This is a genomic window from Pseudidiomarina sp., assembly GCF_048268165.1.
Lineage (GTDB): Bacteria > Pseudomonadota > Gammaproteobacteria > Enterobacterales > Alteromonadaceae > Pseudidiomarina.
This window is the reverse complement of sequence record NZ_JBLWWA010000001.1, coordinates 633679-691349: the sequence shown is the minus strand read 5'-3', so window position 1 is coordinate 691349 and position 57671 is coordinate 633679. Positions and strand designations below refer to the sequence as shown.

Sequence of the window (57671 nt, the reverse complement as noted above, 5' to 3'; positions counted from 1 at the left end):
AGCGTTGAAGCGCTCCGCTCGCAAATTTCAAAAGTACGCACAGGGCGTGCGCATCCAAGTATTCTTGACGGTGTTATGGTGCCATATTACGGTGCTGATACCCCATTGAAGCAACTTGCGAACATAACCGTGGAAGACTCGCGCACGCTGGCGTTGACGGTGTTTGATAAGTCGTCAACTGCAGCTGTTGAAAAAGCAATCATGACTTCTGATTTGGGGTTAAACCCAGCATCGGCGGGTACTGTGATTCGCGTACCTTTGCCAGCTTTAACGGAAGAGCGTCGTCGCGATTTGGTTAAAGTAGTGCGTAACGAAGCAGAGCAGGGCCGCGTTGCGATACGAAATATTCGCCGTGATGCAAATAGCGATTTGAAAGAATTATTGAAAGAAAAAGAAATTAGTGAAGACGAAGAACATAAAGCAACTGACGATATCCAAAAGCTAACTGACATGTATATCGCAAAAATTGACGAGCTGCTGGTAGAAAAAGAAAAAGATTTGATGGAAGTTTAAGCAGTCGTAGCTATTCCACGTTGGTGGACCGCGCCGTGTCAGGTATACTCGCACGGCGTTTTTTCTTGTATGGCACTCGATATGACAACAACGGAAGTCTCTACAATTACAATGCCACGGCACGTGGCCATTATCATGGATGGTAACGGGCGTTGGGCACAAATGCGCGGCAAGCGGCGTACCGCTGGCCATAAAGCTGGTGCGGACGCTGTTCGTGCTGCGGTGCAGTTTGCCCGTAAGAAAGGCATTGAGTCGTTAACGTTATTCGCTTTTAGTAGCGAAAACTGGAATCGACCAGAGCAAGAAGTATCAGTGCTGATGGAACTCTTCATGACCGTTTTAAAACGCGAAGTGAAGAAATTACATAAGTACAATGTTAGGCTAAAAATAGTTGGTGATAAGTCAGCATTTAGCGCGCGTTTGCAAAAACAAATGCAAGAAGCGGAACAAATGACGGCTGACAATACCGCATTAACGTTGAACATAGCGGCGAACTACGGCGGTCATTGGGACATTACCAATGCTGCGCGTAAATTAGCCGAACAGGTTGCCGCTGGGCAGCTACAGCCGAGTGAAATAACCACTGCGTTGTTAGCAAGCGAATTGGAACTTGCTGACCAACCGGTACCAGATTTACTTATAAGAACAGGTGGCGAACACCGAATTAGCAATTTTCTGTTATGGCAATTAGCTTATGCAGAATTTTATTTTAGCAAGGTATTATGGCCGGACTTTGATGATCGTGAATTTGCTGCTGCGATCGCGGATTTCAGTTGCCGAGAGCGCCGTTTTGGTTTAACCAGCGAGCAGCTCCAGCAGGCCATTTTAGATACCGATGTGACGACCGGGGACAAGTTTGCTTAAACAACGCATATTAACCGCACTCTTTTTAATCCCGTTAGCACTCTATGTTGTGTTTGCGCTACCTTTATTTTGGTTCGCGGTTGCAATCATAGTGCTGATGACAGCCGGCGCCTGGGAATGGGCGCCGTTAATGAATGTGACTCGAAAAAGTGCACGGATAGCGTACACCCTTTTTATTGCTGCGGCGTTAGCGCTGTTAACGTGGTTTGTTCCACTCGATCAAATTTGGCAAAACGGTCAACTTGACCCAATCATTTACGTGTTAGTGATTGCGGGTTGTGTGTGGTGGGTGATTGCCACTGCATTAGTTATTAACTATCCGCGGAGTCGTCGTGTTTGGTCGCGTACGCGTTCGATAGTTGGCGTGTTCGGCATGCTAACGCTATTACCCGCCTGGGCTGGCCTGATTGCTGTACGGTCGTTAAATTATGCTGAGCAGCCATTATTTGGCGGTTTCGCCGTACTGTTTGTATTGCTGTTGGTGTGGGCTGCCGATGTAGGTGCCTATTTCGCTGGTGTGCGCTATGGGCGTAACAAGCTAATGCCAGCGGTAAGTCCGGGTAAAACGATGGAAGGCCTGCTGGGCGGCATAACGCTCGCTTTTGTGGTGATGATGGTACTGGCGCATTGGTTAAAAATTCCCGCTGAACAATTTTCAGGGTATTACATCACGGGATTAGTTACGGTGGTGGCATCGGTGTTCGGTGACTTGAACGAGAGTATGTTTAAACGCTGTGCTGGGGTAAAAGACAGCGGCTCGATACTGCCCGGACATGGTGGAATACTTGATCGTATTGACAGCTTAACCGCAGCGCTGCCAATTTTCACCTTATCTTATTTGTGGTTTTTGACCTGATATGAAACAGCGAATTACGATTTTAGGTGCAACAGGGTCAATCGGTCAAAACACGCTCGCCGTGGTGGCAATGCAACCTGAACGTTTTGAAGTGTTTGCGCTGACGGCAAATGGCAACGCTGAAGCAATGGCCGAACTGTGCTTAAAACATCGTCCTGAATACGCGGTTATGGCCGATGAACAGGCAGCTCTCGCGCTGCAACGTAAGCTCGGTGGTATTCAGTGCGAAGTGCTCGCGGGTGAATCAGCATTGGCGCAGGTTGCTGCGGCGGAGCAAGTTGATACGGTGATGGCGGCTATTGTAGGTGCAGCGGGACTGATGCCGACCATGGCTGCAGTAAAAGCTGGGAAGCGTGTTTTACTCGCTAACAAAGAAGCCTTGGTCATGTCCGGCCAGATATTTATGGATGCGGTAGCAACTCACGGCGCTGAATTGCTACCCATTGACAGTGAACATAACGCTATTTATCAATGTTTGCCAAAAGAAGTACAGCAACCGCTTGGGCATGCTGACTTAGCGCAAGCTGGCATTCATCAGATACTGTTAACGGGCTCTGGTGGGCCATTTCGAGAGTTACCTTTAGCAGAGCTTGCGCAGCAAACGCCAAATGCTGCATGCAATCATCCGAATTGGTCGATGGGCCAAAAAATCTCCGTCGATTCAGCAACCATGCTCAACAAGGGGCTGGAGTACATTGAAGCGCGCTGGTTATTCAATTGTAAACGCGAGCAGTTGCAAGTTGTGGTGCATCCGCAAAGCGTGATTCATTCAATGGTTAGTTATCTAGACGGTTCCGTTTTAGCGCAACTGGGGCAACCCGATATGCGTACGCCAATCGCCTATGGCTTGAGCTACCCAGAGCGCATACCAAGTGGTGTGGAAGCTTTGGATTTTTTGAGTTTAGGCGCCTTGACATTTATGCCCGCGGACCCAGCACGTTACCCTTGTTTGCAGCTTGCGATAGACGCATGTTGGGAAGGGCAGTGGGCAACCACCGCATTAAACGCAGCGAATGAAATTGCTGTTGCAGCTTTCCTGGAACAACGTATTCCGTTCACCGCTATTGCGCACATTTGTGATAGTGTATTAAATCAATTGAACCGACGTGAACTCAATACGGTCGAAGGTTTAATTGAATTCGATGGTGAGGCACGTGCGCGTGCACGACAGCAAGTGGAGCGGTTTTCATAATGGGTAGTATTGTTTGGTCGCTCGGTGCATTTATTGTCACCCTTGGGATACTCGTGACCTTTCATGAATTTGGTCATTTTTGGGTCGCCCGACGCTTCGGTGTCAAGGTTTTAACTTTTTCGGTCGGCTTTGGTAAACCAATCTGGCAACGCGTAGCTCGAGACGGCACCGTTTATCAAGTTGGCTTGATTCCTTTAGGCGGTTATGTTCGCATGCTCGATGAGCGTGTCGACACGGTTGCGCCAGAAGAACGTGCATTAAGCTTTAATTCGAAAACTGTAGCGCAACGCGCAGCAATTGTTGCTGCTGGGCCTATCGCTAATTTTGTACTGGCTATTGCGGTGTTGTGGGCGATGTTTTTAATTGGTGTGCCTTCAGTAAAACCAATTATTGGTGAAATAGCACCGAATTCGATTGCAGCGCAGGCCGGTGTGCAAACGCCAAGCGAGATTATAGCGGTAAATAGCAGCACTACCGAAGACTGGCAACAGGTTAATTTGCACCTGGCAGCAGCCTTGGGTAACGACGTAGTAACCTTGCAAACGCGGGATACCAATAATCGTTTACGTGACTATCAGCTGGATATTCGTACCTGGCGTTTGAATGATAAACAACAGCCGATGTACGTTGCTTTGGGGATGCAGCCATTCCAACCTGAAGTGTCGTTGGTATTAAGTTACGTGGCAGAAAATTCCCCAGCGGCCGCTGCGGGCATGCAAGTAAACGATAAAATTATAGCGTTTGATGGAACTCCTCTAACGGATTGGCCTCAAACGAGAGACTTAATTATGCAAGCTGCTGGCGAATCGGTAGAAATTACCGTAGAGCGTGCTGGCGAAATGCGCACGTTGGACGTAATACTTGGGCAGCGTGAAGTTAACGAACAACAGATTGGATTTCTTGGGGTAGAGCCGACTGTAGCACCATACCCTGACGAATATCGATTTACTCAGCAGTTTGGGTTGATTGAAGGTTTCACACAAGGTGTGCACCGCACATGGGAACTGATGGTTCTTAGTGTAAAAATGATTGGCAAGCTACTAACTGGAACGGTTTCAGTTAGTAACTTGAGCGGTCCAGTAGCGATCGCAGAAGGAGCAGGAGCTACAGCCAGTTATGGCTTAGTTTATTTTTTAGGGTTTCTAGCATTAATTAGTGTCAACTTGGGTATTATTAATCTGGTTCCGTTACCAATACTTGACGGCGGCCACCTCGCGTTTTTAGCCATTGAAGGTGCGCGCGGAAAGCCGGTTTCAGATGGTGTCCAAGACGTTTGTTACCGCATTGGCGGGATTCTAATTTTTGCGCTCATGGCAATCGCTATCAGTAATGATATTTTGCGGTTGTCGCAATGAAACGACATGTACAACATAACAATTAAGTAGCACAGAATGACGTTGAAACAGCTGTTCTTAAGCGCCCTGGTTGCAGCGGCGTCACTTCCCGCACAAGCAGTAGCGAGTAGTGCCGAGAGTAATTCGCAAATAAAAAATGATGTGTTCGTGGTTGAAGATATTCGTGTGCGCGGTTTGCAGCGTGTAGCTTTAGGCGCCGCATTAACTTATATCCCTATTCGCGTTGGCGACCAAATTGATGCGAATCGAATTCGCGCCAGCATACGTTCACTAAATTCAGCCGCGTACTTTGAAAATATTGTGGTTCTTCGGGAAGGTAACACGTTAATTTTTAATGTGATTGAACGCCCGACAATTTCCGGTATTGAGTTTGACGGCAATAAAGAAATTGAAGATGAGCAGCTTGAACAAAGCTTAACGGATAGTGGCATTGTGGTGGGTGAGCAACTCGACCGCACCATGATTGCATCCATCGAATCCGGCTTGGAAGACTTCTTCCACGGCGTTGGTAAGTACAATGCCAGTGTTGATATCAGCGTGATTGAATTGCCGCGTAACCGTGTGCGTTTAAGCTTAGTGTTTGATGAGGGCGACTCAGCAGAAATTGAGCAAATAAACATTGTTGGTAATAAGAGTTTTACCGACGACCAGTTATTAGCTGATTTTGAATTGAAAGACCAATTGCCTTGGTGGAACTTCATTGGTGAACGCCGTTACCAGAAACAGCAGCTAACGGGCGATTTGGAAAAGCTTGAAAGTTTTTATCGTAACCGTGGTTACTTAGCGGTGCAGATTGAATCTGTACAAGTGAGCATGACGCCGGACAAAGAGGGTGTTTACATAACCATCAATGTTAACGAAGGCGACGTTTACAATGTGCGGAATGTTACTGTTATTGGCGATCTGAAAGGGCACGATGAGGTGGTAAAACGCCTTGTTTCGATTGAGCCAGGAACCCGATATAACGCTGAACAGATCACCTTTTTAGAAGAAGCGATTTCGAAGTTTTACGGCCGTTACGGTTATGCATACCCTGAAGTGCGCGCAATTCCTGATATGGAAGAAGGCAGCAACGATGTTGATTTAACCTTCTCGGTAACGCCCGGACAACGCATCTATGTGGATCGCATTAATTTCATTGGCAACAACGTAACAGCCGATGAAGTACTTCGTCGCGAAATGCGTCAACTTGAAGGTGCGCCGCTAAACGACATGCTCATAGAGCAAAGTAAAGTGCGCCTTGAGCGTCTTGGTTTCTTCGAAACCGTTGAAACATCGACACGTAAATCGGACAGCACCGACGATCGTGTTGAAGTCGACTTCACTGTGAAAGAACAACCATCAGGCAGCTTTAATTTTACCTTAGGTTACGGCGATTACTCTGGTTTTCAGGTTGGGCTTGGTCTATCGCAAGAAAACTTCCTAGGTACCGGTAACCGTGCAGCGATTAACTTGAACACCAATCGCTATAATAAGAGTGCATCTATCTCTTACACGGACCGTTATTTGACCAAAGACGGTGTTAGCCTCTCGGGTCAGCTTTACATGAGTGAGTTTGATGCGGGTAACTTAGAAAACTATATTCGCTACAATAAGAAGCAATATGGTATTGGCAGCTCAATCGGTTTCCCAATTAATGAAGTTACAAGCCTCAACTTTGGTGCAACCTATCGCAATGAACAAATCACTAACGTTGATAGTTACGATCAAGTGTCACGTTTTTACAGCCCTTATGTTGACGAACAAAACCCAAACCAAGGGGTTTCGTTTGATATATTCGAGCTGTCTGCGGGAATTAATCGCGTTACGTTAAACCGCGGTATGTTCCCTACAGCGGGTACGTCAAACTCATTGCAGTTCGAAGTGGCAACACCGAACAGTGATGTGAATTACTTCCGAACCAGTTATGACTTCCGTCACTATTTACCGATAACCAACGATCACAGCTGGGTATTTATGACACGCCTGCGATTAGGTTACGGTAATGGTTATGGTAGCGACGACGCTGGCAACGATTACTTGTTCCCGTTTTATGAGAACTTCCGTTTAGGGGGTCGCGATAACTTGCGTGGATTTGAGGGGAACACTATCGGCCCTCGCGCGGTCTACCGTTATCCACAGAGTATTTCGGGACAAACAGGGTACTATGGCGTACCAACTGGGTTGCCAACGCACCCTGGTGCTGATTTGCTTGCCGTTAGCGAATTCTCAGTAGGTGGTAATGCGATGGTTGTAGGTGGTTTGGAGCTTATTGTACCAACACCGTTTATTTCAGAAGAGAATAAGAACACCGTTCGCACGAGTTTTTATATTGATGTAGGTAATGTCTGGGACACGGAATTTGACTACGATGCGTATAGCCAGCTAGGTTTAGCAAGTGGCTCGCAAGAGTTAAAAGACTTCAGTGAACCAACCCACTATCGCGCTTCGGCCGGTGTTTCGATACAATGGTTGTCACCAATGGGGCCAATAACCTTATCATTTGGTCGACCAATACAATCTGAACTGTCCGACCGAACGCAGACATTTACGTTTAATATCGGCACAACATTCTAATAAATATCAAGGAGTTAAATGTGAAAACTATTGTTAAATCGAGCATTGCAATTGCATTACTTTCGTCTGCGTTGTTTGCTAATGCTGCTGAAGCTCAGCAGAAAATTGGCTTTGTGAGCGTGCAAGAAGTTCTGGCTAACCTGCCACAGGCACGTAACCTGGAACAACAAATTCAAGACGAATTTAAAGCACAAATTGAAGAAGTAAACGCAATTGAAGAAAAAATGCGTGGCTTGAGTGAGAAAGCACAGCGTGATGCATCAATTATGTCGCCAGGTGAGCGTGTAAAGATGGAACGCGAAATGGAAATGCTGGACACGACGCGTCAACTAAAAGTGAAAGCATTGCGTGAAGACATGGGTCGTCGCGGTAACGAAGTTCGCGATCAGCTCATGGGTGAAGTGATGCGTAATGCACAAAGCGTTGCCACAGAGCAAAGCTTTGACGTGGTATTGCAACGTAGCGCGCTGGTTTATGGAAGTGACGCTGCAAACCTCACCGATGAAGTCATCAAAAAAATGACAGGTGGAAACTAAGTTAATGCAAACACTGACATTGCAGCAGCTCGCTGACGCAATAGGTGCGGACGTGCAGGGTGACCCTGCACTGCCCATTCAAGGTGTAGCAACACTTGCCTCGGCCATGCCGGGGCATATTGCGTTTTTAGCCAATGAAAAATATCGCAGTCAGCTAGATAGTAGCCAAGCCAGCGCAGTTATTGTTGCGCCTGACGTTGATGTGCCTGATGGTATGGCGGCGTTGCGAATGAAAAACCCGTACGCTGGCTTTGCTAAAGTTGCACAATTATTGGATACCACGCCGAAACCTGCCGATGGCATTCACCCCAGCGCACAGATTCACCCAACTGCAAAGATTGGGAAAAACGTTTCAATAGGCGCCAATGCGGTTATTGCTGAGCAGGTTGAACTGGCTGATAATGTAACTGTTGGCGTGGGTTGCTATATTGGCCCGAACACGCGTATCGGAGTTGGCACGCAGTTATGGCAGCATGTGGTGGTTTACCACAACTGCGTAATTGGCGAAAATTGCTTAGTGCATGCTGGCACCGTGATTGGGGCTGACGGATTTGGTTGGGCAAATGAAGGCGGTAAGTGGATAAAAATCCCACAACTTGGCCGCGTGGTCATCGGTAATCGCGTCGATATTGGTGCGAGTACTACAATTGATCGCGGCGCATTGGACGATACGATAATTAGCGATGGCGTGATTATTGATAATCAGTGCCAGATTGCACACAACGTATTTATTGACGAAGACACAGCGATAGCAGGGTGCACAGTTTTAGCAGGCAGCTGCCGTATTGGGAAGCGCTGTTTAATTGGCGGAGCGACTGCAATAAACGGCCATATTTCAGTGTGTGATGATGTTCAAATCAGTGGTTTTTCCATGGTTATTAAGGAAATCACTGAACCGGGCGCTTATGCTTCAGGTATTCCAGCAGCACCGCAACGTGAATGGCGACGAAATGGTGCGCGTTATCGCCAACTTGACGATTTATTCCAGCGCGTCAAGAAAATTGAAAAGCAACTTAATAACTAATAATTACTTAAAAAACGAGGATGACGCTTTGTCTGAGAGTGGCGCATTTGATATTAAAGAAATACTCAGTTTATTACCCCACCGGTATCCATTTTTACTGGTTGATAAAGTTGTTTCCTGTGATAACAAAACAACCATTCATGCGGTAAAAAACATCACCGTGAATGAACCAATTTTTACAGGTCACTTTCCGGGTAATCCAATTTTTCCTGGGGTGCTCATTCTTGAGGCTCTTGCGCAGGCGTCTGGGCTCCTTGGTTTTAAAATCACCGCCAGCCAACCTGGCGTGAATGACTTATACTTATTTGCAGGTGTTGATAACGCGCGCTTTAAACGCCAGGTGTTACCGGGGGACACGTTGAATTTACACGTTACGTTTGAAAAAGAACGTCGGGGCATTTGGGTCTTTAAAGGGCGAGCTGATGTTGATGGTGAATTGGCATGCAGTTGCGATATCATCTGTGCAAGAAGGGAAACCTAAGTGATACATCCTACCGCTATCATTGATGATTCAGCCCATATTGGGAAGAACGTTGAAATTGGTCCTTACAGCATTGTTGGGGCCAATGTTGAAATCGGTGACAATTGTGTCATTGGTCCACATGTAGTGCTGCGTGGCCCAACAATACTGGGTAAGAATAACCGAATATTTCAATTTGCCTCGGTGGGTGAAGATTGCCAAGACAAAAAATATAAGGGCGAACCGACGCGCTTAGTGATTGGCGATAACAATGTCATTCGCGAGTGTGTCACCATTCATCGTGGCACGGTGCAAGATCAAGGTTTGACCCAGCTTGGCAGCAACAACTTATTGATGGCTTATGTTCATGTCGCGCATGACTGCATGGTGGGTGATAACGTGATTTTGGCCAACAACACCACACTGGCTGGGCATGTACATGTAGGTGATTGGGCCATTCTTGGCGGATTCACCGGTGTTCATCAATTTTGTCACATTGGTGCACACGCATTCACTGCGGTTAATTCGGTGGTGGTTCAGGATATTCCGCCATACATTATGGCGCAGGGTCACAATGCAGCACCGCGTACAATCAATGCGGAAGGCCTAAAACGCCGTGGCTTTAAACCAAATCAGATATTGAATATTAAGCGGGCATTCAAGTTACTCTACCGCCAAGGGCTGACCATTCAAGAAGCGGTTGAAAAAATGCGCGAGCTTGATGCTGAAACCGAGCTACAGCCAATGATTGATTTTGTGCTAAATAGCCCACGTGGAATTATTCGTTAAGTTCATTAACGGCGCCCAATTATGACACACCAAAAACCTCTTATTGCCGTTATCGCTGGCGAGCATTCTGGTGACTTGCTTGGCGCAGGAATGTTACGTGAGCTTCGCGTACGGTATCCTCAAGCTGAGTTTATCGGTGTGGGGGGCCCGCTAATGCAGGCGCAAGGGTTGACCAGCCTGGTACCCATGGAAGATTTGGCGGTTATGGGTATCGCTGAGGTATTCGGCAGTTTGTTCAAGCTGCTGGGACACCGGCGTAAGCTGGTCAACACGTTTTTACAACGTCGCCCCGATGTTTTTATTGGCATTGACGCGCCAGATTTTAATTTACCGATTGCCAAACGCTTGAAAGCTGCTGGAATTCCTACGGTGCATTATGTCAGCCCATCAGTGTGGGCATGGCGACAAGGGCGCATTCATGGCATAAAGCAGTCGGTTGACCATGTGCTTTGTTTATTGCCTTTCGAAAAAGAATTCTACGACCAACATCAACTTGCTGCCACCTTTGTGGGCCATCCATTAGCAGACTCAATTCCCATGCATTGGGCGAAGGCCTCGGCGCGCGAGCAACTTGGCTTGGACGCAGAAGCGACCTGGGTTGGCGTGTTGCCGGGCAGCCGCAAGGGCGAGATTGCACGCATGGCGCCATTATTTTTAGCGGTCGCCGAACGTTTATTGCAGCAGAACCAACAACTGAAATTTGTAACACCGATGATTAGTGAGTCGCGTGCAACTCAGTTTCGCCTGTTGCAGCAGCAACTGGCGCCGCAATTACCGTTGACAATTATTGACGGACATTCACGTGAAACCATGGCAGCCTGTGATGCGTTGATGCTTACCTCGGGCACTGTAACGCTTGAGGCCATGCTGATTAAACGCCCAATGGTGGTCGCGTATAAGTTTAATTGGTTAAGCTTTCACATGATAAAACGATTGTTTAAAGCGCCATTTTTCAGTTTGCCTAATCTACTTGCTGGCGAAGCTTTAGTGCCTGAATTCGCGCAAAATGAGGCAACCGTCGACAACTTAGTAACCGCCATGCAAGCTCAGCTTGGCCCTCAGGCAGAGCAAACTGTACAACGCTTCACGCAGCTGCATGCGCAAATCCAGCGTAATGCAGACGTGCTCAGTGCTGACGTTGTGCAAAGCTACATAACCCCTTAATCCGCGCGTTATAATTCGAAAAAATCGAACACAAAGCGTCATTTTTCGCAATAATCATTCGATTAATTACCAGCTATACTGCATCCATGTTAATTAAAGCAACGTACGTAAGTTGCCAATGTGGAGATTGAAATGGGCTTATTAGTTGATGGTAAATGGCAAGATAAATGGTATGACACAGACAGCACCGACGGTAAGTTTGAGCGCAGTGCTGCACAATTTCGGAATTGGGTTGAAGCTGATAAAAACGCTAAATTCCCCGCCGAAAGTGGGCGTTATCATCTTTACGTGAGCTACGCTTGCCCGTGGGCGCATCGAACACTAATTTTCCGCAAGCTGTTGGGCTTAGAGCAACATATTTCAGTGTCTGTAGTGCACCCGTTGATGCTTGAAAACGGTTGGGAGTTCTCCGAAGAACCCTTACACGATGGCTTATACAGCCTCGACTACCTGAATCAGTTGTATTTAAAAGCTGACTCGAACTATAGCGGTAGGGTCACTGTGCCGGTGTTGTGGGATAAACAACAACAAACCATAGTCAGCAATGAATCCGCGGACATTATTCGCATGTTTAACAGTGCATTTAATGACCTAACGGGCAACACCTTGGATTTTTATCCGGAGGCGTTACGCACTGAAATCGACGCAATTAATGAGCGGGTATACGACAACGTAAATAACGGCGTGTATAAATGTGGTTTTGCGACAAAGCAGGCGGCTTATGAAACGGCGTTTGCGGCTTTGTTTGATGAATTGGATGCATTGGAACAGCGTTTAGCAACGCAGAAGTTCCTGGTCGGCGATACGCTTACAGAAGCGGATTGGCGTTTATTTACAACCTTGGTTCGTTTTGATTCGGTTTATGTGGGCCACTTTAAAACCAATCAAAAACGCATTGTTGATTACCCGAACTTGTGGGCCTATGTGCGTGCCTTATACCAAGTTCCGGGCGTAGCGGAAACGGTGGTGATGGACCATATCAAACAGCATTACTACGGTAGCCATCATATGATTAACCCAACCGGGGTCGTGCCAGTTGGGCCGTCAATTGATTTTATGGCGCCACATGAGCGTGGAGAGGTGTTATGAGTGGAATTATTCTAAGTCGGCATCGCGGTATGCCCGCGCAAGATGGTGCAGGGGTTAAATTAACACGCATTGTTAATCAACCAAGCCTACGTCATCAAGACCCATTTCTAATGTTGGATGAGTTTCGATCGGACAACCCGAATGATTACATTGCAGGGTTTCCGCCGCATCCACACCGTGGCTTTGTAACCTTAACCTATATGCTTGCTGGACGTATGGAGCATAAAGATTCAAACGGTAACACGGGGGTGGTTGAAACCGGTGGCGCGCAATGGATGAAAGCTGCCCGCGGCATTATTCACGCTGAAATGCCGAAGCAAGAGGATGGCCTCATGTGGGGGTTTCAGTTGTGGATAAACTTGCCTGCAGCACGCAAAATGGAAGCAGCAGATTGGGCTGATTTTCCGCAAGATAAGATTGGTGTCGTGCGCGGTGAAGGTGCAGAGCTGCGCGTTATAGCCGGCGAGCTCGAGCAGCAACGGGGCCCAATTCAGCAGCCGGAGCAAAGCTTTTTGATGGTGGATGTGCGAATGTCGGAAGGTGCGACGTATAGTGTCGAAAGCCAACAACAACAAACACGCTTGGCTTATGTGTACCAAGGCAGCATACTGCTTAATGACGAGCCGATTGCACGCGGTGAGTTGGTGCGCTTGCAGGCTGATGGCGATTTAAACTTGAAAGCAGGGAGCGATGAGCCGGCAGGCGTAATTTTGCTCGCGGGTAACCCTATTGGCGAACCCATTGCGCAGTACGGCCCTTTTGTCATGAATACGCAGGCAGAAGTAGAGCAAGCTATACGCGATTACCAAGCGGGTAAATTAACCGCATAACAGATGACGCAAGGAGCTTCCATGTCCACACAGCTGCCCACACAGATGCGCGCACTCAGCGCCGGCGCTGACAATACGGTGCTTTGGCAGCACCGCGATCTACCTAAAGTGCAACCCAATGAGGTACGCATTAAGGTTGCCTACAGCGGGATGAACCGCGCCGATTTGATGCAACTGGCTGGCCACTATCCGCCACCGCCAGGGGCATCAGATGTGTTGGGGTTGGAAGTTAGCGGGGTGGTGCATGCCGTTGGTGCTGAGGTGAGTGCGCACCAAGTGGGTGACACAGTCTGCGCGTTGTTAGCCAGTGGTGGCTACGCTGAGTACGTTTCAGTGCCTGCGAATCAAGTGTTGAGCATACCTAAAGGCTTGGAGCTTGCTCATGCGGCGGGTATCTGTGAAGTGTTTGCGACGGCATGGTTCAACATATATGACATTGCAGCGACTCAGCCGGGCGAGCGAATTTTAATGCATGCAGCGGCAAGTGGTGTGGGTCAGGCGGTGTTGCAGTTAGCGCAAGTGTTTGGCAACCCAGTATTCGCCACGGCGGGTGCCGACGCGAAGTTGAAGTTAGCGCAGCAACTCGGTGCGGAGCAAGTTTGGAATCGGCATCACGGCAGTTTTGTTGACGCTGTTAAGGCGTGGGGTGGTGCTGATGTTATTCTTGACCCAGTTGCGGGCAGTTACATTGGGTGGAATCAAGAAGTACTGAATCAAGATGGGCGCTTGGTGGTGATTGGACTCATGGGGGGCCGGGTTGCCGAACTCGATGCCGGCCGGTTGTTAATGAAACGGCAACGCATCATCGGGAGTACCTTGCGCAGTCAACCGAATCGGGTAAAAGCACGTATTATGGCTGACCTCTATACGCATGTGTGGCCGTTGTTGGAACAGCAGCAGGTGCATCCATCAATTGACGATGTGCTGCCCATTGCGCACGTTGAGGACGCATTCAAACGCCTGCGGGAGAATGATACCCAAGGCAAACTTGTATTGGTTTGGTAAGTTTCAGGAATAGATTGCGAGAAAGAAGTGGTGGAGGGGGCAGGATTCGAACCTGCGAAGGCTGAGCCGTCAGATTTACAGTCTGATCCCTTTGACCGCTCGGGAACCCCTCCACACGAGGCGGGCATAATAGCAGATTGAGCCTGCCTGTAAACCCGTTTATGATGATGGTTCCAAATAAAACCAAGTAGTGTAGCAATGCGCCCAAATTCACAGCCACCGACAGTACCAGCAGCCGTTGACGAAGAGATTGCACGTTTCATCGATCGGTTGTGGCTAAAACAAGGTGTTAGTCAAAATACCAGCTCTGCTTATCGTACTGACTTACGTACCTTCCAAAGGTTTCTAACCCAGCAGCAGGGACATGACTTGCTGCAAGTAACCCATGAAGATCTGGAACGTTACTTGTTGTGGCGTCGCCAACAAGGGCTTTCACCGCGCAGCACGTCTCGCGCCCTCAGCGCATTAAAGAAATTTTATCAATATGCGGTGGGTGAGCGCCTGTGCGCGCAAGATCCAACTGCGCGGTTGGCGCGACCGAAGCAACCGCAATCGATTCCGCATAGCTTGTCGGAAGCCGAAGTGGATGATCTGTTGAATGCTCCGGATATTGAAGATGCGATGCAGTTGCGCGATAAAGCAATGTTAGAGGTGCTTTATGCGACAGGGCTTCGGGTCACCGAACTGGTTCAACTTACCGTTGACCAAATTCATATGCAGCAAGAATTGGTGCGTATTATCGGTAAAGGTAACAAAGAACGCTTAGTTCCCTTGGGCGAAGAAGCGTTGGACTGGTTAAACGTTTATTTCGCCAAAGGGCGTAAACAATTGCACGCCCAACCGGGCGACTGGGTGTTTGTGACGCGCCGCGGTGGGCCCTTAACCCGGCAAGCATTTTGGCACCGAATTCGGTATTATGCTCAGCAGGCTGATATTCGCTCGCACTTGTCGCCACATACGCTACGCCATGCGTTTGCGACGCACTTGCTCAATCACGGTGCCGATTTACGTGTGTTGCAAATGCTGCTTGGGCACAGTGACTTATCAACCACACAAATTTATACGCATGTGGCACGCGAACGCTTGCAACAGTTGCATGCAACCCATCATCCACGCGCATAACTTAATTTGACCCTATAGGACAATTCATGAAGTACTTGGCAATAATGACACTTAGCTTAATGACCGTTGCTTGTTCACCCGCCGAACAGAGCACATCGCCACAGCCACAAACCAGCGGTAGCTTTGACACCTCGCACATGCAACGCATGGGCTTTCAGGTTGAGTCCGCAAAACCTGCCAACATTGCTGGATTGTATGAAGTGATTACTGATCAAGGCTTGGTGTATGCCAGTGACGATGGGCAGCACATTATAAGTGGACGCATCTTTGATATTACCGGCGAGCAACCGAATAATGTCAGCGAGAAAGTACTGGAACAAATGCGAACCAACGACCTAGCAACCGTGAGCGATACGGTCATTGAATACACCGCGCCCAATCAACAGCACGTGATTCATGTGTTCACTGACACCAGTTGTGGATATTGCCGTCAATTGCACGAGCGGATTGATGAATATCTGGATGCGGGTATTACAGTGCGTTACCTTGCGTGGCCGCGTAATGGCCTGCAAAGTAAGGCTGCGGTGGATTTGCAAAATGCATGGTGTGCGGACGATCAGCAAGCGGCTCTGACAGCCGCTAAAAACGACGAGGAAGTTGCGTTAGCCATGTGCAACGACCCAGTGGCCATGCACTTTGCCTTGGGGCAAAAGTTTGGGGTGCGTGGTACCCCGGCCATAGTGCTCGAGTCTGGCCGTTTGTTGCCTGGCTTTGTGCCGCCGGAACGCTTACTGCCTGAGTTGCAAAAGTAATATGACGGATATCTCGATTAAACGTCATCCGCATGTGAACGTAGGTGCGTGGGCGAATAATTTACCTGAAATCATTGCGCAAATACTGGCTCGTCGCGGTATTACCGACGAGCAGCAATTAGATTTGGGCGCGCGCCATTTGCCGCACTTTGATCAATTGCATGGGGCTCTTGCTGCCGCTGAACGCCTTGCACAGGCCATTGGTGAAAATCAGGCTATTTGTATTTGCGGTGATTTTGATGCAGATGGTGCAACTTCGACGGCGCTGATGGTGTCCGTGCTGCAAGCGTTGGGTGCAACGCGGGTTGACTATATTGTGCCGAACCGATTCGCAGATGGCTATGGTTTGTCACCCGCGGTGGTGGCGCAGGCTCATCAACTGGGTGCGCAATTGATTGTAACTGTCGACAGTGGTATTTCGTGCCATGCTGGGGTTGATGCAGCGCGAGCGGCAGATATTGACGTGATTATTACCGATCACCATTTGCCCGGTGCTCGCTTGCCGAACGCGAATATCATCGTGAACCCAAATCAACCTGATTGTCAGTTTCCCAGCCCGAATATTGCCGGGGTGGGTGTGGCGTTTTATGTATTGCTTGCGCTTCGCCACGTGTTCCGCGAGCGCGGGCGCGAGGTGCCCAACCTAGCGCAGTGGCTTGACTTAGTTGCTGTCGGTACGGTGGCTGACGTGGTGAAGTTGGACGGCGTTAATAGAATTTTGGTGCAACAAGGTTTACAACGTATTCGTGCTGGCCATTGTCGGCCGGGAATCGCAGCGCTGCTACAGATCGCGAATCGCGACCCAAAACAGTTGTTAGCAAGTGATTTAGGCTTCGCCATTGGGCCGCGTATTAATGCCGCTGGGCGCTTAGATGATATGGCCGCAGGCATTGAATGCTTGTTAGCGAATAACCTCACTACGGCGCAGCAGTTGGCCGCACAGTTGGATCAATTAAATCAAGCACGGCGTAGCATTGAAACCGAAATGCGTGAAGAGGCGGAAGCCTATGTCGCGCAAATAAACCAAGATACCGATCAATTGCCTGCTGGCTTGGTGCTATATCAGCCAGGTTGGCACCAAGGTGTGGTGGGTATTGTTGCTGGACGGGTGAAGGAGCAATGTCACCGACCCGTTATAGCCTTCGCTGATAGTGATGATGGTTTATTAAAAGGCTCAGCCCGTTCTATTCCGGGCTTGCACATTCGTGACGTGCTAGAGCGTGTACACAGCTTGCATCCAGATTTAATCCAACGGTTTGGTGGGCACGCTATGGCAGCTGGATTAAGTTTAGCGCGAGAAAACCTGACTGCCTTTCGAGAAGCTTTCATTGCGCAAGTCACGGAATGGGTCGATGACAGCGCCTTGACGCGCACTATTTGGTCGGATGGCGAACTCGATGCCAGTTGTTTTCACGAACCATTCATACGCCAACTGGAGTCATTTGGCCCGTGGGGACAAGGGTTCGCGGAGCCAGTTTTTGATGGTGAATTTCGTGTGGTGCAACAACGTCTTGTTGGCGAACGCCATATAAAATGGGTGCTTGAGACTGCTGACCGCGTGGTGCTTGATGCGATTGCCTTTAATGTTGACACCAACCTGTGGCCGGATGCGTCCGTGCAACGCATTCATGCAGTGTATAAACTGCAATTAAATCACTTTAGAGGGCGCACTTCTGTGCAGCTACAACTAGAGCATTTTCGTGGTTTGCGGTAGAATACGCGCCCTTTGCAACCAACTATTGCTATTGAGATTTAAAAACTATGTTCGAAACTAACGCCACGTATGTTGCGATAAAAGAAATGCGTAAACGCAGCGAGCTTCTTCGGGGGTATCTTTGACTACGCTCAGAAAGTAGAGCGCCTGGAGGAAGTTAGCCGCGAATTGGAAGACCCGAACGTTTGGAATGATCAAGAGCGCGCGCAATCGCTAGGAAAAGAACGCTCAAGCTTAGAGCAAGTAGTGGAAACGCTGAACAACTTGGCGCAAGGGTTAGACGACGTAGAAGGGTTAGTGGATTTAGCCGTTGAGGCTGACGACGAAGAAACTTACAACGAAGCCGTGACTGAACTGGAACAGTTAGAAAGCCAACTGGCCACGTTAGAATTTCGCAGAATGTTTTCAGGCGAACAAGATGCCTCAGATTGCTATTTAGATGTGCAATCAGGCTCAGGCGGTACGGAAGCGCAAGACTGGGCGAATATTCTGCTGCGCATGTATTTGCGTTGGGCTGAAGCGCATGGTTTTAAAGCCGAGATTACGGAGTTGTCAGAAGGTGAAGTGGCAGGGATTAAGTCGGCAACAGTGCGTATTCAAGGTGACTATGCCTATGGCTGGTTACGCACGGAAACTGGCGTGCATCGCTTAGTACGCAAATCACCGTTTGATTCAGGAAATCGACGCCATACGTCATTCGCATCGGTGTTTGTGTATCCGGAAATTGATGATTCCATTGAAATTGAAATTAATCCGGCTGATTTGCGTGTCGATACGTACCGAGCATCAGGTGCCGGTGGTCAGCACGTAAACCGAACAGACTCGGCGATTCGTATTACCCACGAACCGTCTGGGATTGTCGTGCAATGTCAAAGTGACCGTTCACAGCACAAAAACCGTGATGCAGCGATGAAACAATTACGTGCAAAGCTGTATGAGTCAGAATTACAGAAGCAATTAGCCGAAAAACAAGCCTTGGAAGACACCAAGTCTGATATCGGCTGGGGTAGCCAGATACGTTCGTACGTATTGGATGATGCCCGAATTAAAGATTTACGTACCGGGGTGGAGAATCGAAACACCCAAGCGGTATTGGACGGTGCTTTAGATCCGTTTATTGAAGCAAGTTTAAAATCAGGTTTATAAGTTTAGTCTCACAGCGAAGACTGTGACGAAAGAGGATGAATTACATGAACGATAAAACGCAAGCCCCCGAGTTGGACGTAAATGAGCAGATCGCCCAGCGTAAGGCCAAGCTTGCTGCGTTGCGCGAGCGAGGCGTGGCATTTCCGAATGATTTTCGTCGTGACAGCTTAGCGGCTGAATTGCATGAAGCGTATGACGGCTTTGATAAAGAAGAGCTCGCGGCGAAGGCGATTCGGGTGAACGTTGCGGGTCGTATGATGACGCGTCGTATCATGGGTAAAGCGAGCTTTGCCACCATTCAGGACATGTCGGGGCAGATACAGTTGTACGTAGCGCGCGACAATCTCGCTGAAGGCTTCTATAACGAAGAGTTCAAAAAATGGGACTTAGGTGACATTGTTGGCGCAAGTGGCACGTTGTTTATTACCGGCACCGGTGAATTGAGTGTGCAGGTTGACGATGTGCGTTTGCTGACTAAAGCATTGCGCCCATTACCGGATAAGTTTCACGGGTTATCAGACCAAGAAATGCGCTACCGCCAGCGCTACCTTGATTTAATTACCAACCAAGAATCACGTAAGACCTTTATTGTGCGTTCAAAAGTAGTGGATTACATTCGCCGCTACTTTATTGCCAAGCAGTTTTTGGAAGTTGAAACACCCATGATGCAAACCATTCCCGGCGGCGCTGCAGCGCGCCCGTTTTCCACGCACCACAATGCGTTGGATATGGAATTGTATCTACGAATTGCGCCAGAACTTTATCTAAAACGATTAGTTGTTGGTGGTTTTGAGAAGGTTTTCGAGATAAACCGTAACTTCCGTAATGAAGGTTTATCAACGCGCCACAATCCAGAATTCACCATGCTTGAGTTTTACTGGGCCTACGCAGACTTCAATGATCTGATGGATCTTACCGAAGACATGCTGCGTGGCATGACCACAGAAATTCTCGGTTCAGCGCAATTTGAAAGTGAAGGCGTGCAGTATGACTTCAGTAAGCCGTTTACACGCATGACGGTAAACGAAGCCATTTTGGAGCATTTGCCAACCGCTACAGCGGCGCAACTTAGTACCCTGGAGCACGCCACGGCATTGGCTGAATCTTTAGGTATTAAAGTGAAGCCGAACTGGGGCTTGGGCAAAGTTCAAATTGAAATATTTGAAGAGGTTGCTGAACATAAATTAATTCAGCCTACCTTCATTACGGCCTACCCAGCGGAAGTATCACCGCTGGCGCGTCGTAACGATAACGACCCATTCATTACCGACCGATTTGAATTTTTTGTCGGTGGGCGTGAGTTAGCGAATGGCTTCTCAGAGTTGAATGATGCGGAAGACCAAGCAGAACGTTTCCGCGAGCAAGTTCAGCAAAAAGAAGCGGGTGATGACGAGGCCATGTTCTATGACGAAGATTATGTCACAGCGCTTGAGCACGGGTTGCCGCCAACAGCAGGAGAGGGCATCGGTATTGACCGTTTGGTGATGTTATTGACCGATTCGCCGTCAATTCGTGATGTGTTGTTGTTCCCACATATGCGGCCGAAAAACTAAAAACTAAAAACTAAAAACTAAAAACGTTATTAGTTATTGGTTATTCGTTATTGGGACGATAAAGCGGTAGCCAAGAGCTGGGATGGTCTCGATAAATTGCGGCGACTCGGAGTCGTCGTTTAATTTTTTCCGTAATTGACTGACGCAAACACGCAGGTACTGGGTGTTATGACGTTGATGGGCACCCCACAAGCGTGTCAACAACACCTCATGCGTCAGCAATGTTTGCGGCGACTGAGCCAGCATCAGCAATAGTTCAAATTCTTTTGGCGATAAATCAATTCGCACGTCGTTGATGCGAACCTCATGTGCGCGCGGGTTGATTTTTAAATTTTTGAAATTTAAAACGTCATTTTCGTTATTCATACCAATGCCCGATATATCACGAAGCAGCACGCGGATGCGCGCCATGAGTTCGCCCACGCCAAAAGGTTTGGTTAAGTAGTCGTTGGCGCCACTTTCTAACGCACTAATTTTCATGTCCTCGTCCGAACGCGCACTGAGAACAAGAATTGGAGGAGTTCGACTGATTTGTCGTAGTCGGCTTAATACCACCAAACCATCTAAGTCAGGCAAACCAAGGTCTAGAATAATCAAATCCGGTTGCAGTTGTTCTGCCAACAGCAGGCCTTGTCGTGCGTTGCCTGCTTCGTAAAAGTCAAAGCCTTCAGACTGCAATGAAATGCGTACAAAGGTACGTATTTTGGGTTCGTCATCAATAAATAATATGCTGCTCATGGTAAATCGACTCGAACCTGTAGCGTGTTTTGATCAGTGTTTAAGGTTAAGCGTCCATGATGAGCCAAGATGATACTGTGCGCAACACTGAGACCCAGACCAGCGCCACCATGCCCCTGATCGCCACGGCGACTGGAATAAAATGGTTTTAACCACGTTGTTGGTGTTTCGTTCAAAGGGCTCGCCACTTCGTTGGTGATAGTCAACCAAACGCTACTTGCGGAAGCGCCTATGCGGCACAACACTCGCGAGTTGTCTTTCCGGTAGCGTAAGGCGTTATCGAAAAGATTATACAGCGCCTGTTCAAACAAGCTGGTTTGTACCTCGACAGTACTATTTACTGCAGAATCTTCGGTTATCAGGTTAATTTGGTTTTGATCAGCAAATCGCTCTATAACGCGTTGAACCAAGGTTACCAACAACGTCGGCTGGGTAGTTAAATTGACAATACCGTGTTCAAAGCGCGTTGCTTGGAATAAGTTTTCCAAGTAGGTATGCAACCGCTCCGATTCAACCATGGCCGCGTCGATTAGCTCGTCTTGCTGTGCTTTATCAATTTTATGTTGATACAACTGAAACGTTGATAGATTTCCGATGATGCTGGTTAACGGGCTACGCAAGTCATGGGAGAGGCTTAAGAGGATGGTTGAACGCAACTCGGCGTCTTGCAAGCTGAAGCGCTGCATACGCTCTCGTGTAATAAGATAAACAACCACAATACCAATGGCGAAAAACACAGTCATGGTGGAGACTTCTTCAACATCCTGCATGTGCCACGAGCCACGTGGTTCGGTGAATAAAAAATTGAATGCCATGGCACCGAAAACTACAGCGCCGTATGCGATTCGATTTGGCACCGACAGTGCTGTAACAATCACACCTGCCAGAATCAGCAACACCGTGCCCGAGCTTGGCAATAACCAACGTTCCAGTAAGAATGCGAGCAAAGTTGCGATGGTCATAATCACAAGTGCTTTGACCACCCCCAAAAGAAGACCTGTCTGCTGTGATAGGTAGAGCATATTTAGCGCTGCCAAAAAGAAGGTAACAAGAGTGCGATTATAGTGAAATACTCAAGCCGCCCCAAGAGCATGGCTAGATTTAATATCCAAATACCGGCATCAGTGATGGGAATAAAATTGCTACTTACTTCACCGAAACCGGGGCCTAATACATTTAAGCAGGCGGATACCGCAGTGAACGCAGTCCAAAAGTCGGTTCCTGTGGCCATTAGCATGATAGTTAGCAGTAAACTCATTGATGCCGCGAGAAACATAAATGCCATAACCGCACTTAATACCGAAGGGCTTACCAACTGTTTTTGATAACGCACGGCTTTCACTGCGTGCGGGTGAGACAGTAAAAATAACTGTTGGCGGATTATTTTAAAGGTAATGATGTCGCGAACAATTTTATTACCGCCGGCGGTTGATCCTGCGCAGCCACCTAAATAACTGGTGAATACGAGCATGAGTGCGGTTGCTGCAGGCCACGTACTTAAATCGGTCGCGCCGTAACCGGTGCTGGTCATAAATGATATAACGTGAAAGATACTCTGTGCGACACGCTCAGATGCAGAACTGTAGGTGATTGAGATGGTTAGGTATGCAATAAAAATAAAACTTATAACTGCAATTAAATAAATGAACACGCGGGTTTCTTCATCGTGCCAATACTGGCGCCACTGGCGTTTTATCAAGCCGCGGTAGTGCAAGTTAAAGCTTATTGCGCCTAATACCATAAATACATTAGCGACGTATAATATGAGGGAGCTGTCAAAGTGGCCCATACTGCTATCGTATACCGAGAAACCGCCGGTAGATACCGTGGTGAAGCTGTGTGCGATGGCGTCATACGCACTCATGCCAGCCAACCAATAACTGAATGCACAGCTGGCTGTGAGAATAAGGTAGATAAACCACAAATAACGGGTGGCATTTCCTATTCGCGGCACTATTTTATCGTTTTTTACTGGCCCTGGTGTTTCCGCCACGAGCAGGCGCATGCCACCAACATTAAGCATCGGTAAAACCGCGACCACAAATATCACGACACCGAGGCCACCGAGCCATTGTAAAAATTGGCGATAAAGCAGAAATCCCCGTGGCATATCATCAAGCCCAACGAGAATAGTCGCACCAGTGGTTGTCATTGCACTTATGGCTTCAAAGGTTGCGTCTGTCCACGAAACCTCAGTGACTAAATAGATTGGTATAGCGGCGCCGAGCCCTGCTAACAACCAAGTTAAAACGGCGAAAATCAGGCCATCTTGCGGATAGATTTTATTGAGTTGTGTACGCCAGCTAAATGCCCAAAAGGCCAGGGCAACCAGCCCTACAAGAAAGGCACTAAAGAAAAAATGGGTACCGGTACCATCTTGAAAAAGAAACACATTGAGCCAGGCAAACGCAAATTGAACAAATGCAATCCATGCGAGCGGAAAAGCGAGCAGTTTAGTAATGGTTTTTAAACGCATTGTGTGCTGATCCCAATTCTAGAAGCGGGATCAACACTTTAATGAGGTATCAGCTTAGCAAACCATTCGAATTATTGGGTTTGCCATAAAGAAAGTATAAACAAGCATGTCCTCAGCTTTTTGGTAAGGCTTGCAGTAAGTCGGCCAGCAGTTCGTGTTTATCTTCAATGCCGGCGGATAAACGCAACAAATCCGGCGGACATGGAGTGCCTTGGCCTTCAACGCTGGCGCGGTGTTCAATTAAACTTTCAACGCCGCCCAATGAGGTGGCGCGCTTCCATAATTTAGTGTTGGCGGCTAAATGAACCGCTGCTTCTTCGCCGCCTTTAACGCGAATGGAGAGCATGCCACCAAAACCGCCGTGCATTTGTTTTTTGGCCGTTTCATGGCCGCTGAAGCTCGGTAAACCGGGGTAAAGAACTTCGACAATTTGTGGGTGCTGCTGCAGTTGTTCAGCTAAGAACATGGCATTGGTGCACGCCTCACGTACCCGTAAATGCATAGTGCGCATACCACGCAGCAGTTGCGCTGCGTCATGAGGGCTGGGCACTGCACCGCCTTGGGCGCGCACTGCGCGAATCCGTTGCCAATAATCGCTGTCTGTTTTACAAATCAGGGTGCCGGCAATAACATCCGAATGGCCATTTAAGTATTTAGTGGCGGAATGCATGACAATATCAGCACCTAAGGTGAGTGGTTGCGTCAGCAGTGGCGTTGCGCAGGTTGAATCTACGGCGAGATATGCACCCGCTTGATGGGCAATTTCACTGATAGCGGCAATATCACTGATGGTCCACATTGGGTTGCCCGGTGTTTCCAACCAAACCAATTTGGTTTTATTGGGCTGCATCGCTTTTGACACCTGTTGAATATCGGTCATGTCAATAAACTCAATATTTAGGCCCCAATCGGTTGCAAAGTTAAGCAACCAATTACGCAATGACCAATACATGACCACGGGCGCAAGTACGTGATCTCCAGGCTTTAAACCTAAAAATACGGCTGTCGCTGCAGCCATGCCTGAACCAAATAATAAAGCCTGTTCACCTTGCTCGAGTTGACATAAAAGCTGCTCTACAGGCTTATAAGTTGGATTGTCTGCACGCGAGTACACGTTACCACTTGGGTAGGTGTTGTCTGCGCCGCGAATATAGGTGGTGGCTACATGAATAGGTAATACGACACCTTGTGTTTCATGATCAATTTTACCCAAGGCTTGGGCTAGGGCAGTTTGTTGGCTGTAATTGTAGGTTTTATTGGCCATGTTGAACTCTGAATGTGGTGAAGATTGCTGATAGTATACGCCGAATTGGAAACAAAAAACGCACCCGAAGGTGCGTTTTTTTTATGCATTCTTGCATGCATTCATAGAACCATTATTCGTGGTTATGATTGCCATCTGTATGCACGTGGCCGTGGTCTAATTCAGCTGGATCCGCTTCACGAACTTCTACAACTTCTACGTCAAAGTTCAACGTAGTGCCCGCTAGTGGGTGATTGCCGTCTACGGTTACTTCGTCGTCGCTTACGTCAACAATCATTACAGACTGTTCACCAGCGTCAGTGCTCGCACGGAACTGCATGCCAACGGCTACTTCGTTGTCGCCGAAAAGTGTGCGTGGAACGGTTTGAATAAGGCCGTCATGACGATCGCCATAGGCGTCAGCTGGTTGAATTTCAGCTTCAAATTTGTCGCCAGTTGCTTTGCCGTCAAGCGCGTTTTCCAAGCCTTTTATCAACATACCACGACCAAAAATGAACTGTAGTGGTTGACCTTCTTTTGATTGATCCAGTACTTGGCCTTCAGTGGTTTTCACGGTGTAGTGAATTCCAACAACTTTGTCCTGGCTAATAGTTTGACTCATGATTCATCCAAGTTATAAGGCAGTGGGTAAATTTCCAAAAGACTCGCGTCATCATTCTTGATTCGTAGCTTCGTGTCTGCCTCTATGTCGCTCGGCAGCACCGCCAGTAAATCAAGTTGATTGTCAGTACGGCTCACTGCGTTAATTACCGTACCGGCACGTCGCCAGTTTTCACCAAGTTGCTGTTCAACGGTAGCTCCCGCATCAACAGCCTTACCTTGGCCAACCAAACGAAACATTGCCCGCTTCTGCTTGCCCAGATATTTCATCCGAGCGATGGTCTCTTGGCCGATATAACACCCCTTGGTAAAACTGATGCCATGGAACGCCTGAACGTTCAGCATCTGGGGCACATACTCCAATAGTGTACCTGAAACTAAGGTGGGGCGACCACGCTCAATTTCAAGGGCATTCCAGTAATTCATGTCAGAATTAGTCGGAAAGTTATCACGTTTCGTGACCAGAATGTACTGATCAGGGTGGTTTCCCAAGGTTAACACCACACCGTCACTGATTGATGTCACCGCTTGCTGGTGTTCAACATTAAGCGGTTGATCAATCCATTCGGCAAGGCGTGCTGGGGCCGCCGTACCAAATATTCCAAACAGCGAATATATTTCTGACGCATCAATGATTTCGGTTTGGCTAAATACACCGTATTTCTGTAACTGGGCTAAGCTCGCCGCTAAGGCGTCTTTATGGGTAATCAATAACACACTGTCGGCGCAGCGAGTAACGAATAATGTACTCATCGCCTTGCCTTTGTTGTCACAGTGCGCACCATATTGCCACTGGTTGTCTGCAAGCTGCTTCAGGTCACAGGTAAGTTGCCCCTGCAAAAAATCATCAGTTTGTGGACCCGTCAGGCTGATTACACCGTAATCCATTAAGGAAACCGTTACGTATTCTGGCGGAGCTTTGGTAAACTCTGTATCTAGCACAATAAACCTCGTTTTCTCATCGATATCGAAATAGATGGGGATGATATTTCATTATACAAGCCGTTTTGTCTTGTACTCGCTATTTTTGTTAAGAAAAAAGGATTCGCATGGAAAAGTTGCAACAAGATGCCGATACGCTAAAAAATAAGAACCGTTTGCGTTGGGCTTGCCGCCGCGGCATGTTAGAGCTTGATGTTTTGTTCATGCCGTTTGTGGAAGAAGCGTACGATGACCTTGATGCTCAGCAACAAGAAGCCTTTCGCCGCTTATTAACCTGCGACGATCCCGATCTGTTTGCTTGGTTTATGGGGCATCAGAAGTGCGAAGACCCTGAGTTAGCCGGAATGGTGGCGTACATTTTGAGCCGCGTTAAGGTTTAAATGCTTTGGCAACTGGCTGTCACGCCATGGCGCTGGTTGCCTGTGCCGGCGTGCGTGTGGGGTATCGACTGTGACACTGGCGAATGGCTGCAACTTGCCGATTTGGATCAACAACGTTGGTATCTGCAGCCACTGAGTTGGGTCACCCCGTGGGGCGCTCTGATTATTCTGCATGCCCCAAACAAGCCAAGGCGTTGGGTATGGTTACAACGCGGTTGGCTTGGTGATGCTGCTTTTCGAAGGCTAGCGCGGTTTTTGTTGCGCTGGCGCCAGTATGGTCGGTTGCGCTGCAGGGAGTAAATCAGGGTGATCTAAATTGTAGTGCAGCCCACGGCTCTCTTTGCGTTCCATCGCGCTACGAACAATTAACTCCGCTACTTGCACCAAATTACGCAGTTCCAGTAAATTATTGCTGACCTTGAAATTGCTATAATAGTCGTGAATTTCTTGCTGTAACAGCTCAATACGACGCAATGCACGCTGTAACCGTTTGTCGGTACGCACAATGCCAACATAATCCCACATAAATAGGCGCAGCTCGTGCCAGTTGTGCTGAATAATGACTTCTTCATCTGAATCGTTCACCTGACTTTCATCCCACGCGGGTAGGTCAGTGCGCAATGGTTTATCGTGCAACTGCTCAATAATGTCTTTTGCGGCCGAACGTGCAAACACCAAACACTCAAGCAGTGAATTGCTCGCCATTCGGTTTGCGCCATGCAGACCTGTGTAGGCCACTTCACCGATGGCATAGAGGTTGGCGATATCGGTGCGCGCCTGCAAGTCAGTTTTTACCCCGCCACAGGTGTAGTGCGCTGCGGGTACCACGGGCATTGGCTCACGACTAATATCAATACCTAAACTCAAACACTTGTCATAAATGTTTGGAAAGTGTTCTTGAATGAATGCTTTCGGTTTATGAGAAATGTCCAAGAACATACAGTCGACGCCCAGCCGTTTCATTTCATAGTCGATAGCGCGGGCAACCACATCACGCGGGGCAAGCTCCGCCGCAGGGTGAAAGTCAGGCATAAAGCGCGAACCATCAGGACGGCGTAAATAGGCGCCTTCGCCGCGCAACGCTTCGGTTAATAGAAACGATTGTGCGTTCGGATGGAACAAGCAGGTTGGATGAAACTGATTGAATTCCATGTTGGCAACGCGGCAACCGGCGCGCCATGCCATGGCGATACCGTCACCGCTGGCAACGTCTGGATTACTAGTGTATTGATAAACCTTGCTGGCACCGCCTGTACACAGTGCCACGAAGCGCGCGGCAACGGTTTCCACCTGCTGCGTAACACGGTTCCAAATATATGCGCCGTAACAGTGCTGGTCGCCACCAAGGTGTTTGTGGGTAATTAAATCAACCGCATTGACACGTTCGATGATGGTAATATTTGGATGCAATTTGGTTTGTTCAACCAATGTTGTTTGCACGGCACGGCCTGTGGCATCGGCTGCATGCAAAATGCGGCGGTGACTGTGGCCACCTTCTTGGTTAAGGTGAAATTGGCCATCGTCAACGCGGTCAAAGCCCACGCCAATATCAATTAACCATTGCAAACTCTCTTTGGCATGCCCTGTGGTGAATTCAACGGCAGCTAAGTCGCATAACCCTGCGCCGGCAACTAAAGTGTCCTCAACATGGCTTTCAATGCTATCATTCTCATCGAAAACAGCCGCAATACCACCTTGCGCATAATAGGTCGAACCTTCTGTAAGGGGACCTTTAGAAAGCACGGTGACTTGTGCGTGGTCAGCTAATTGCAAGGCTAGGGTTAAACCCGCTGCACCGCTGCCGATAATTAAAACATCGCATTGATAATGAGACATATGTTCCATAAAGTATGTGGGATGAATCGCGTGACAACACGTTGTTACAGCGTGTTATCCCGCTGAATTGCCAAAGGAATAGAAGCGATTTTACTCTTTTGAATTTTTTTTGCGAACTTTTTACGAACACTTAGGTCATACTTTGCAAGTACGCAACGGGCCTAAAATCTGGCGTAGCTAGGGGTTGAGGAGAACGGGCTCGGATGAGCGAACACGAAACAGATAAAGCCCTGGTGGAAAGAGTACAACAGGGAGATCAGCGAGCCTTTGACTTGTTGGTAAAAAAACATCAACACAAAGTGATGAGTCTGATATCGCGCTACGTTAAGCAACAAGCAGATGTGCCGGACGTAGCCCAGGAAACATTTATAAAAGCTTATCGCGCGTTGGCAAATTTTCGCGGCGATAGCGCGTTTTACACTTGGTTGTACCGTATTGCAGTAAACACTGCAAAGAACTACTTAGTGGCACAAGGGCGTAAGCCACCAGCCAATGATGTAGATGCGGATGAGGCAGAATACTATGAAGGCAGCGGCGCACTAAAAGACAGTGCTTCTCCAGAGAGTATGCTGTTAACGGATGAGATTCGTGACGTTGTTATGCGAACCATCGAAGATTTACCCGAAGATTTACGCCGTGCAATAACACTGCGAGAAATGGACGGGTTGGGCTATGAAGAAATAGCCATCGAAATGGATTGCCCTATTGGTACAGTGCGCTCACGTATTTTTCGGGCTCGCGAAGCGATAGATCAACAATTACGACCGTTATTAGAGCGCTAAACTGAATTTGAGGAAGCTATATGTCTGATCGTTGCAAACAACATGCCTCAGCACTACTGGATAATCACTTTGGTGATTCAGATGCTGATGCGGAACGTCCATTTGAGGCTGATTTGTCAGCGTTACTGGATGACCAGTATGCACAAGCTGCATGGCAACGCTATGCCTTAGTTGGCCATATTATGCGCGGTGACGCACAAGCCAATCAACAGATTGACATCAGTGCGCAAGTGGCCGCGCAAATTGCGCAGGAACAAAACGTGGTGGTGCAACCGTCATTAGGTGGCGGAGGTGCGATGTCACGCGCTGCAAGCCGTTGGTTGAAGCCTGCTGGCAGTATTGCTATTGCCGCAAGTGTGGCTTTGGTTGCGGTTGTATCGGTGCAACAACCGGTGGTTGTTGACACGCAGCAAACAACACAAAACGTTACGTCACCAGCATTGATTACCAATCCGTTTGGTGGGCGTAACCCGGTAAGTTACAATACTGTGATTGAACAGCAACAAGCGCCTTCAGCAGCTGAAGTTGCGCAACAACGCCAGTTGCTTTATTCATACATGCTGGATCATCAACGTCAGTTGCAGTTATCGCTGCAAGAAGACAAAGAAGAGCAACAGCAAATTGAGAGTTCAACCGTCGAGAAGTTACCAGAACAGAATGACTAAATATGTTGTCGCGATTGCGCTGTGGTTTGCAGCAATCGCTCCATTCTATGCCGTAGCACAATCCGATGAGCGCGCTGAAAGTGCTGAGCGCGCAGCCAATGCCGGACAAGTTTGGTTTGACCGCATGGCGAAAGCACTTCGTAGTCTCAATTTTGAAGCGACGTTAGTGCAATCACAAGGGCAGCGCATTCAGCCATTGGTTTGGTTGCACGGCAGCTACGACCACAACACCGATATTGAATTACTCATCTATTTAAATGGCGCCGACACACGGGCCTTGCGCGTTGGTGATCAAACCTACTATTACTCACAAGCGGGCGGCAGTTATACTCTGCAGTCAGATGTAACCTTTGGTTTAATTCCGCCAGCATTCTACAAACCTTTTACTCAAATTAATGCGCAATACCAAGTGATTGCCAGTGGTGGTATGCGGGTGACAGGGCGTAATGCGCAATATTTGCGTTTAATCAGTCGCGATGACAACCGCTATCATTATGACTTATGGGTTGATCGCGAGTCGGGGATGCTATTAAAACTGCAAATGATGACGCCGCAAGGTGAAATTTTAGAGCAGTTGCAGGTTACCTCGATTGCATTTTCGGAGGTACTGCCTGAGCAGTTGACTGAAGTAAGCGACATTCAGCGCCCACCGAAACTTTATGATTTGCAGCAGTTAACGGAGCTGCAGTTTGCGTTACGACCACAATGGTTACCCGCTGGCTTCGAGCTGCGCCGCGCGCATCATCGTAAGCTGCACGATACACCGTTGCCAACAGATTACTTTTTATACAGCGATGGGTTAACCGAAGTGTCAATTTACGTGACGGATCAACGTACCCAAGCGCTTCCGAACCTCGCATTGCAGGGGCCTGAATCCATCGTGAATTCCCATGTGAATGGGTTTGCGGTAACCGTGGTTGGTAAAATGCCGGCCGAGACATTGCGGCGCATTGGCGAAAGTATGACGGTTACGGCCAGCCAAGGTAATCCGCAGTGATACGCGAAGTTGCAGAAATTATAGCTATAGATAACGATGAGTTGGTGGTTTCTACCCAACTCAAGTCTGGGTGCGGTAGTTGTGTGCAACAATCAACTTGCGGCGCCGGTATCATCTCCAAAGCATTTTCCGATCGCCGTGCAGAATTTCGCGTGCGTAAGCCCGCGGGACAGTTCGCACCGGGCCAACAGATTGAGTTGTTATTACCTGACCAAGCATTAACGCGTTTTTCGCTCATGGTGTACGGCTTGCCGTTGATGGCACTGTTGGTTGTTGCTATTGGCCTCACCAATATGACCACATTAAGTGAGGGGTGGGTGATTATCAGTGCCTTTACCGGCTTCGGATTGAGCTTCTATGCATTGAAGCGTTGGTTGCATCACCGTGATGTGCAGGTTACTCAATTGTTACGTGTGCAACAAATCGACTAATTTCACCCGAAATTCTTTGTTCCCTGCCTCATAAATCAGTATGATCAGCGGTTAATTCTCTATTCCATTTGTTTTTGCGGGGGCATTAATGCCAGAAAAGGCGTTTAAGCAAGCAAATATACGCAATTTTTCAGTAATTGCGCACATCGACCACGGTAAGTCGACTCTTTCTGATCGTTTAATTCAAGATTGCGGCGGCTTAACCGACCGTGAAATGGCTGAGCAAGTGCTCGATTCCATGGATCTCGAGCGCGAGCGTGGTATTACCATCAAAGCACAAAGCGTGACGCTGCACTATACGGCGAAAGATGGTGAAACCTATCAACTTAACTTTATCGATACGCCAGGGCACGTTGACTTTTCTTATGAAGTGTCGCGTAGCCTAGCCGGTTGTGAAGGCGCTTTATTGGTTGTCGATGCCGCGCAAGGTGTTGAAGCGCAAACGCTTGCGAATTGCTACACCGCGATGGAAATGAACTTGGAAGTGGTTCCGGTTCTGAACAAAATTGACTTACCGCAAGCTGATCCAATGCGGGTTGCTGAAGAAATTGAAGACATTGTTGGTATTGAAGCCATCGATGCGGTGCAGTGTTCCGCGAAAACGGGTGTTGGTATTACCGAAGTGCTCGAGCGTATTGTAACGCAAATTCCACCGCCGCAAGGTGAAGCGGACGCGCCTTTACAAGCACTGATTATTGATTCTTGGTTCGACAATTACCAAGGTGTAGTGAGTCTGGTACGCGTGAAAAATGGGGTGTTACGCGCTGGCGACAAAATGAAAGTGATGTCGACAGGGCAAACCTACCAAATCGACAAAGTCGGTTTCTTCTCGCCCAAGCCAACGGAGACCGGCATTTTGCGCTGCGGTGAAGTAGGCTTCGTGATTGCCGGAATTAAAGAGATTTTGGGGGCGCCGGTTGGTGATACCCTGACGTTGGCGAAACAACCGGCATCAGAGCCGTTGCCGGGCTTTAAGAAAGTGAAGCCACAAGTATACGCAGGTATGTTCCCAATCTCGTCAGACGACTATGAGAACTTCCGTGATGCGTTAGCCAAGTTGTCACTGAACGATGCTTCGCTCTTTTATGAGCCAGAAAATTCGGCCGCGCTGGGCTTCGGTTTCCGCGTTGGGTTCCTAGGCATGCTGCATATGGAAATTATCCAAGAGCGGCTGGAACGCGAATACGATATAGACCTTATTACCACTGCACCGACCGTGGTTTATAAGGTTATAACCAAAGATGGTAAAGAACACAAAGTAGATAATCCAGCTAATTTACCGCCTGTAAATGATATTGAAACTATCTATGAACCGGTTGTGGAAGCGAATATTTTAGTACCGCAGCAATATTTAGGTAATGTGATTACCTTGTGTGTTGATAAGCGCGGTGTACAGACAAAAATGACCTATCATGGCAATCAAGTTGCAGTCACCTATGAACTGCCGATGGCCGAAGTGGTGATGGACTTTTTTGACCGTTTGAAATCAACCAGCCGAGGTTACGCTTCGTTAGATTACAACTTTAAGCGCTTCCAAGAGGCCGACATGGTTCGTGTTGACGTTTTGATAAATGGTGAGAAAGTGGATGCGCTAGCGATGATTACCCACCGTGATCACTCGCAAGGCCGAGGCCGTGATTTAGTTGATAAAATGCGTGAACTTATTCCACGTCAGATGTTTGATATTGCGATTCAAGCAGTGATTGGTACACACGTTATTGCGCGTGCTACGGTGAAGCAGCTGCGTAAAAACGTGACCGCGAAATGTTATGGCGGTGACGTAAGCCGTAAGAAAAAGCTGTTGCAGAAGCAAAAAGAAGGTAAGAAACGCATGAAGCAGCTTGGTAACGTAGAAGTACCGCAAGAAGCATTTCTTGCCGTGCTGAAGGTTGGCAAGTAACGGATATTTTTGGTGCGCTAGGGAAATAACCTCAGATGGCAAACTTTTATTCAATTTTATTGACGCTGGTAACTATAGCTGCGGGCTTGGTTTGGCTGTACGACGCAAAGTTCAAAAAGCCGACACGGCTAACCCGTATCGCGGAAGAAGAACAACGCTTACAGCAACAGCTTGATGACGAAGCGCGTGAGCGTTTGGCTCCGCAGGGGCGTGTGGCTGAGTTTGCGCAGTCAGTATTCCCCATTTTGTTTGTTATTCTCATTGTTCGGTCGTTCTTTTATGAGCCATTTCGCATTCCGTCGGCGTCAATGATGCCGACCATGCTGGCGGGCGACTTTATCTTGGTACAAAAATACAGCTACAGCATTCGTGATCCGCTGTTTCGCACCGAATTATTTGCAACAGGCACACCAAAGCGTGGTGAGATTGCGGTGTTCAAGTATCCGGGCAACCCGCAAGTTGATTTTATCAAGCGGATTATTGGCACACCGGGCGATCGCATTATCTACCGCAATAAAACGCTATATTTAGAACCCGCTTGCGTTGAACAATCGGCAGAATGCCCGCAATTACAAGTTATTGAACGCGATGTACGCCCGCAAGATGAAGTTTACTTTAGTCGTTCAACGCCATTAGTGCGTTATCGTGAACAAATCGGCACGGTGGAGCATGATATTTTGATTGACCCAACAATTGCGCCACGTACAGCTTACTTCTATCAGCAAGCTGGAACGGCTCCAGATGAATGGATTGTGCCGGAAGGGCATTATTTCTTTATGGGAGATAATCGCGACAACTCCGAGGACAGTCGCTACTGGGGCTTTGTACCGCAAGATAACTTGGTGGGTCGCGCTACTTTTATTTGGATGAGCTTTGAAATGAATCGTGACGCCAGCAGTTGGTTACCACAGTGGGTGCCAACGGCAGTTCGCTGGAATCGTCTTGGTAGCGTGGAGTAATTAGTGAGTTTACCGAAACCACCCATTGCACAGCTTGAACGATCATTTGGTTATACATTTAAAGACCGTGAGCGTCTGTTACAGGCACTTACGCATCGCAGTGCGGCAGCGCAGCATAACGAGCGCCTGGAGTTTCTTGGTGACTCGGTATTGGGCATTATTATCAGTGAAGCGCTCTACGAACGATTTCCAGAAATTGACGAAGGTGACCTGAGTCGGATGCGTGCCACGTTAGTCTGTGGTCGCAGTTTAGCGAAACTTGCTCAGCGCTTTGAACTGGGCAAACATTTAGTACTTGGGCCAGGCGAAATGAAGAGCGGCGGGAACCGTCGCGAATCCATACTTGCTGATGGCGTTGAGGCACTCCTAGGTGCGATGTACCTCGAGAGTGATTTAGTGACTTGCCGCGCGGTGGTGCTAAACTGGTATGCAGACCAGTTAGCAGCAATTAAACCAGGCGCAGGACATAAAGACCCAAAAACGCGTTTGCAGGAATACCTGCAGGGCCGCCAACGTGCATTACCGCTTTATGAGGTTGTTGCAACCCAAGGGCAGGCACACAATCAGAAATTTACCGTAAGTTGCCAAGTAGAAGGCCTTGCTGAGCCCATTTTAGGTGCCGGAACTAGCCGGCGTAAGGCCGAGCAGCAGGCTGCAACGGAAGCGTTAGCGCAACTTATGCAACAGGAAAAATAAGCATGATGGTACCGGAACAGAATTCACAATCAGCATTTGTCGCGATAGTAGGGCGCCCAAACGTGGGTAAATCGACGTTGCTGAACCGTATTCTTGGTCAAAAAATTAGTATTACCTCAAGCAAACCGCAAACCACAAGGCATCGCATTCTAGGAATTGAAACCGAAGGCGATCGCCAAATTGTTTACGTCGACACGCCAGGGCTACATCAAGACGAAAAACGTGCGATAAATCGCCTAATGAACCGCGCAGCGTCAAGCTCGCTGAGTGGTGTAGAGGTCGTGTTGTTTGTAGTTGAAGCTGGCAAATGGGCCAGCGACGATGAAATGGTGCTCACCAAGCTCAAGAAAACCGAGCGCCCAGTGGTGTTGGTGGTTAACAAAATCGACCAGATAAAAGATAAAGCTGAACTGCTGCCATACTTGCAAAAGCTATCCGAGAAACACAAGTTTGCGGAAATTATTCCGTTGTCTGCAGAGACGGGCGCACACGTTGAGGCATTGCGAGAGTTAGTACATAACTACGCAAAGCCGGGTGCCCACCATTACCCTGAAGACTATGTTACTGACCGTTCATTGCGGTTTATGACAGCTGAAATCATCCGTGAAAAGCTTATGCGTTTCACCGGTGATGAGCTGCCATATAGCACCACGGTTGAGATTGAACAATTTCAAACGGCACCTTCAGGCACCACCCACATTCACGCTCTGATTTTGGTTGAGCGCGATACGCAAAAACGTATGGTGATTGGCGCTGGCGGCAGTAAGTTAAAAACTATTGGTACCGAAGCGCGTCGTGACATTGAGCCGTTAGTTGGCGGTAAAGTTCACCTCAAATTATGGGTGAAAGTTAAATCTGGCTGGGCCGATGACGAACGGGCGTTACGTAGCTTAGGCTACGGCGAGGAATAGATGATGGAACCGGCGTTCGTTTTGCATCGCTGGCCCTATCAAGACAGCAGTTTGTTGGTGGAGCTATTCACCGCAGAACACGGTCGCTATCGCGTTATCGCCAAAGGCGCGAAGCGGCCTAAAAACCCATGGCGAAGTATTTTACAGCCATTTACGCCACTGCAAATAAGCAGTCGTGGCCGTCACGAGTTGCAAACCTTGGTGGCTGCCGAAGCAAGTGGAAAAGCGCTTGATCTGCGCGGAACAGCTCTATACAGCGGTTTTTACCTGAATGAATTGATACAACGCCTGACCACACCGTATCATGCGGTAGACGGGCTATTTGACGACTACCAACATACTCTGAGCTTATTGACTCAAGTTGACCATGTTGAACCTATATTGCGGCGCTTTGAGTGGCAGTTATTGTGTCATTTAGGGCATGGATTTGATTGGCATATTGATAATCAACAACAACCCATTTTACCTGCTCAAGCGTATCAATTTATTCCTGAAGATGGATTTATGCCTATCGCTGGCATAACTCAATCGGCAAGGGTGCAGTTGAGCGGCCAAGACTTGATACGCCTCGGCGCATTTGAGCTGTCCGATCAACGCTTGCTAAAATTGTTTAAACGACTTATGCGCGCTGCTTTGCAGCCTTATTTGGGGGATAAACCCCTGCGTAGTCGTCAACTCTTTGTTCAATTTAAGGAACTGCCATGACGCATTCAGCTGGAGTCGCGCCCATTTTACTTGGCGTGAATATTGATCATGTTGCAACTGTACGCAATGCTCGCGGCGTCAGTTACCCTGATCCGGTCACTGCAGCAGCCATTGCTGAGCAAGCTGGGGCCGACGGTATTACCGTGCATTTGCGCGAAGATCGTCGTCATATTACCGATCGGGACGTGGAAATTCTTGCCCAAACTATTCAAACCCGAATGAACCTTGAAATGGCGGTAACCCCTGAGATGCTCGCCATTGCAACCCGCATTAAGCCAACTTATTGCTGTTTAGTACCAGAAAAACGTGAAGAGTTAACCACAGAAGGCGGTCTTGACGTGGCCGGTCAGCAAGACAAAATTACCGCTGCTGTGGCCCAGTTGGCGGAAAGTAACATTGCTACGAGTTTATTTATTGATGCCGATAAACGACAAATTGATGCAGCCGTTGCCTGTGGCGCACCGATTATTGAGTTGCACACTGGGCATTATGCGGAGCAACGCGACGAAAGCGCACAACAACAAGCGTTAGCGCAACTCAGATCCGCGGCTGAATATGCACAGGCTGCCGGTTTGCAGGTGAATGCCGGGCATGGTTTGCATTATCATAACACTGCCGCGATTGCGGCCATTCCCCAGCTTTTGGAGCTAAATATTGGGCATGCGATTATCGCCCGTGCAGTATTGGTTGGTTTAGACCAAGCGGTACGCGATATTAAAGCGATCATGCAACAGGCCCGGGCACATGGCTCAGATATATAAACCACAACCGCGCCAGGTTAAGGCGGAAGCACTCAAGCAACAAGTAGTGGTTGGGCTTGACCATCAAGGCCGTGGCGTTGTTCGTACACCCAAAGGTGCACGTTTCGTCGGTGGTGCATTACCGGGTGAGATTATCAGCTTAATGCCTCGTGGTAAGTATGAGGCCGAACTGATTGAAATAACCGAAGCAAGCTCTGAGCGGGTAACGCCGCCATGCACCTATTATTCAAGTTGTGGCGGTTGTGATCTCCAGCATTTAGAGTTGCATGCACAACGTCGTCATAAGCAGCAGGTTGTCGAGCAGATGCTGCAAAAATTTGCACAACTGTCGCCTGAGCAATGGCTTGAACCGTTAACAGATAATGTTTGGAATTATCGCCGCCGCGCGCGGTTAGCCGTGCATTATGACCGCAAGCGACAACAATTGAAATTGGGCTTCCGTGCGGCGAAAAGTAAGCAGATTGTCACAATTAATGATTGTTTAACCCTAACCCAATCACTCAATAATTTACTGAGGCCATTACGTACTCTGCTGCCAAAATTGAGCGTGGTACGCCAATTAGGTCATGTTGAACTGATAGACTTAAGCCCTAAGCCTATTGTTTTACTGCGTGTGGACACGCTGCCTGATGCATCCGATACACAAGCGTTGCAGCTTTTTGCCGAGCAATACAGTGTGGTCATTTGGTTGGCCACCGAGCATAGCGTGAAGCCGCTGAATGCGCACGATACAACGGTGAGTTACCAAACCCTTGGTGCGGAGTTGCATTGTAAACCGAATGACTTTCTGCAAACGCACCAGCAGTTGAGTGAGAAAATGGTTGCCCAAGCATTAAGTTGGCTTGCGATAGAACCGCAAGACAACATTCTCGAGTTGTATGCGGGCAGTGGTAATTTTACCATTCCGATGGCGCAACAAGGAGCTCAGGTTACTGCAGTAGAAGGGGTTCACTCAATGGTCGAACAGTTAGCGGAAAATGCCAAGCGTTACGCCGTAAAGGTTAACGCGGTTTGCGCTAACCTTGAGCAGCCCTGGCCACAGCAAGGGTGGGCTGGAAGTAAGATTGATCAACCCTTCACAAAAGTTTTATTAGACCCTGCGCGAGCCGGCGCGCCGCACGCAATTGGCGAAGTTGCCAAGCGGCAGCCGCAGCGCATTGTGTATGTATCTTGTGCGCCCGATACCTTGGCGCGTGACGCCAATGTGTTAAAACAAAATGGATATACGCTAAAACGCGCTCAAGTCATTGACATGTTTCCGCAGACCCATCACATTGAGGTAATCACACTTTTCGAAAGGGAGTAACACGGTGGTTTGGGTAAGAAGTACGCACGTTGATAAACCACATCAACAGGGCGACTGGTTAGCAGAATTGGACTCTGATGCACGCCGCGAGCAACTGCGCGAACATGCGGAGCGCCTTAAAATGCTATGCCAACAAGCCAAACAACCGCAATTATTGCTGAAAGGCGAAGAAATGGTCGAGATTCTCATCGGCCTGAATCTTGATCAAGAGTCCTTGATTGCCGCATTGTATAGCCCAGCGTTCGAAGCCCAGTTATTTGATACGGAACAAGCTTTGGCTTGGGGCGGGAAGAGCCTACCGATTTTACTTGAAGCCGTGCAGCAAATGCAGACCATCAGCGCACTGCAGCACTTTCAGCACGGCAAACCAAGCTTGATTCAAATTGATAATGTGCGGCGCATGTTACTGGCGATGGTCACCGACGTGCGTGCGGTATTAATTAAGTTGGCTGAACGCATTTGCTTTTTGCGCGAAGTTAAAGCGCTGGATGAAGAGACGCGGGTATTAGCAGCCAAAGAATGCCATGAAATTTATGCTCCGCTAGCGAACCGCCTCGGGATTGGTCAATTGAAATGGGAGTTGGAAGATCTTGCTTTTCGGTATCTGCACCCCTCTACTTACAAAGCAATTGCGGCACAACTGCACGAGCGGCGAATTGACCGTGAAAGCTATATTCAGGAATTTGTACAAGGGCTACAAAAAGCACTCGATGCTGAGGGTGTGAAGGCTACTGTTTATGGGCGGCCTAAGCACATTTATTCCATTTGGCGAAAAATGCAGAAGAAGCATTTAAGTTTTGAAGAACTGTTTGATATTCGGGCCGTGCGCATCATTACTGAGTCATTAAAAGACTGCTACGGTGCACTGGGCGTGGTGCATAGCATGTGGCGACATATTTCTTCAGAGTTTGATGACTATATTGCGACGCCAAAAGCCAATGGTTACCAGTCGATTCATTCCGTGGTGCTAGGGCCTGATGATAAGTATGTGGAAATTCAAATTCGCACCCAAGCGATGCATGATGATGCTGAACTTGGTGTTGCTGCACACTGGATGTACAAAGAAGGCGGGGCGGCCGGAAAAGGCTCTGGTTTTGAAGAAAAAATAGCCTGGTTGCGCAAATTGTTGGCGTGGCATGATGATATGGCCGGTAATGATGGTCTTGTTGATGAAATTCGCTCGCAAGTGTTTGAAGACAGGGTGTATGTATTTACCCCGAAAGGCGAAGTGATTGACTTACCTAATGGTGCGACGCCGCTGGATTTTGCCTATTACATTCACTCTCAAGTTGGCCATCGTTGCGTTGGCGCGAAGGTTGACGGGCACATTGTGCCGTTTACCTACCATTTAAAAAACGGCGAACGGGTCGAGATTTTAACGCAGAAGAGTGCACAACCGCGGCGTGATTGGCTGAACCCAGCTAATGGGTATTTGCAAACATCACGCGCCCGCAGCAAAGTGGTTACATACTTTAAAAAGCTCGATCGTGATAAAAACCTTAAAGCTGGCAAAGATATGCTTGAGGCTGAATTGAGTAAGTTAAATGTGCCATTAAGCCAAGCAGAAAGCGTGCTGGAACGGTTTAATATGGTGCATTTGGATGACTTGCTGGCGGCTATTGGTGCGGGTGATGTGCGTTTGCATCAAGTGGTTAATCAGCTGAGGCCAGCGGACGATAACGTGGCTGAGCGCATAGAGCGCATCACCGCGCGCAAACCTAAACAGGCCGCGACAAAAGCCGGCAAACAAAGTGACGTTACCGTAGAAGGTATCGGTAATTTACTGGTGCAGTTTGCTAAATGCTGCCAGCCTGTACCTGGCGATTCTATTCTAGGTTTTGTCACGCAAGGGCGCGGGGTATCGGTGCACCGCAGCGATTGCGAGCAACTAACGCACTTGTTGGAGCAGCACCCAGAAAGGGCGCTTGCGGTAAGTTGGAGCCAAACGAAACGAGGCAATTACCGGGTCAACTTGCGTATTGAAGCGGATGATCGCAACGGACTTTTACACGATATAACTAGCGTATTGGCGAACGAAAAAGCGAATGTCGCGCAGCTTGATTCGCACTCAGACGCGGCCACACGGCAAGCTCGCGTGGCTGTTGGTTTAATTATTGCCGATACCGAAAACTTGCAACGCCTGCTGAATCGACTTACTCAAATCAAAGGCATTCATAACGTGGTAAGAACAACACAATGACAACAACAAATAATCTCTCTGGTGTGACTGCTCTGCTGCAAGTCATGCGCCGACTTCGAGACCCGAATGGCGGATGCCCGTGGGACCTGAAGCAAACCATGACCAGTCTCATTCCTTATACCATTGAAGAAGCCTACGAGGTTGCGGCGGCGATTACTGAAGGCGATTTGGCGGATATTAAAGATGAGCTTGGCGACTTACTGTTCCAAGTGGTTTTTTATGCCCAATTAAGTGAAGAGTCCGGTCAATTTAGCTTCGATGAGGTGGCGCAACAAACCGCAGACAAGCTTATTCGGCGGCATCCGCACGTTTTTGGCGACAGCACCACGCAAACTGATGAAGAGATAAAAGCGCAGTGGGAACAAATTAAAGCCGAGGAACGCGCTAAAAAAGGTGGCGAAAATAGTGTTTTTCACGGTATTCCGGATAATCTGCCGAGTATTTTAACGGCGTTGAAGTTGCAAAAGCGGGCGGCTAATGTTGGTTTTGACTGGGATACAATCGCACCGGTTTTGGCGAAAATACGCGAAGAAATTGAAGAAGTAGAAGCCGAGCTTGCGCAAAAAGAGCGTGATCAGCAGGCGCTTGAAGCAGAAATTGGCGATGTGTTATTTGCCGTCGTGAATCTTGCGCGACATGCGCAAGTGAACCCGGAACATGCCTTGCGGCGCACCAACCTGAAGTTTAAGCAGCGCTTTCAAGCAATAGAAAAGCGCCTCAATATAAGTAAGCAACGGCCGGAAGACTTGAGTTTAGAAGAGCTTGAAGCACATTGGCAGGCAGTGAAGTCTGAGTCGTCGTAATTTAATCGATTCAGATTACTGCGATTTTAAATTGTCGGATTGGGTGGCTTCGGGTATACTATTTCCCCGTCTTGAAGCAATTCCCTTTTAACCTGACGACTTAGGTTTCGCATGACAACTAATTATATTTTCGTCACCGGCGGTGTAGTATCTTCGCTGGGCAAAGGCATTGCTGCAGCTTCACTGGCGGCAATTCTTGAAGCTCGTGGCCTTCAGGTCACGATTCTAAAACTCGACCCTTATATTAACGTCGATCCAGGTACCATGAGCCCAACTCAGCACGGTGAAGTTTTCGTGACTGAAGATGGTGCGGAAACCGATCTGGACTTAGGCCATTACGAGCGTTTTATTCGCACGCGTATGACCAAGAAAAATAACTTTACTGCAGGCCGTGTCTACGAAGATATTATTCGTCGCGAACGTCGTGGTGAGTTTTTAGGCGCAACTATCCAGGTTATTCCACATATCACCAACGAAATTAAACGCCGTATTATCGATGGTAGCGAAGGCTATGATATCGCAATCATTGAGATTGGCGGAACCGTGGGTGATATTGAGTCACAACCGTTCTTAGAAGCAATTCGGCAATTGGCAACCGAGGTAGGGCGCGACCGTACCTTGTTTATGCACTTAACTTTAGTGCCGTTCTTGGGTGCTGCGGGCGAAGTTAAAACCAAGCCTACGCAACACTCAGTGAAAGAGCTACGCTCTATCGGGATTCAACCTGACGTGTTGGTGTGCCGTTCAGATCGCGCTTTACCGGCAAATGAACGCTCTAAAATTGCATTATTTACCAACGTTGAAGAGAAAGCTGTTATTGGCTTAAAAGACGTTGATAGCATTTACAAGATTCCGGCGATTTTGAAATCGCAGGGGCTTGATGAGCTGGTTGTTCATCGTTTCCGTATGGACCGTCCGCAAGCTGATTTAGCTGAGTGGGAACAAGTTCTTTACCAAGAATCCAATCCAAGCGGCGAAGTGACAATTGGCTTTGTCGGTAAATACATAGAATTACCTGACGCTTATAAATCGGTCAACGAAGCCTTAGCCCATGCTGGGTTGAAAAACCGCTTAACCGTTAATATTCGCTATATTGACGCGCAAGACGTCGAAACCAAAGGGGTTGCGAAGTTAGCTGATGTTGACGCAATTATTGTACCTGGTGGCTTCGGTGAACGTGGCATTCTGGGTAAAATCATGGCGGCACAATATGCCCGTGAAAATAACATTCCTTATTTAGGTATTTGCTTAGGTATGCAAATTGCGTTGATTGAATATGCACGCAATGTTGCTGGCTTAACCACGGCAAATAGTACTGAATTTGATGTGAACGCTGAGCACCCTGTGGTTGGTTTGATCACAGAGTGGATGGATGCCAAGGGCCAGAAAGAGTTGCGCGATGGCAGTTCAGATCTTGGCGGCACCATGCGCTTAGGCGCTCAGCCATGTAACCTTGTGAAAGGCACAAAAGCACGCGACCTTTATGGTAAAGATGTGATTGAAGAGCGTCACCGTCACCGCTATGAAGTGAACGGCAATTATGTTGAGCAATTGGAGAAGGCCGGTCTGAAAATTTCTGGCTGGTCACACGATAATCGTTTAGTTGAAATTATCGAAATTCCAAAGCATCCTTGGTTTGTAGCGGCGCAATTCCACCCGGAATTCACCTCAACACCTCGTGATGGGCATCCATTGTTCCGTGGCTTTATTGAAGCTGCAGGTATTTATCAGAAGAAGCGTCGCGCTTAAGTGCCGCGTGTTTTAACAGGAGCAATTTAAACTCATGGCAGCAATCAGTAAAATTGTAGCTCGAGAAATTATGGACTCACGCGGAAACCCGACGGTTGAGGCCGATGTGCATTTGGAAAACGGCCATTGGGGCCGTGCGGCAGCACCAAGCGGTGCCTCTACCGGTTCGCGTGAAGCCTTAGAATTACGTGATGGTGATGCCAGCCGTTATCTTGGTAAAGGTGTCGAAAAAGCGGTCGCAAATATTCATAACTTGATTGCACCGGCATTAAAAGGTGTTGATGCGACCGACCAAGCCCACGTTGACCAAATCATGCTTGAGCTTGACGGTACTGAAAATAAAGAGAAACTCGGTGCCAACGCAATTTTGGCAGTTTCTTTGGCGGCGGCCAAGGCTGCGGCAAGCAGTAAAGGTATGCCGCTGTATGCGCATATTGCAGAAATTAATGGCACGCCAGGCCAGTTCAGCATGCCTTTGCCGATGATGAATATTCTGAACGGTGGCGAGCACGCGGATAATAACGTCGACATTCAAGAGTTCATGATTCAACCGGTTGGTGCAAGTAGCTTCCGTGAAGGATTACGTATGGGCGCGGAAATATTTCATGCGCTCAAAAAGGTTCTGCAAGCACGCGGTTTAAGCACAGCAGTTGGTGATGAAGGTGGATTTGCACCGAATTTAGCCAGCAACGAAGAAGCTTTAGCAGTGATTGTTGAGGCGGTAGATAAAGCCGGTTACCGCATGGAACACGATGTTACCTTGGCGCTTGACTGTGCTGCATCTGAATTCTACCGCGACGGTAAATACCATTTAGCTGGCGAAGGCAAGTCGTTTGACGCTGCGGGCTTCGCGGAATACCTCGATGGTTTGTGCCAACGGTATCCGATTATCTCTATTGAAGATGGCCTGGATGAAAGTGATTGGGCCGGTTGGAAAGTTTTGACCGACCGTTTAGGTGATCGGGTACAACTGGTCGGTGACGATTTGTTTGTAACCAATACGAAAATCCTTAAGCGTGGGATTGAAGAAGGGATTGGCAACTCAATTCTGATTAAATTTAATCAGATTGGTAGCTTGTCAGAAACATTGGCGGCGATTCGGATGGCCAATGAAGCCGGTTTTACCGCTGTTATTTCGCACCGCTCAGGTGAAACTGAAGATGCAACGATTGCTGATTTAGCTGTGGGTACTGCGGCGGGACAGATCAAAACAGGCTCATTATGCCGCTCCGATCGGGTCGCGAAATATAACCAGTTGCTGCGCATTGAAGCCGAGCTGAATGGCAAAGCGCCATATCGAGGTCGTGCTGAAGTGAATGCGAAGCAGAGCTAACAGCAAAAGGTCACTGCAGTGACTCAGCAGGGTGATATTTTCCAGCAACTCACACCAACCACAACGGTTGGTGTGGGTTCTGGCGCCTTTGCAGAACTCTGCACTGCGCTCTATGAACGCGAATTAAAGCAACTTTCTCAGCAAGAGCAGATTTCAATTTCGTTATTACAACGTCGCTTACAAAGCGTTCCATACTATGTGCAAAATGCAGCGCGTGGCATGCTTGAGAGTGATGCCCCGTATACGCTTGATGTGCAAAATGCCAGTTGGCAAACCCCGCAAAAGAAACACTTAACGGTTAGTGCTACCCAGGCAGGTAAGTTGCAACGTTGGCTGTCGCGCTCGGCGCATTTAGGCGATACCGTTCCAATCTTCGATTTACAATCAACCATTCAACAAGTGCGGCTTGATTCAATTGATCGCATCGATAAGGCGCAACAGCGTGTTCACTGCAATATGCACGGTTGGTTTAATTTCGAAGGTACATGCCTTGAGGCCGGTAGCGATCAACTGTGGCTATTGCGACCCGATGCAGCCAACTTAGCACCGGCGTTTTGCGGTCATCAATGGAGCCATAAAGGGCGTATTGATCCGCGCACCCTTACGCTACGAGAAGTGTTACTGGCTACAACAGTCGAATTCTAATTGCCTTGTGGTTACTGAAAGGCACTGAAAAACGCAACGCCGCCGGCAATGATCACAAGCAATAAACTCAATTTACGAAACAGCTGTTCTGACAAACGATCGCTGATTCGATGACCAAGCCATGCGCCAGAGATTGCGCCAATCAACAAGCATATTAAAATCGGGACATGCTCAAGCTGATACCGTTGTTGCGCGGTGAACGAGACGATGTTGGTTAATGCCAGAACCCAGAAAAAAAGCGTTAATGTGGCGCGAAAGGCAATTCGGTCAAGACCGTTTCCAGTTAAAAACAAAACCACGGGGGGGCCGCCCAAGGTTAGAGCACCGTTACTGAACCCAGCTAAAATGCCTGTAACCGATTGCAGTTTTGGGGTACTTTTATGGCGTAACTGAATGCCAAACCAAAACAGTAATGCCACTGCAATCACCATAATTGCCATACCCATTTGCAGCCAGTCTAAGCGTAAATAAGCCAATAAATAATTGCCACACAAGGTGCCAAGCACACCGCTTATTAGCAAAGGGCGCCAATGTTTAATATGCAGCGAGTGGCGCAACATCCAGGCAAGATAGGTAGCCATTACAAAATTCACCACAGAAAGTGTTGGTGTAATAACGCTAAGTGGCAGAAGTAGGGTTAACAAGGGAACAGCGATGAGCCCTGAGCCAAAGCCAGTGATTCCTTGCAGGCAAGCGCCAATGAAAATAATTGAGATAATTAAGAAATAATCCATTGTAACTCGCGACGTTGATTTATCGTTGGGCTTTGCGGCAAAGGTCGATATACTAGCAGAACCGCAGCAATTATTTATAATAACGAACAACAGCATGTGGGGACAGCTATGCGATTACTAAAATTGGTATTTATCGTTGCGTTAATCGCACTGCAATATCGTCTATGGGTGGGGAAAAATAGCCTACCGGATTATTGGCACCTGCAGTCCGACGTTCAACGCCAAGCTGAAACCAACACTCGCCTTAAACAAAGAAACCAAGTTCTTGTGGCGGATATCGCTGACTTACGTGACGGTCAAGTTGCGCTTGAAGAGCGTGCACGCAACGAATTGGGATTGATTAAGCGAGATGAAACTTTTTTTCGCTTAGTTCCTATAAAACAACAAGCTAACTAATAGAGCCTATGCAAAATGTAGCTGGTGTTGCTGCAGTTATCCCCGCTGCAGGAGTGGGTAGCCGTATGGGGCTATCTGAACCCAAACAATACCTTCAATTAGCCGGAAAAACAGTGCTTGAGCACAGTGTCGCAGCAGTGACATCCGATGCCCGAGTTCAGGCTGTCTATATTGCCATTGCCGCGGGTGACCAACGGATGGCGTCGCTCACCTTCAATAGCCACTGCGACATTCACTTTGTGCAAGGCGGGAACAGTCGTGCGGCATCGGTTTTAGCAGGCGTCAAACAAGCACAAATAGACGGCTTCGCGGCGGTTGTGGTGCATGATGCGGCGCGGCCCTGTTTGCAGTTGGACGAACTGAGTGCGGTGATCACGGCAGGACTGGCGCATGCGGATGGTGCTATCTTAGCGCTACCTTTAGCCGACACTGTAAAGCGTGCGCGAGGAGACGATTCTGGCCCACCGAATAGCATTGCAACCAGTGTTGCGCGGGATAATCTGTGGCGCGCATTAACACCTCAGGTGTTTAGTACGGATCGGCTATGCCAGGCTTTGGAGCAGTTAGGCGTCGATAACGCCTCCATCACTGATGAGGCTTCGGCCATTGAGCTGCTTGGCGGGCATCCGCTGTTGGTGCAAGGGCGCCAAACCAATATAAAAATTACTCAGCCGGGCGATGAACAGCTTGCTGCTTTGTATTTAACCACGTTATTTAAGGAGCCAACATGCGTATAGGTCATGGCTACGATGTACATAAATTCGGTGGTGAGGGTCCGCTCACGCTTGGCGGTACCCACGTACCTTATACGCAAGGTCTGGTTGCGCATTCAGATGGTGACGTTATTTTGCATGCGGTGGCGGATGCACTGCTCGGTGCTGTTGCTTTGGGTGATATTGGCCAACACTTCCCAGACACGGATGCGCAATACGCCGGAGCCGATAGCGGCCAGTTATTACAACACGTTTATAAATTAGTGCAGCAGCAAGGGTTTGTGCTGGGAAACCTCGACATTACAGTGGTTGCTCAGGCACCTAAGCTTGCTGATTACATTCCAACCATGCGTGCACGCATTGCACAATTGTTGGTTGCAGAAGTAGGAAGTATTAATGTGAAAGCTACGACAACGGAAAAACTAGGATTTGTTGGGCGTAAAGAGGGCATTGCGTGTCATGCAGTGGTTCTCGTGGTGCCGGTACCTGCGCGTGATTGATACCTATTTACATGGCCAGCCCACATGCCAAGGGCAATTTAAAGCATCGCCGGAAGACTTTAAAGTTACCGAAGTGCTAGAACTTCCATGCAGCGAGCCCGATGAACAAAAGGGTGAACACCAGTGGTTATGGGTGGAAAAGAAAGGTGCAAATACTGCCTTCGTTGCAAGCCAAATCGCGAATTTTGCTGGGGTTAAAGAACGTGATGTTAGCTACTCCGGCTTGAAAGACCGGCATGCAGTAACCTATCAGTGGTTTTCTGTGCAATTGCCCGGCCAAGCGTTATTAAACTGGCAGCAGCTGGAACACCCTGAATTTTCTGTGTTACATGCCGCATTGCAACCGCGCAAACTAAAAACCGGTACCCACCGCGCGAATAAATTTGTTCTACGCATTCGAGATATTGATAGCCAGCCATTATTTGATGCCCGTTGGCAGGAAATTGTTCGTGATGGTGTGCCGAATTACTTCGGCGCACAACGTTTTGGACACGGTGGACAAAATATCGAGCAAGCCAAACGCTGGTTCGCTGGTGAATTAAAGCGTCGGCCGAGCCGCCATCAGAGCGGCTTATACCTTTCCGCCGCGCGCTCGTTATTGTTTAATCGAATTGTTAGCGCCCGTATTGCTGCAAACCGCATGACGCCAGAAGTGGGCGATGCCATGATGCTGCGCGGTAGCCAATCATTTTTTGTGGTTGAAACGGTTGATGAAACATTGCTTCAACGCTTTAACAGTGGTGATATCATGTTAACGGCGCCAATGCCTGGTAGTGGACGTTGGTCAACCAACGCTGAGATTGGACAATTTGAACAAGATATTTGCAATGCTGAACCCGAATTAATGGCGGGCCTATTGAAGCAGCGCGTTGATGCGTCTCGCCGTGCAATTTTGTTGCACTTAGAACAGCCGAAAATAAGTTGGTTAGGCGACGACAGCGCGCAAATTGAATTTGCACTTCCACGTGGTAGCTATGCGACAAGTGTACTGCGTGAATTAATACAAGGTAATGAAACTCATGATGAAGTTATTAGTCAGCAATGACGATGGTGTGCATGCCCCCGGCATTGAGGCACTTTACGAGCGTTTGAAAGATATCGCGCAAGTGCGTGTTATTGCCCCTGATCGCAATTGCAGCGGTGCCAGTAACTCGTTGACACTGCATAATCCATTGCGTATGCAACGCTTGCCGAATGGTTTCTATTCGTTGAATGGCACGCCAACCGATTGTGTGCATTTAGGCACCAACTCACCGCTGGCGGATGATGTCGACTTGGTGGTGTCGGGTATTAACGACGGCCCGAACATGGGTGATGATGTGTTGTACTCAGGTACCGTTGCCGCAGCAATGGAAGGCCGCTTTATGGGGCTACCAGCAATAGCTGTTTCTATGGGGGCTCGTAGCGATAGCTATTATGATACAGCGGCCTTAGTGGTCGCCAATATAGTAAATCGAATGGCTGATCAGCCACTTCGATTAGATACCATCTTGAATATAAATGTGCCCGCGGTGCCCTTTGATGAGATTAAAGGCTACAAAGTGACTCGCCTGGGTCGCCGTCATCGCGCCGATACCATGGTACAAAGTAAAGACCCATTTGGCCGTGATATTTTTTGGTACGGCCCTATTGGCGGGCATCAGGACGATGCAGAAGGAACGGATTTTCATGCGGTGCGCGAAGGGTATGTCTCAATTACGCCAATAAGCTTGGACATGACGGCGCGCAGTCATCAAGATACTTTGTCTAACTGGTTAACGAAAACAACAACATGATCCAGAATTTTCAGGGGATGGCACGTAAACTTGTCGATAAACTACGTGCCGAGGGTATTTCCAATACTGCGGTACTTGAGGTTATTCGTTCTACGCCAAGGCATTTATTTATGCCTGAGTCATTGGCTCATAAGGCCTACGAAAACACCGCGTTACCGATTGGTCAGGGCCAAACTATCTCGCAGCCATTGATGGTTGCTTCGATGACGCAATTATTAATGCAACATCACTGTAAAAAAGTGTTAGAAATAGGTACAGGTAGTGGCTATCAGACAGCAATTTTGGCACAGTTAGTTGACCATGTATTTTCAGTTGAACGCATTGCTGAGTTGCAGTATCAAGCGAAACGGCGCTTAAAAAAGCTGGATTTGCATAATGTATCGATGCGCCATGGTGATGGCTGGCAAGGCTGGAAGTCGAAAGGGCTATTTGACGGAATAATAGTGACAGCGGCTGCCAGCGCAATGCCGATGGCGCTTATGGAACAACTTACCGATGGTGGGGTTATGGTAATTCCAGTTGGAACCACCAAACAACGCCTGATTGTTGTGCGTCGCTTCGGTGATGAGTTTGAACAAAAGGAGTTGGGCGAAGTGAAATTTGTACCATTGGTGCCAGGAGCGCCAATATGAAAGTTTTTGGCTGGTTGTACGACAAAGTTTTAAGTTGGTCGCAACATCGCCGTGCTCCTGCCATTTTAGCCGGTTTGAGTTTTTCTGAGTCGGTTGTCTTTCCCATCCCCCCTGATGTTATGTTAGCGCCAATGGCGATGACGCAACCTGAGAAAGCTTGGCGGTTTGCGCTGATCACCACATTGGCATCGGTATTAGGCGGTATTGCTGGTTATTGGTTAGGTTACTTCTTATTTGATCCCGTGGTATTGCCATTGGTGGAGTGGGCTGGATATCAAGACAAGTTGATTCGCGTCACCAGTTGGTTTCAAGATTATGGGTTTTGGATAATTTTTATTGCCGGGTTTTCGCCGCTGCCATACAAGTTATTTACCGTTAGCGGCGGTATGCTCGGGGTAGCTTTTATTCCTTTTGTACTCGGCTCGGTCATAAGTCGCGGGTTACGTTTTTTTCTGGTGGCATGGTTGCTAAAAACCGGTGGTCCTAAAATGGCGGTACATCTGAGAACGTATATCGATCGTATCGGTTGGGGGATGGTTGTTTTGATCATCATAGTTTATGTGTGGACGCGCTAGTTCCCTTTTTCTAGTTGCCACACTTTGTTGTGTGGGCCTATCTGGTTGTGCCCAACGCACAGAGCCAGCACCGGTTACACGTCTGTATAAAGGTAAAAGTATTCATGACTTTGAGCGCGCAAGCTTAGCCGCTGAAAGTTATACGGTAGAGCCAGGCGATACCCTCTATTCAATTGCTTTTCGGGCCAATGAGGATATTCGTACAGTCGCTCAGTGGAATGGCCTTGCTCCCCCCTATACTATTGTTCCTGGCCAAGAAATTCGATTGTCGGGAACCTCAAAATCCTCTGTAGAAACCGTTGCGTCACCTACCAAGAAAGAGTATCGTAAACCACAGAGTTCACAAAATAAACGCAAACCTGTAACAGTAAAGCAACAGAAACGCGCTACGGTTCAAACGAAACCAATTACACAACCGAGCGTTGTTAACCGAAATGAACCGCCACTGCCGGCCAGTAAAGATATTCAATGGCAATGGCCTTCATCAGGGCGAGTAATACGCGAGTTCTCAACGGCAGAGGCCGGCAGCAAAGGGCTTGATATTGCTGGAGTAAAGGGTGATGCTGTGGTTGCTGCAGCGGCAGGGAAAGTTGTTTATGCGGGGAATGCATTGAAGGGATATGGTCAGTTAATCATTTTGAAACATAACGATGACTATATTACCGCGTACGCGCATAATGAGAAATTACTGGTTAACGAACAGCAGTGGGTAAACAAAGGCGATGAAATAGCAACAATGGGCGACACTGATGCAGAACGTGTGAAATTGCACTTTCAAGTAAGATTTCGCGGTAAATCAGTTAATCCAAAGCATTATTTGCCCCGGGGAACGCAATGAGTCGAGATCAAGATGAGATTGAAGATATTGATGAGCAAGAAATGCTCTCAATGGAACAGTCGGCACCAGAAGATAGTGACGAAGCATTCGAAGAGATTTTGGCGAATCGAGTTCATTATCAAAAGAAAATGGATGCAACTCAGCTCTATCTAAGTGAGATTGGCTACTCGCCGTTATTAACGGCAGAAGAAGAAGTCTTTTTTTCACGCTTGGCGTTAAAGGGCGATGCAAAAGCTCGTGCGCGAATGATTGAGAGTAATTTACGCCTCGTGGTTAAAATAGCGCGACGTTATACCAACCGAGGCTTAGCACTGTTAGATTTAGTTGAAGAAGGTAATTTGGGGCTCATTCGAGCGGTTGAAAAATTTGACCCTGAACGCGGGTTTCGGTTTTCAACCTATGCCACGTGGTGGATCCGCCAAACCATAGAGCGGGCTATCATGAATCAGACTCGCACGATTCGCTTGCCCATACACGTCGTTAAAGAGCTCAACAGTTACTTGCGCGCGGCCCGTGAACTGGCTCATAAACTTGACCATGAACCGACAGCTGAAGACATAGCGAAGAAGCTTGATGTTTCAGTGGCGGATGTGACCCGCATGTTGCGCTTAAATGAACGTGTAACGTCGGTTGACACGCCAATGGGCGGCAACGACAACGACAAGTCATTGGTTGATATGCTCACGGACGACAATGATTATGGGCCTGAAGGTGACATGCAGGAAGAAGATGTGCGTGAGCACATTATGGTCTGGTTGGAAAACTTAAATGAGAAACAACGCGAAGTGCTGGCGCGCCGGTTTGGCTTGCTTGGCTACGAACCTGCCACATTAGAGGATGTTGGCCGAGAAATTGGTTTGACCCGCGAGCGCGTTCGACAGATTCAGGTAGAAGCCTTACGTCGCTTGCGAGATATGTTGCGTCAGCAAGGTTTAAGTTTGGACGCTTTATTTCACCGCGATTAGTTAAGTAAATTTAGATTACTTTGCGAATGCGAGATGACTTAGTTGTCATCTCGCATTTTTTGTTGCCATTCAGCTAGCCAGCTTAATGCTCCAAGCGGTGTTAATTCGTTCACATTAAGCTGTTTCAGTGCTTGTTCGAGTGCGCTGGGGTTCGCTTCCAGTAAATCAGCTTGTTGAGGAGCTGCAGATTGCTGGCTTGATGGTAACGTTGATAGGTCAGCGACACCATGATGCTCACGTTCAAGTTGCTGCAAGTAGTGCTTAGCTTGCTGCAGTACGCGTTGCGGTAACCCGGCAAGCTGTGCAACTTGAACACCAAAACTGCGACTCGCAGCGCCAACTTTTACCTTATGTTGAAAGGCAATAGTGTCACCGTGTTCAGTCGCTTCAACGTGCACGTTAATTGCACCGTCTTGCTGCCCAATCGTTTGCGTGAGTTCGAAATAATGGGTTGCGAACAATGTTAACGAACGATTTTTATGGAGTAGGGCTTCGGCGCACGCCCAAGCTAAGGCTAAACCATCGTAGGTTGAGGTACCACGGCCGATCTCGTCCATAAGAACCAAGCTTTTATCGGTCGCGTTATGCAGTATATCTGCTGCTTCTGTCATTTCGACCATGAAGGTTGAGCGCCCTGAAGCGAGATCATCTGATGCACCAATTCGTGTGAAAATTCTGTCCACCGGGCCAAAGACGGCGTGGCTTGCTGGTACAAAACTGCCGCAATGCGCCATAATGGTTAGCAGTGCAGTTTGCCGCATGTAGGTCGACTTGCCCCCCATGTTAGGGCCCGTGATTAATAACAAGCGTTGTATTGGTGAAAGCGTAACGTCGTTGGCAATAAAAGGTTCGTGCTGCAGGCGTTCAATAACCGGATGACGTGCATTGGTCAATTCAATATGCACTGCGTCGATCAACTCGGGGCGACGGTAATCATAGGTAATTGCTTGTTCAGCAAAGCTGCGCAGCACGTCGATTTCCGCGAGCGCGTTGGCGGTATGCTGTAAGGCAACGAGTTGTTCGGCAAGTTGCTCAATCAAGTTATCATAAAGCCATTTTTCACGAGCTAGAGCGCGGCTCTGGCTTTGTAATACTTGGTCTTCATAGGTTTTAAGCTCCGGAATAATATAGCGTTCCGCATTCTTCAAGGTTTGGCGACGCTGATAATCAGCCGGAATTTGTTGACTCGCCGCTCGGCTCGCCTCTAAGTAGTAACCATGTACTTTGTTATAGCCGATTTTTAATGTGCTGATACCAGTGCGCTGACGTTCGCGCGTTTCGATGTGTTGTAAAAAATCGGTAGCACCTGCAGCAAGTTGTCGTTGCTCATCGAGTTCGTCGTCAAAACCATCGCGAATAACACCCCCATCACGAATTAGAACAGGCGGTTGCTCGATAATGGCTTGTTCGAGTAAGTCAGCTAAATCTGGAAAAGACTCGATTGTTGCACGCCATGATTCCAGTGGTTTTGTTTTTAGTAAGTCACGTACAGCTGGGAGGGCCTGCAAGGCACTACGTAAACGGGCTAAATCACGGGGGCGCGCGCTGCGCAAACCGATGCGTGTAAGTATCCGCTCGATATCGCCAACTTGGCGCAGTTGTTGATGCAATTCAGCATAATCAGTTTGTTGCAGAGCTGCCACCGCATCGAAGCGCCGGTTAAGTACCTGTTGTTGTCGCAGGGGTCGTTGCAGCCAGCGTTGAAGTAGTCGGCTGCCCATGGCGGTGCTGGTTTTATCGAGCACATCAAATAAAGAGGTTTTATTACCGCTCAGTGAACGCACCAACTCTAAATTTCGGCGTGAAGCTGCGTCGAGCATGATGGCATCATCGCGTTTTTCAGCCACGATTGAATTGATGTGAGGCAGCGCAGCTAATTGGGTGGCTCGTACATAATTCAACACCGCTCCGGCGGCACCGATAGCGTGTTGTAAGTGGCCGATACCGAAGCCGTCAAGGTGAGCAACTTGAAACTGGCGCTGTAACAGCTGTTGGGCGCTGCTGGTATCGAATTCCCATTCAGGGCGGCGGCGGCAACAGGCACAATTTAATTCGGTTTCACTAAACTGCCAGGTTTCCGGATATAGAACTTCAGCCGGCTGTAACCGTTCTAATTCTGCCCTAAGTTGCTCTCGGGTATCAGCTTCTAGCACAGTAAAGCGACCACTAGCCATATCCAGGCATGCGATACCAAACTGTTGACCGGGGTGAATAGCTACCAATAAATTTTCATGATCAACGGGCAATAGTGCTTCGTCGGTTAGGGTGCCCGGTGTCAGCACGCGAACAACTTTACGCTCTACCGGTCCTTTACTGGTGGCGGGGTCACCAATTTGTTCGCAAATAGCAACCGATTCACCCATTTGCAGCAATCGCGCCAAATAATTTTCGGCCGCATGATAGGGAACACCCGCCATGGGTATAGGGTTCCCATTGCTACTACCGCGAGCGGTTAATGAAATATCTAATAAGTCCGCAGCACGTTTAGCATCATCGTAAAAGAGTTCGTAAAAATCTCCCATACGATAGAATAATAAGGTGTCAGCATGGTCTGCTTTGATACGCAGATATTGCTGCATCATGGGTGTATGTGCTGAAACTTCGAGTGAGTTATTTAGTGCGTTCGACATGCCTGTTATTATCCGTATAGAGTCGATATACCGCGTATAAAGGAATAAGCAAATGGTATCACAAACACGTCATGATTTAGCAGTAGATTTAGGCCGTTGGTTGCAGCAGCGCAACTGGAAAATCGCCACAGCGGAATCCTGCACGGGTGGCGGAATCGGTTATGCTATAAGTTCGATTCCGGGTAGTTCAGCTTGGTTTGCTGGTGGCTTTATTACTTACAGTAATAGCTTGAAGCACCATCTGTTGGATGTGCCAAACTTTGTGCTTGCGCAGCACGGCGCGGTATCGGCTGAAACTGCTGAGGCGATGGCACGTGGAGCGTTGGCTAACAGTGGTGTTGATGTGGCTATTGCTGTTACCGGTGTGGCGGGGCCTGAAGGTGGTACGGTTGAGAAACCAGTAGGATTAGTCTGGTTTGGCTTAGCGTGGGAAAATCACTGTATAACGTGGCATCAATTATTTGAGGGAAGTCGAGCACAAGTTCGCAAGGCTACGATTTACGAGGCTTTGCGGAGTTTTGAAAAAATTACTTGATACTGTATAAATTTACAGTACACTTAGTTACAACATGACCAACAAGACGGACATTATCATGAGCAACGATAAACAAAAAGCACTCGACGCAGCCTTAGGCCAAATTGAACGTCAATTCGGCAAGGGATCAATTATGCGCTTGGGTGATAACCAAGCGATGGACATTGATTCAGTCTCTACCGGTTCACTAACCCTAGATATCGCATTGGGCATTGGTGGGCTTCCATTTGGCCGTGTGGTTGAAATATACGGTCCAGAGTCGAGTGGTAAAACAACATTAACGTTGCAAGTTATTGCTGAAGCGCAGAAAAAAGGTAAAACCTGTGCATTCGTTGATGCTGAACATGCACTTGATCCAATTTATGCTGAAAAACTTGGCGTGAATGTTGATGAGTTGCTTGTTTCGCAACCAGACACTGGTGAACAAGCACTTGAGATTTGCGACATGCTCGTGCGTTCAAATGCTGTTGACGTGGTGATTGTTGACTCGGTTGCCGCATTAACACCAAGAGCTGAAATTGAAGGCGAAATGGGCGATAGCCATGTTGGTTTGCAAGCGCGACTCATGTCACAAGCATTACGCAAATTAACTGCCAACATTAAGAAATCAAACAGTCTGTGTATTTTCATTAACCAAATACGCATGAAAATTGGCGTGATGTTTGGTAATCCTGAAACCACAACGGGTGGTAACGCGCTGAAGTTCTATTCGTCAGTTCGTCTGGATATTCGCCGTATCGGTGCTGTTAAAGAAGGCGACGAGGTTGTCGGTAATGAAACCCGCGTTAAAGTTGTGAAAAATAAAGTGGCACCACCATTTAAGCAAGCGGAATTCCAAATCATGTACGGCTCGGGTATCTCGAAAGAGGGAGAGTTGATTGATCTTGGCGTTAAACAGAAAATTGTTGATAAAGCTGGTGCTTGGTATAGCTACAAAGGTGACAAAATCGGTCAAGGCAAAGCAAACGCCATGAAATATATGATCGATAATCCATCGGTGGCTGCAGATATTGAGAAACAAATTCGTGAACAACTGCTTGCGAAGCCGGTTAAAACAGGCAAAGCAGGGCGCGAAGCTGCCGCTGCTGAAGCAGCAGCAATTGCTGCCAGCAAAGATGATGCTATGATGGATGACGATCTTATTTAAGCTTTCATCTATTAGACATATCAGGACGTTGTAACCATGAGTAAATATGTTCAAGTCTCATTAGCTCTTGGCTCAGGAGCTGCACGAGGGTGGTCACACATTGGTGTGATAAAAGCTCTTCAGGACATGGGTATTGAAGTTAACATGGTCGCAGGCACTTCAATCGGCTCCCTCGTGGGGGCCGGTTTTGCTTCTGGCCGACTCGATGATCTTGAAAAGTGGGTTCGTGATATGGGCCGCTGGGAAGTGTTTAACCTTCTTGATTTTGGCTTTAGTCACGGCGGTATTATTCAAGGCGAAAAAGTTTTCGGACATGCGCGCGATTTATTTGGTGCTATAAATATCGAAGACATGCCAATTACCTACGGCGCTGTTGCGACTGACCTATTTACGGGGCGTGAAATTTGGCTGCGCAAAGGTGATGTTTATCAGGCCTCACGTGCATCCTGTTCAATGCCAGGTTTGTTAGCTCCTGCTGGTGTTGATGGGCGTTGGTTAGTGGATGGCGGTTTGGTTAATCCGGTGCCGGTATCATTATGCCGGGCATTAGGTGCTGATTTCGTGATTGCGGTAAACCTTAACTCGCAGCTGACTACAACAGCGGTTGAGGCGCGCAGCAAATATCTGGCACC

The 57671-nt window shown here is 48.2% G+C and carries 58 protein-coding genes and 1 tRNA gene (2 of these 59 only partly in view); 49 read left to right on the top strand and 10 right to left on the bottom strand.

Features of this window, described 5'->3' with window-relative positions:
• The 14 genes from frr to ACN0UY_RS03180 all read left to right on the top strand — a co-directional run.
• On the top strand, positions 1-513 hold the 3' portion of the coding sequence (gene frr / locus ACN0UY_RS03245; protein WP_417665349.1) for a ribosome recycling factor. The gene continues 45 nt to the left of window position 1, outside the view; the window shows 513 of its 558 coding nt (coding positions 46-558); its start codon lies off the left edge, out of view; it ends in the stop codon at positions 511-513.
• An 81-nt stretch (positions 514-594) separates the two neighbouring features.
• Positions 595-1377, top strand: coding sequence for a polyprenyl diphosphate synthase (gene uppS, locus ACN0UY_RS03240; protein WP_417665348.1), 783 nt, complete (start codon positions 595-597; stop codon positions 1375-1377).
• Positions 1370-2233: a phosphatidate cytidylyltransferase gene (locus ACN0UY_RS03235; RefSeq protein WP_417665347.1), complete on the top strand. Its 864-nt coding sequence runs from the start codon at positions 1370-1372 to the stop codon at positions 2231-2233. The genes uppS and ACN0UY_RS03235 overlap by 8 nt, the downstream gene beginning before the upstream one ends.
• A gap of 1 nt (position 2234) precedes the next feature.
• Entirely contained in the window at positions 2235-3425 is a 1191-nt protein-coding gene (gene ispC / locus ACN0UY_RS03230; protein WP_417665346.1) for a 1-deoxy-D-xylulose-5-phosphate reductoisomerase, read from the top strand.
• On the top strand, positions 3425-4780 hold the full coding sequence (rseP, locus tag ACN0UY_RS03225) for a sigma E protease regulator RseP (protein ID WP_417665345.1): 1356 nt from the start codon (positions 3425-3427) through the stop codon (positions 4778-4780). Before ispC ends, rseP begins: the two co-directional genes overlap by 1 nt.
• 36 nt (positions 4781-4816) lie before the next feature.
• Positions 4817-7336 carry an outer membrane protein assembly factor BamA gene (bamA, locus tag ACN0UY_RS03220; protein ID WP_417665344.1) on the top strand — a complete coding sequence of 840 codons (2520 nt, stop codon included), beginning with the start codon at positions 4817-4819 and terminating at the stop codon, positions 7334-7336.
• Between the two features lie 20 nt (positions 7337-7356).
• On the top strand, positions 7357-7872 hold the full coding sequence (locus ACN0UY_RS03215) for an OmpH family outer membrane protein (RefSeq protein ID WP_417665343.1): 516 nt from the start codon (positions 7357-7359) through the stop codon (positions 7870-7872).
• Positions 7873-7876: 4 nt separating this feature from the next.
• Positions 7877-8896, top strand: coding sequence for a UDP-3-O-(3-hydroxymyristoyl)glucosamine N-acyltransferase (gene lpxD / locus ACN0UY_RS03210; protein WP_417665342.1), 1020 nt, complete (start codon positions 7877-7879; stop codon positions 8894-8896).
• Between the two features lie 28 nt (positions 8897-8924).
• Positions 8925-9377 carry a 3-hydroxyacyl-ACP dehydratase FabZ gene (fabZ, locus tag ACN0UY_RS03205; RefSeq protein ID WP_128351662.1) on the top strand — a complete coding sequence of 151 codons (453 nt, stop codon included), beginning with the start codon at positions 8925-8927 and terminating at the stop codon, positions 9375-9377.
• Positions 9378-10145, top strand: coding sequence for an acyl-ACP--UDP-N-acetylglucosamine O-acyltransferase (gene lpxA / locus ACN0UY_RS03200; protein ID WP_417665341.1), 768 nt, complete (start codon positions 9378-9380; stop codon positions 10143-10145).
• An 18-nt stretch (positions 10146-10163) separates the two neighbouring features.
• Entirely contained in the window at positions 10164-11309 is a 1146-nt protein-coding gene (gene lpxB / locus ACN0UY_RS03195; protein ID WP_417665906.1) for a lipid-A-disaccharide synthase, read from the top strand.
• Between the two features lie 132 nt (positions 11310-11441).
• The gene (locus ACN0UY_RS03190; protein ID WP_417665340.1) at positions 11442-12398 is read left to right on the top strand and encodes a glutathione S-transferase family protein; all 957 of its coding nucleotides are present in this window, start codon (positions 11442-11444) and stop codon (positions 12396-12398) included.
• The gene (locus ACN0UY_RS03185) at positions 12395-13228 is read left to right on the top strand and encodes a pirin family protein (RefSeq protein ID WP_417665339.1); all 834 of its coding nucleotides are present in this window, start codon (positions 12395-12397) and stop codon (positions 13226-13228) included. The genes ACN0UY_RS03190 and ACN0UY_RS03185 overlap by 4 nt, the downstream gene beginning before the upstream one ends.
• Positions 13229-13249: 21 nt before the next feature.
• Positions 13250-14233 (top strand): NAD(P)H-quinone oxidoreductase, encoded by a 984-nt coding sequence (locus tag ACN0UY_RS03180; protein WP_417665338.1) that lies wholly within the window; start codon positions 13250-13252, stop codon positions 14231-14233.
• 28 nt (positions 14234-14261) lie between these two features.
• Here the strand turns inward: ACN0UY_RS03180 and ACN0UY_RS03175 are convergent.
• A tRNA-Tyr gene (locus ACN0UY_RS03175) sits at positions 14262-14346 on the bottom strand.
• Between the two features lie 85 nt (positions 14347-14431).
• Here ACN0UY_RS03175 and xerD point away from each other — a divergent pair.
• The 5 genes from xerD to lysS all read left to right on the top strand — a co-directional run bounded on the left by xerD (position 14432) and on the right by lysS (position 20520).
• Positions 14432-15355: a site-specific tyrosine recombinase XerD gene (gene xerD, locus ACN0UY_RS03170; protein WP_417665337.1), complete on the top strand. Its 924-nt coding sequence runs from the start codon at positions 14432-14434 to the stop codon at positions 15353-15355.
• A gap of 26 nt (positions 15356-15381) precedes the next feature.
• On the top strand, positions 15382-16107 hold the full coding sequence (dsbC, locus tag ACN0UY_RS03165; protein WP_417665336.1) for a bifunctional protein-disulfide isomerase/oxidoreductase DsbC: 726 nt from the start codon (positions 15382-15384) through the stop codon (positions 16105-16107).
• 1 nt (position 16108) lies between these two features.
• Entirely contained in the window at positions 16109-17821 is a 1713-nt protein-coding gene (recJ, locus tag ACN0UY_RS03160) for a single-stranded-DNA-specific exonuclease RecJ (protein WP_417665335.1), read from the top strand.
• A gap of 47 nt (positions 17822-17868) precedes the next feature.
• Positions 17869-18967, top strand: a protein-coding gene (gene prfB / locus ACN0UY_RS03155) for a peptide chain release factor 2 (protein WP_417665334.1) whose coding sequence is annotated in 2 segments (ribosomal slippage) — positions 17869-17943 and positions 17945-18967 — 1098 coding nt in all. Because the reading frame shifts where the segments join, the coding sequence is not laid out codon by codon here.
• Between the two features lie 44 nt (positions 18968-19011).
• Positions 19012-20520 carry a lysine--tRNA ligase gene (gene lysS, locus ACN0UY_RS03150; protein WP_417665333.1) on the top strand — a complete coding sequence of 503 codons (1509 nt, stop codon included), beginning with the start codon at positions 19012-19014 and terminating at the stop codon, positions 20518-20520.
• A gap of 33 nt (positions 20521-20553) precedes the next feature.
• Here lysS and ACN0UY_RS03145 read toward each other — a convergent pair whose 3' ends face one another.
• From ACN0UY_RS03145 to ygfZ, 6 genes are all read right to left on the bottom strand, one after another.
• Positions 20554-21258 carry a response regulator transcription factor gene (locus ACN0UY_RS03145; RefSeq protein ID WP_417665332.1) on the bottom strand — a complete coding sequence of 235 codons (705 nt, stop codon included), beginning with the start codon at positions 21256-21258 and terminating at the stop codon, positions 20554-20556.
• Positions 21255-22280 carry a DUF4118 domain-containing protein gene (locus ACN0UY_RS03140; protein ID WP_417665331.1) on the bottom strand — a complete coding sequence of 342 codons (1026 nt, stop codon included), beginning with the start codon at positions 22278-22280 and terminating at the stop codon, positions 21255-21257. Before ACN0UY_RS03140 ends, ACN0UY_RS03145 begins: the two co-directional genes overlap by 4 nt.
• 2 nt (positions 22281-22282) lie before the next feature.
• Positions 22283-23734 carry a TrkH family potassium uptake protein gene (locus ACN0UY_RS03135; protein ID WP_417665330.1) on the bottom strand — a complete coding sequence of 484 codons (1452 nt, stop codon included), beginning with the start codon at positions 23732-23734 and terminating at the stop codon, positions 22283-22285.
• A 112-nt stretch (positions 23735-23846) separates the two neighbouring features.
• Positions 23847-24998 carry a trans-sulfuration enzyme family protein gene (locus tag ACN0UY_RS03130; protein ID WP_417665329.1) on the bottom strand — a complete coding sequence of 384 codons (1152 nt, stop codon included), beginning with the start codon at positions 24996-24998 and terminating at the stop codon, positions 23847-23849.
• Between the two features lie 112 nt (positions 24999-25110).
• Positions 25111-25599 (bottom strand): FKBP-type peptidyl-prolyl cis-trans isomerase, encoded by a 489-nt coding sequence (locus tag ACN0UY_RS03125; protein WP_417665328.1) that lies wholly within the window; start codon positions 25597-25599, stop codon positions 25111-25113.
• Entirely contained in the window at positions 25596-26540 is a 945-nt protein-coding gene (ygfZ, locus tag ACN0UY_RS03120) for a tRNA-modifying protein YgfZ (protein ID WP_417665327.1), read from the bottom strand. Before ygfZ ends, ACN0UY_RS03125 begins: the two co-directional genes overlap by 4 nt.
• Before the next feature lie 107 nt (positions 26541-26647).
• Between ygfZ and ACN0UY_RS03115 the strand changes: the two genes are divergently transcribed.
• Positions 26648-26920, top strand: coding sequence for a succinate dehydrogenase assembly factor 2 (locus tag ACN0UY_RS03115; RefSeq protein WP_417665326.1), 273 nt, complete (start codon positions 26648-26650; stop codon positions 26918-26920).
• Entirely contained in the window at positions 26921-27220 is a 300-nt protein-coding gene (locus ACN0UY_RS03110; protein ID WP_417665325.1) for a hypothetical protein, read from the top strand. It abuts the gene before it with no gap.
• Here ACN0UY_RS03110 and nadB read toward each other — a convergent pair.
• Positions 27164-28765 carry an L-aspartate oxidase gene (nadB, locus tag ACN0UY_RS03105; protein WP_417665324.1) on the bottom strand — a complete coding sequence of 534 codons (1602 nt, stop codon included), beginning with the start codon at positions 28763-28765 and terminating at the stop codon, positions 27164-27166. The two genes, ACN0UY_RS03110 and nadB, sit on opposite strands and share 57 nt — an antisense overlap.
• Before the next feature lie 194 nt (positions 28766-28959).
• Here nadB and rpoE point away from each other — a divergent pair, with 194 nt between their 5' ends.
• The 16 genes from rpoE (at position 28960) to ACN0UY_RS03025 (ending at position 45599) form a co-directional block, all read left to right on the top strand.
• Positions 28960-29538 (top strand): RNA polymerase sigma factor RpoE, encoded by a 579-nt coding sequence (gene rpoE / locus ACN0UY_RS03100; protein ID WP_128351646.1) that lies wholly within the window; start codon positions 28960-28962, stop codon positions 29536-29538.
• A 20-nt stretch (positions 29539-29558) separates the two neighbouring features.
• Positions 29559-30203 (top strand): sigma-E factor negative regulatory protein, encoded by a 645-nt coding sequence (locus ACN0UY_RS03095; protein ID WP_417665323.1) that lies wholly within the window; start codon positions 29559-29561, stop codon positions 30201-30203.
• Positions 30196-31200 carry a MucB/RseB C-terminal domain-containing protein gene (locus ACN0UY_RS03090; RefSeq protein WP_417665322.1) on the top strand — a complete coding sequence of 335 codons (1005 nt, stop codon included), beginning with the start codon at positions 30196-30198 and terminating at the stop codon, positions 31198-31200. The genes ACN0UY_RS03095 and ACN0UY_RS03090 overlap by 8 nt, the downstream gene beginning before the upstream one ends.
• Positions 31197-31631: a SoxR reducing system RseC family protein gene (locus ACN0UY_RS03085; protein ID WP_417665321.1), complete on the top strand. Its 435-nt coding sequence runs from the start codon at positions 31197-31199 to the stop codon at positions 31629-31631. Before ACN0UY_RS03090 ends, ACN0UY_RS03085 begins: the two co-directional genes overlap by 4 nt.
• Positions 31632-31719: 88 nt before the next feature.
• Positions 31720-33531 carry a translation elongation factor 4 gene (gene lepA, locus ACN0UY_RS03080; RefSeq protein WP_417665320.1) on the top strand — a complete coding sequence of 604 codons (1812 nt, stop codon included), beginning with the start codon at positions 31720-31722 and terminating at the stop codon, positions 33529-33531.
• Between the two features lie 35 nt (positions 33532-33566).
• A complete protein-coding gene (gene lepB, locus ACN0UY_RS03075; protein WP_417665319.1) occupies positions 33567-34490 on the top strand; it encodes a signal peptidase I in 924 nt (307 codons plus the stop codon).
• Positions 34491-34493: 3 nt separating this feature from the next.
• A complete protein-coding gene (rnc, locus tag ACN0UY_RS03070) occupies positions 34494-35186 on the top strand; it encodes a ribonuclease III (protein WP_417665318.1) in 693 nt (230 codons plus the stop codon).
• A gap of 2 nt (positions 35187-35188) precedes the next feature.
• Positions 35189-36097 carry a GTPase Era gene (era, locus tag ACN0UY_RS03065; protein WP_417665317.1) on the top strand — a complete coding sequence of 303 codons (909 nt, stop codon included), beginning with the start codon at positions 35189-35191 and terminating at the stop codon, positions 36095-36097.
• Positions 36098-36802 carry a DNA repair protein RecO gene (recO, locus tag ACN0UY_RS03060; RefSeq protein WP_417665316.1) on the top strand — a complete coding sequence of 235 codons (705 nt, stop codon included), beginning with the start codon at positions 36098-36100 and terminating at the stop codon, positions 36800-36802.
• Complete coding sequence (gene pdxJ / locus ACN0UY_RS03055; protein ID WP_417665315.1) at positions 36799-37563, top strand: pyridoxine 5'-phosphate synthase; 765 nt, start codon at positions 36799-36801, stop codon at positions 37561-37563. The genes recO and pdxJ overlap by 4 nt, the downstream gene beginning before the upstream one ends.
• Positions 37547-38869, top strand: coding sequence for a 23S rRNA (uracil(1939)-C(5))-methyltransferase RlmD (gene rlmD, locus ACN0UY_RS03050; RefSeq protein ID WP_417665314.1), 1323 nt, complete (start codon positions 37547-37549; stop codon positions 38867-38869). The genes pdxJ and rlmD overlap by 17 nt, the downstream gene beginning before the upstream one ends.
• A gap of 4 nt (positions 38870-38873) precedes the next feature.
• The gene (relA, locus tag ACN0UY_RS03045) at positions 38874-41069 is read left to right on the top strand and encodes a GTP diphosphokinase (RefSeq protein ID WP_417665313.1); all 2196 of its coding nucleotides are present in this window, start codon (positions 38874-38876) and stop codon (positions 41067-41069) included.
• The gene (gene mazG / locus ACN0UY_RS03040; protein WP_417665312.1) at positions 41066-41872 is read left to right on the top strand and encodes a nucleoside triphosphate pyrophosphohydrolase; all 807 of its coding nucleotides are present in this window, start codon (positions 41066-41068) and stop codon (positions 41870-41872) included. The genes relA and mazG overlap by 4 nt, the downstream gene beginning before the upstream one ends.
• Before the next feature lie 111 nt (positions 41873-41983).
• The gene (locus ACN0UY_RS03035) at positions 41984-43621 is read left to right on the top strand and encodes a CTP synthase (RefSeq protein WP_417665311.1); all 1638 of its coding nucleotides are present in this window, start codon (positions 41984-41986) and stop codon (positions 43619-43621) included.
• A gap of 34 nt (positions 43622-43655) precedes the next feature.
• On the top strand, positions 43656-44954 hold the full coding sequence (gene eno / locus ACN0UY_RS03030; protein ID WP_417665310.1) for a phosphopyruvate hydratase: 1299 nt from the start codon (positions 43656-43658) through the stop codon (positions 44952-44954).
• Positions 44955-44972: 18 nt separating this feature from the next.
• Positions 44973-45599 (top strand): hypothetical protein, encoded by a 627-nt coding sequence (locus ACN0UY_RS03025; protein ID WP_417665309.1) that lies wholly within the window; start codon positions 44973-44975, stop codon positions 45597-45599.
• Positions 45600-45610: 11 nt separating this feature from the next.
• On the opposite strand, the gene ACN0UY_RS03020 is transcribed toward ACN0UY_RS03025, so the two are convergent.
• Positions 45611-46333: a sulfite exporter TauE/SafE family protein gene (locus tag ACN0UY_RS03020; RefSeq protein WP_417665308.1), complete on the bottom strand. Its 723-nt coding sequence runs from the start codon at positions 46331-46333 to the stop codon at positions 45611-45613.
• Between the two features lie 108 nt (positions 46334-46441).
• Between ACN0UY_RS03020 and ftsB the strand changes: the two genes are divergently transcribed.
• The 9 genes from ftsB to rpoS are packed head-to-tail and all read left to right on the top strand — an operon-like array spanning position 46442 to position 52727.
• Complete coding sequence (ftsB, locus tag ACN0UY_RS03015) at positions 46442-46729, top strand: cell division protein FtsB (RefSeq protein WP_128351631.1); 288 nt, start codon at positions 46442-46444, stop codon at positions 46727-46729.
• Positions 46730-46737: 8 nt separating this feature from the next.
• Positions 46738-47466, top strand: a complete 729-nt coding sequence (gene ispD, locus ACN0UY_RS03010; protein ID WP_417665307.1) for a 2-C-methyl-D-erythritol 4-phosphate cytidylyltransferase — start codon at positions 46738-46740, stop codon at positions 47464-47466.
• Complete coding sequence (gene ispF, locus ACN0UY_RS03005; RefSeq protein ID WP_417665306.1) at positions 47457-47942, top strand: 2-C-methyl-D-erythritol 2,4-cyclodiphosphate synthase; 486 nt, start codon at positions 47457-47459, stop codon at positions 47940-47942. Before ispD ends, ispF begins: the two co-directional genes overlap by 10 nt.
• A complete protein-coding gene (gene truD, locus ACN0UY_RS03000) occupies positions 47935-48987 on the top strand; it encodes a tRNA pseudouridine(13) synthase TruD (protein WP_417665305.1) in 1053 nt (350 codons plus the stop codon). Before ispF ends, truD begins: the two co-directional genes overlap by 8 nt.
• Positions 48962-49717: a 5'/3'-nucleotidase SurE gene (surE, locus tag ACN0UY_RS02995; RefSeq protein WP_417665304.1), complete on the top strand. Its 756-nt coding sequence runs from the start codon at positions 48962-48964 to the stop codon at positions 49715-49717. The genes truD and surE overlap by 26 nt, the downstream gene beginning before the upstream one ends.
• Complete coding sequence (locus tag ACN0UY_RS02990) at positions 49714-50349, top strand: protein-L-isoaspartate(D-aspartate) O-methyltransferase (RefSeq protein ID WP_417665303.1); 636 nt, start codon at positions 49714-49716, stop codon at positions 50347-50349. The genes surE and ACN0UY_RS02990 overlap by 4 nt, the downstream gene beginning before the upstream one ends.
• Positions 50346-50924 (top strand): YqaA family protein, encoded by a 579-nt coding sequence (locus ACN0UY_RS02985; protein WP_417665302.1) that lies wholly within the window; start codon positions 50346-50348, stop codon positions 50922-50924. Before ACN0UY_RS02990 ends, ACN0UY_RS02985 begins: the two co-directional genes overlap by 4 nt.
• Before the next feature lie 31 nt (positions 50925-50955).
• Positions 50956-51762 (top strand): peptidoglycan DD-metalloendopeptidase family protein, encoded by an 807-nt coding sequence (locus ACN0UY_RS02980; RefSeq protein ID WP_417665301.1) that lies wholly within the window; start codon positions 50956-50958, stop codon positions 51760-51762.
• Complete coding sequence (rpoS, locus tag ACN0UY_RS02975; RefSeq protein WP_417665300.1) at positions 51759-52727, top strand: RNA polymerase sigma factor RpoS; 969 nt, start codon at positions 51759-51761, stop codon at positions 52725-52727. The genes ACN0UY_RS02980 and rpoS overlap by 4 nt, the downstream gene beginning before the upstream one ends.
• Before the next feature lie 38 nt (positions 52728-52765).
• On the opposite strand, the gene mutS is transcribed toward rpoS, so the two are convergent.
• A complete protein-coding gene (mutS, locus tag ACN0UY_RS02970; protein WP_417665299.1) occupies positions 52766-55357 on the bottom strand; it encodes a DNA mismatch repair protein MutS in 2592 nt (863 codons plus the stop codon).
• A 52-nt stretch (positions 55358-55409) separates the two neighbouring features.
• On the opposite strand from mutS, the gene ACN0UY_RS02965 reads away from it, so the two are divergent.
• The 3 genes in view from ACN0UY_RS02965 to ACN0UY_RS02955 are tightly spaced (at most 58 nt apart) and all read left to right on the top strand, a layout consistent with a single transcriptional unit that may run on beyond the window.
• Positions 55410-55892 carry a CinA family protein gene (locus tag ACN0UY_RS02965; protein WP_417665298.1) on the top strand — a complete coding sequence of 161 codons (483 nt, stop codon included), beginning with the start codon at positions 55410-55412 and terminating at the stop codon, positions 55890-55892.
• A gap of 58 nt (positions 55893-55950) precedes the next feature.
• The gene (recA, locus tag ACN0UY_RS02960; protein ID WP_128351620.1) at positions 55951-57039 is read left to right on the top strand and encodes a recombinase RecA; all 1089 of its coding nucleotides are present in this window, start codon (positions 55951-55953) and stop codon (positions 57037-57039) included.
• A gap of 36 nt (positions 57040-57075) precedes the next feature.
• On the top strand, positions 57076-57671 hold the 5' portion of the coding sequence (locus ACN0UY_RS02955; protein WP_417665297.1) for a patatin-like phospholipase family protein. The gene runs 424 nt beyond the window's last position; only the first 596 of its 1020 coding nucleotides appear in the window; the start codon lies at positions 57076-57078; its stop codon lies beyond the right edge, outside the window.

What these genes read in the sequence shown, in the direction of transcription:
- uppS (WP_417665348.1), top strand. Translation starts at nt 595, where the DNA reads ATGACAACAACGGAAGTCTCTACAATTACAATGCCACGGCACGTGGCC.
- ispC (WP_417665346.1), top strand. Translation starts at nt 2,235, where the DNA reads ATGAAACAGCGAATTACGATTTTAGGTGCAACAGGGTCAATCGGTCAA.
- rseP (WP_417665345.1), top strand. Translation starts at nt 3,425, where the DNA reads ATGGGTAGTATTGTTTGGTCGCTCGGTGCATTTATTGTCACCCTTGGG.
- bamA (WP_417665344.1), top strand. Translation starts at nt 4,817, where the DNA reads ATGACGTTGAAACAGCTGTTCTTAAGCGCCCTGGTTGCAGCGGCGTCA.
- lpxD (WP_417665342.1), top strand. Translation starts at nt 7,877, where the DNA reads ATGCAAACACTGACATTGCAGCAGCTCGCTGACGCAATAGGTGCGGAC.
- ACN0UY_RS03190 (WP_417665340.1), top strand. Translation starts at nt 11,442, where the DNA reads ATGGGCTTATTAGTTGATGGTAAATGGCAAGATAAATGGTATGACACA.
- ACN0UY_RS03185 (WP_417665339.1), top strand. Translation starts at nt 12,395, where the DNA reads ATGAGTGGAATTATTCTAAGTCGGCATCGCGGTATGCCCGCGCAAGAT.
- ACN0UY_RS03180 (WP_417665338.1), top strand. Translation starts at nt 13,250, where the DNA reads ATGTCCACACAGCTGCCCACACAGATGCGCGCACTCAGCGCCGGCGCT.
- xerD (WP_417665337.1), top strand. Translation starts at nt 14,432, where the DNA reads ATGCGCCCAAATTCACAGCCACCGACAGTACCAGCAGCCGTTGACGAA.
- dsbC (WP_417665336.1), top strand. Translation starts at nt 15,382, where the DNA reads ATGAAGTACTTGGCAATAATGACACTTAGCTTAATGACCGTTGCTTGT.
- recJ (WP_417665335.1), top strand. Translation starts at nt 16,109, where the DNA reads ATGACGGATATCTCGATTAAACGTCATCCGCATGTGAACGTAGGTGCG.
- lysS (WP_417665333.1), top strand. Translation starts at nt 19,012, where the DNA reads ATGAACGATAAAACGCAAGCCCCCGAGTTGGACGTAAATGAGCAGATC.
- ACN0UY_RS03145 (WP_417665332.1), bottom strand. Translation starts at nt 21,258, where the DNA reads ATGAGCAGCATATTATTTATTGATGACGAACCCAAAATACGTACCTTT.
- ACN0UY_RS03140 (WP_417665331.1), bottom strand. Translation starts at nt 22,280, where the DNA reads ATGCTCTACCTATCACAGCAGACAGGTCTTCTTTTGGGGGTGGTCAAA.
- ACN0UY_RS03135 (WP_417665330.1), bottom strand. Translation starts at nt 23,734, where the DNA reads ATGCGTTTAAAAACCATTACTAAACTGCTCGCTTTTCCGCTCGCATGG.
- ACN0UY_RS03130 (WP_417665329.1), bottom strand. Translation starts at nt 24,998, where the DNA reads ATGGCCAATAAAACCTACAATTACAGCCAACAAACTGCCCTAGCCCAA.
- ACN0UY_RS03125 (WP_417665328.1), bottom strand. Translation starts at nt 25,599, where the DNA reads ATGAGTCAAACTATTAGCCAGGACAAAGTTGTTGGAATTCACTACACC.
- ACN0UY_RS03115 (WP_417665326.1), top strand. Translation starts at nt 26,648, where the DNA reads ATGGAAAAGTTGCAACAAGATGCCGATACGCTAAAAAATAAGAACCGT.
- ACN0UY_RS03110 (WP_417665325.1), top strand. Translation starts at nt 26,921, where the DNA reads ATGCTTTGGCAACTGGCTGTCACGCCATGGCGCTGGTTGCCTGTGCCG.
- nadB (WP_417665324.1), bottom strand. Translation starts at nt 28,765, where the DNA reads ATGGAACATATGTCTCATTATCAATGCGATGTTTTAATTATCGGCAGC.
- rpoE (WP_128351646.1), top strand. Translation starts at nt 28,960, where the DNA reads ATGAGCGAACACGAAACAGATAAAGCCCTGGTGGAAAGAGTACAACAG.
- ACN0UY_RS03095 (WP_417665323.1), top strand. Translation starts at nt 29,559, where the DNA reads ATGTCTGATCGTTGCAAACAACATGCCTCAGCACTACTGGATAATCAC.
- ACN0UY_RS03090 (WP_417665322.1), top strand. Translation starts at nt 30,196, where the DNA reads ATGACTAAATATGTTGTCGCGATTGCGCTGTGGTTTGCAGCAATCGCT.
- lepA (WP_417665320.1), top strand. Translation starts at nt 31,720, where the DNA reads ATGCCAGAAAAGGCGTTTAAGCAAGCAAATATACGCAATTTTTCAGTA.
- lepB (WP_417665319.1), top strand. Translation starts at nt 33,567, where the DNA reads ATGGCAAACTTTTATTCAATTTTATTGACGCTGGTAACTATAGCTGCG.
- era (WP_417665317.1), top strand. Translation starts at nt 35,189, where the DNA reads ATGATGGTACCGGAACAGAATTCACAATCAGCATTTGTCGCGATAGTA.
- recO (WP_417665316.1), top strand. Translation starts at nt 36,098, where the DNA reads ATGATGGAACCGGCGTTCGTTTTGCATCGCTGGCCCTATCAAGACAGC.
- pdxJ (WP_417665315.1), top strand. Translation starts at nt 36,799, where the DNA reads ATGACGCATTCAGCTGGAGTCGCGCCCATTTTACTTGGCGTGAATATT.
- rlmD (WP_417665314.1), top strand. Translation starts at nt 37,547, where the DNA reads ATGGCTCAGATATATAAACCACAACCGCGCCAGGTTAAGGCGGAAGCA.
- mazG (WP_417665312.1), top strand. Translation starts at nt 41,066, where the DNA reads ATGACAACAACAAATAATCTCTCTGGTGTGACTGCTCTGCTGCAAGTC.
- ACN0UY_RS03035 (WP_417665311.1), top strand. Translation starts at nt 41,984, where the DNA reads ATGACAACTAATTATATTTTCGTCACCGGCGGTGTAGTATCTTCGCTG.
- eno (WP_417665310.1), top strand. Translation starts at nt 43,656, where the DNA reads ATGGCAGCAATCAGTAAAATTGTAGCTCGAGAAATTATGGACTCACGC.
- ACN0UY_RS03020 (WP_417665308.1), bottom strand. Translation starts at nt 46,333, where the DNA reads ATGGATTATTTCTTAATTATCTCAATTATTTTCATTGGCGCTTGCCTG.
- ftsB (WP_128351631.1), top strand. Translation starts at nt 46,442, where the DNA reads ATGCGATTACTAAAATTGGTATTTATCGTTGCGTTAATCGCACTGCAA.
- ispD (WP_417665307.1), top strand. Translation starts at nt 46,738, where the DNA reads ATGCAAAATGTAGCTGGTGTTGCTGCAGTTATCCCCGCTGCAGGAGTG.
- ispF (WP_417665306.1), top strand. Translation starts at nt 47,457, where the DNA reads ATGCGTATAGGTCATGGCTACGATGTACATAAATTCGGTGGTGAGGGT.
- surE (WP_417665304.1), top strand. Translation starts at nt 48,962, where the DNA reads ATGATGAAGTTATTAGTCAGCAATGACGATGGTGTGCATGCCCCCGGC.
- ACN0UY_RS02990 (WP_417665303.1), top strand. Translation starts at nt 49,714, where the DNA reads ATGATCCAGAATTTTCAGGGGATGGCACGTAAACTTGTCGATAAACTA.
- ACN0UY_RS02985 (WP_417665302.1), top strand. Translation starts at nt 50,346, where the DNA reads ATGAAAGTTTTTGGCTGGTTGTACGACAAAGTTTTAAGTTGGTCGCAA.
- rpoS (WP_417665300.1), top strand. Translation starts at nt 51,759, where the DNA reads ATGAGTCGAGATCAAGATGAGATTGAAGATATTGATGAGCAAGAAATG.
- mutS (WP_417665299.1), bottom strand. Translation starts at nt 55,357, where the DNA reads ATGTCGAACGCACTAAATAACTCACTCGAAGTTTCAGCACATACACCC.
- ACN0UY_RS02965 (WP_417665298.1), top strand. Translation starts at nt 55,410, where the DNA reads ATGGTATCACAAACACGTCATGATTTAGCAGTAGATTTAGGCCGTTGG.
- recA (WP_128351620.1), top strand. Translation starts at nt 55,951, where the DNA reads ATGAGCAACGATAAACAAAAAGCACTCGACGCAGCCTTAGGCCAAATT.